We start from the raw sequence: 43445 nt of genomic DNA on the forward strand, positions 1-43445 counted from the left end.
AGATGTGTATAAGAGACAGGTCCAGCAGGGCGAGACGGCGCTCCGCGCCCAGGTCGCCCGCCTCCGCGACGGTCTCGTCACGCCCGCCGAACTCTCGGAAGCCAAGGCCGGCTTGCTGGCCGACGCGGTGCGCCGCCGCGAGGAGATCGACGGCAGGGGCTTCGCGATCGGCTACGCCCTGATGACCGAGGGCGACGCCGCCCGCGCCAACACCAATCTCGCCGCCCTGCAGGCGGTCACCGCCGCCGACGTCCAGCGCGTGGCCCGCAAGTACCTCGCCGACGACAAGCGCACCGTGATCCGCTACCTGCCGGAGAAGGATCGTCCGGCCGGCGAGAAGGACGCGACGCCGCCGATCCCCAAGGTGGCTTCGGTCAAGTACGACGGCCCGGTCACGACGCTCGCGCCGGAAGGCCAGCGCCAGGCGCCGCCGCCGATCGCCGCGCCCGTCCCGGCGGTGCTGCCGGCCCCGGCCGAGAAGACCCTGGCCAACGGTCTGCGCGTGATCGTCGCCAAGTCCAGCGAGCTGCCGCTGATCACCGCCGACCTGACGGTGCGCGGCGGGGCGAGTTCCGACCCCAAAGGCCTGGCGGGCGTCTCCAGCCTGACCGCCGAATTGCTGACCGAGGGGACGGCCACCCGCTCGGCGACCCAGGTCGCGCGCGAAACCGAGGCCTTGGGCGCCAATCTCGAGGCCGGCTCCGGCTGGGAGGCCGCCTCCCTGACCTTGAGCGTGACCGAAAACAACGCCGCGCCCGCCATGGCCATCATGGCCGACGTGGCCGAGAACCCCGCCTTCGCGGCGGCGGAGCTGGATCGGGTCCGCGCCGAAACCCTCGACAGCCTGTCGGTCGCCTATCAGCGCCCGGGCAGCCTGGCCGGCTACGCGACCGCGCCGGTGCTGTACGCCGGTTCCGCCTATGGCCACGTGGCCGGCGGCACGCCGGGCTCGCTGCCGAAGATCAAGCGGACGGATCTCGCGAGAACCCACGCCGCTTACTGGCGCCCTGATAACGCCGTGCTGGTGCTGACCGGCAACCTGACGCCCGAGGCCGGCTTCGCCCTGGCGGAGAAAGCCTTCGGCGGCTGGAAGAAGCCCGCCTCGCCGCCGCCCGCGCCCCCCGCCGCGCCAACCGGCTATCAGCCGCGGAACGTGATCATCGACCTGCCTGGCACGGGCCAGGCGGCCGTGGTGCTGGCCAAGCCGGCGATCACCCGCACGGATCCGCACTACTATCAGGGCCTGGTGGCCAACACGGTGCTGGGCGTCGGCTTCTCGTCGCGCCTGAACCAGGAAATCCGCATCAAGCGCGGCCTCTCCTACGGCGCCGGCTCCAGCCTCACGCCTCAAGGGCGCTTTGGCGGCTTCTCCGCGCGGGTGCAGACCAAGAACCCGTCGGCCGCCGAGGTCGTGTCCCTGACCCGCGCGGAGTTGACGCGTCTGGCGTCCGAGCCCGCCGCGGCGAACGAGCTGACCGCGCGCAAGTCCGTGCTGGTGGGCGGCTTCGGCCGCGACCTGGGCACGTCGGAAGGGTTGGCCAATATCCTGGGCAACCTCGCCGTCTATGGCGTGCCGCTGACCGAGATCCAGACCTACGCCGCCAAGGTCGAGGCGGTGACGCCTGACCAAGTCCAGGCTTTCGCCAAGGCGCAGATGGACCCCGCGCAAATGAGCGTGATCGTGGCGGGCGACGCCAAGGCCATGGGCGAGGACCTGGCCAAGGTCGCGCCCAACGCCGTGGTGATCCCGGCCGCCAAGCTCGACCTGGACAGCCCCACCCTGGGCAAGTGACGAAAGGCCTTGGAGCGTCGCGGCAGCGCGGCGCTCCAGGCTGATCGCGGTGCTATTTCGACTTGGCGAGCAGGTCGCGGATTTCGGTCAGCAGCTTTTCCTCCGGCGTCGGCGCGGAAGGCGCGGCGGGCGCCGGCGTCTCGGCGTCCTTGCGGCGGATTTCGTTGACCAGCTTGACCAGCAGGAACACCACGACCGCGACGATGAAGAACTGGATCACGGTGTTGATGAAGGCGCCGTACTGAATCGCCACCTTCTCGACCGCGTCGGTCGCCGGATCGTCGGGCCGCAGCACCCATTCCAGCTTCGAAAAGTCCAGGCCGCCCGTCAGCAGGCCGATGGGCGGCATGACTACCTGATCGACCAGACTCTTGACGATGCTGTTGAAGGCCGCGCCGATGATCACGCCGACGGCCAGGTCGATGACGTTGCCGCGTGCGATGAACTCGCGGAACTCCTTGACGACGCTCATGACGGTCTCCTCGCCTGTTCAGAATGAACGCGAGGCTGGAGTCGTTCGCGATGTCGGGTCAAGCCCGGGCTCGTCGCCTATTCGTCGCCGTCAGCGTTGAGGCGAGCCCGGAGCTCCTTGCCGCTCTTGAAGAACGGTACGTGCTTGGCGCGAACCTCGACCGCTTCGCCAGTGCGCGGATTGCGACCGGTCCGAGCGGGGCGTGAACGCACCGACAGAGCCCCGAAGCCACGCAGCTCGACGCGACCGCCGTCCTCCAGAGCGCCGATCATGCGTTCCAGGATCACGCTGACGACGCGCTCGACGTCCTTCTGCGTCAGGTGCGGATTTTCATTCGCGAGCCTGGCGATGAGTTCAGACTTGATCATCGAAATCCCCGGAACGCCCCAAGACTAACAAGGCGCGACCGGACCTTTGCCCAACGATGGCTGAGTCTTCAAGGGGTTGCGTGCGATTCACGAACGGGGTTCGGTTAATGCGCATGCCTACGAACCCTTTGGCGCGCGGACGATCTGGGGTTCGGAGGCCAGGCGCCGGGCGCTCTTGTTGGCCTCTTCGGCCTCCGCGTAAGGCAGTTCTCGGCCCACGCTTCGACTGGATTCCGCGAACCTCGCCACGCCATCCTTCAGTTCCGCGGTCATCTGGATGTCGCGATTGGCGATGCGGCCGGTCCAGTTGAGGCCCTTGACCGCGAAGCCGGCGCCCTTGTTGGGCAGAACAATCTCGGTCGCCGACGTCGAATAGGCCGGAAAGACCGTCGCGTAGGGCGCGTCGGCATTGAGGCCCGGCTCGCGTCGAGGGAACGCCGACGCCCTGCCCGAACCGGAACCAGGGATGCGGAACTCCCGAACCCCGAGGTCGTCGTTCAAGCGCCAGTCGAGATCGGCCGTGCCGCCAATCCTGATCTTTGCCTCGCCGTTGGGGGACACGTCGAAGTCGATCGTCTCGATATTAACCCAGCTGAGGCTGGCCGAGGCGCTTTGCTTGAGGCTCCGTTCAATGTCGCCTCGCGGCGCGGTGCGCAGGGCGCGCGCCAGGTTCAGGGCGGCGTCGCCGCGGATTACCGTGGTCATGGTGATCGGCGCGGGCTTGTCGAGCCCGGCAGAGGCGTCGATACGCACCACGCCCTCGCCGTCCGGCCGGCTGAGCGGAGTCTGGATAATCTCTTCCAGCGACGCCCCGTCCGTCCGTAGCGGCAAGGCCCAGCGGAACGGCGGCGGCCGCAAACCGTCGATGTCGCCGACGTCACCCGAGCGCGTGCCGTCGAGCCAATAATTCTTGCCGCCGATGCGCGCGCGAACGATGACATGGTTGAACAGCGCCGCCGACGGCAGCCGCTCCTCCAGGCCGTCGCCCCCCGTGGTCGACACCAGCACCGGTTCGGCCTCGACGCCAAGTTCGCGCAGGATCGCGAGCAGCAGCACGGTCTTGCCCTTGCAGTCGCCAAAGCGCCGCGACCAGGTCTCGTCGACCGGCGCGGGTTTGTAGCCGCCATCCCCCATGCCGAGGAAGAGATAGCGGGTCTTGTCCTCGACCAGCTGCAACGCCTTGAAGGCCCGCACCTTCGGATCGGCGCTGGCCTGGGCTATTGCGGCGATCTCCGTTCGCAGGGAGGAATCCGCCGACAATTTCGAAGCCTCGGCGTACAGCGGCGCCATGCGGCGGGAGATATCGTCCCAACCCGTGTAGGTCGTGGCCTCCAGCATGCCCACGCGCTGGAACCGAACCGGCGCGCCGATCGGCGGCTTTGGCGGCTTGGCGTTCGTGACGTCCACCAGCAGTTCGCTGGTCTTGCCCGACTTGGAGACCTTGGGCTGCGGAAAGCCGGGCGTGACGCGCCAAGTCAGCAGCGTTCCATCCGGCCACAGCAGTCGCGCGCGGAACCGGCCGGCGACGCCGCTCCAAGCCATGCTCTCGAAATCATTGGTGCGGCCGCCCAGCAAGGCTTCCTTGTGTTCCTGGGTGAAAGCCCAGTCGACGATGTCGCCAACCCGCAGATCCTTGATCTGGATCGAGGCGGTCATGCGCCCGTCCAGCATCGCGCGCTCCAGGTTCTTTTCACGCCGCAGGACCAGGACGTCCTGACCTTGCTTCAGAAGATCAATCCGTTGGCCGCCGCGGATGATGGCGAGCGTGTGGAGCGTGATCTTGTCGCGAACGGGGTCCCAGGTCACCGACCGCGATCCGCCCTGCAGCCCTTCGGGCTTCAGGATCTTGACGATGCGGCGGTTGTAATAGGCCGAACCGGTATTGTCGTGCTGGGACTGGTTGTCATTCAGCAGCAGCTGAGTTGACGGCGCTTGGTCGTCGGAAGGCGGCGCGGGAAGGTCCGCCACCTGAACCCACTTGGGCGGCGGCCCGTAGCTGGGCTTTTCGTCCGCCAATGCGGCGCTGGCCATAACCGAAACGGAAGCGACGGCGATCGCCGCGCCTTGGAGGCCACGAAACCCACTGAACCGCACGAACACCCCCCGCAACTCAACCCTTGGGATTTGTGGCAGGCTTTCGCGCAAAAGAAAACGGCGGCTGGATCACTCCAGCCGCCGCCAACTTCAGCTCCGATGGAGCGGAAGCTTATTCCTTGTTGGCGCGCTCGCGCAGAGCGGCGCCCAGGATGTCGCCCAGCGAAGCGCCGGAGTCCGACGAGCCGAACTGCTCGATGGCTTCCTTCTCTTCGGCCATTTCCAGCGACTTGATCGACAGCGAGACGCGGCGAGCGGCCTTGTCCACGTTGGTGATCTGGGCGTCGATGCGATCGCCGACGGCGAAGCGTTCCGGACGCTGTTCCTGACGGTCGCGCGACAGGTCCGACTTGCGGATGAAGGCCGACATCGGAGCGTCGTCTTCACCGAAGCGGACTTCGATGCCGCCCGAGGTCACTTCCGTGACCGTGACGGTCACGGTCTGGCCCTTGCGGTAGGTGTCGCCCGACATCGGGTCGCCGGCCAGCTGCTTGATGCCCAGCGAGATGCGTTCCTTCTCGACGTCGACGTCGAGAACCTTCGCCTTGACCATGTCGCCCTTCTTGTAGCGAGCCATGGCTTCTTCGCCCGGAACGCTCCAGTCGATGTCCGACAGGTGCACCATGCCGTCGATGTCGTTGTCGAGGCCGACGAACAGACCGAATTCGGTCGCGTTCTTGACTTCGCCTTCGACGGTCGAGCCGACCGGGTGCGCTTCCAGGAAGGCTTCCCACGGGTTGGCCAGGGCCTGCTTCAGGCCCAGCGAGACGCGACGCTTGGACGGATCGACGTCCAGCACCACGACGTCGACTTCTTGCGAGGTCGAGACGATCTTGCCGGGGTGGACGTTCTTCTTGGTCCAGGACATTTCCGAGACGTGCACCAGGCCTTCAACGCCGGCTTCCAGTTCCACGAAGGCGCCGTAGTCGGTGATGTTGGTGATGCGGCCGGTGAACTTGGCGCCGACCGGGTACTTGGCTTCAACGCCGTCCCACGGATCCGACTGCAGCTGCTTCATGCCGAGGCTGATGCGCTGGGTGTCCGGGTTGATCTTGACGATCTGGACCTTCACGGTGTCGCCGACCGCGAGCACTTGGCTCGGGTGGTTGACGCGCTTCCAGCTCATGTCGGTGACGTGCAGCAGGCCGTCGATGCCGCCCAGGTCGACGAACGCACCGTAGTCGGTGATGTTCTTGACGACGCCTTCGCGGATTTCACCCTCTTGCAGCTGCGACACCAGTTCGGTGCGCTGCTCGGCGCGGGCTTCTTCCAGGATGGCGCGACGCGAGACGACGATGTTGCCGCGCGGACGGTCCATCTTCAGGATGGCGAAGGGCTGTTCCTTGCCCATCAGCGGGCCGACGTCGCGGACCGGACGGATGTCGACTTGCGAGCCCGGCAGGAAGGCCGAGGCGCCGCCCAGGTCGACGGTGAAGCCGCCCTTCACGCGGCCGACGATCGCGCCCATGACGGGTTCGTTGCGGGCGTAGACGCCTTCCAGACGGGTCCAGGCTTCTTCGCGCTTGGCCTTCTCGCGGCTGATGACCGCTTCGCCCATGGCGTTTTCGAGGCGTTCCAGGAACACTTCGACGGTGTCGCCAGCCTTGACGGTCGGCTTGCCGTTTTCGTCGACGCCGAATTCCTTCAGCTGGACGCGGCCTTCGGTCTTCAGACCGACGTCGATGATGGCGAAGTCCTTTTCGATCCCGACGACCTTGCCCTTGACGACGGTGCCTTCGGCGAAGTCACGGCCGCCCATCGAGTCGTTGAGGAGCGCTTCGAAATCGTCGCGCGTCGGGTTGAAGCTCATATCGTCAGCCATGCTGATCTTTGGTCTCTAGGTTGGGGGAAGCCCTGGGTGAGACTCGTCGCGAAACGGTTCTCGGGATTCCGGATGAAGTGGGTTTGATAAGACGGCCCGCGATGGTCTTGATCGCGGCGAGAACGGCGGTGGATTTGCCCTCCGGCTAGAGCCGGTGACGGGCGCGCGCGTCCTCGACGATACGGCGGGCCGCATCGAAGGCCTGCTCTATAGTCATTTCCGACGTGTCGAGCAAGACGGCGTCGGGCGCTTGCGTCATCGGGGCGTCCTTGCGGCCTCCGTCGCGGGCGTCGCGCTTATGGATGTCGGCGAGAATATCCTCGAAATCCACCGCCTCGCCCTGACCGACCAGCTGCTTCCAGCGGCGCTCGGCGCGGACTTCGGGGCGGGCCGTGACATAGAGCTTGGCCGGCGCGTGGGGCGCGATGACCGTGCCGATGTCTCGCCCGTCCAGCACGGAGCCGGGCTGGCGCTTGGCGAAATCGCGCTGCAGGTCGAACAGGGCTGCGCGGACGCCGGGGTGCACGGCGACGCGGCTGGCCGCCTCGCCCGCGGCGCGGGTGCGCACCTCCGCCCGATCGAGATCGGAAAGATCGAGCGTGCGCGCCACGGCCTCGGCGGCGATCGGATCGTCCAGATCACCTGGGCCCGCCAGAACGCCGACGCCGACCGCCCGATAGAGAAGGCCGGTGTCCAACAGCGGATAGTCATAGAGCGCGGCGAGGCGTCCGGCGATCGTGCCCTTGCCGGACGCTGCGGGCCCATCGACGGCGATCACGAAAGCCATAGCTCAGGCTTCCGTCAGCGTGGCGCCCAGGCCGCGCATCAGGTCCGCGAAGCCCGGGAAGCTGGTGGCGATCATGCCGGGCTCGTCGACGGCGACCGGCGCCTGGGCGGCCATGCCCAGGATCAGGTGGCTCATGGCGATCCGGTGGTCGCCGTGTGTCTCGACCGTCGCGCCGCCACGGGGCGGCTGGCCCGTGCCGTGGACGATGAAGCCTTCCGGCTCCTCCTCGACATCGACGCCGCAAGCTTCAAGGCCGGCGGCGGTCAGGGCGATGCGATCGCTTTCCTTGACCCGCATCTCGCCGACGCCGCGCATCACGGTGTCGCCCTCGGCGAAGGCCGCGGCAATGGCCAGGATCGGATATTCGTCGATCATCGCCGGCGCCCGCTCGGGCGGAACGACCACGCCCTTGAGCTTGGAATAGCGGGCGGTGATGTCGCCGACTTCTTCGCCGCTCGACATCCGACGGTTCGAGATGACGAGGTCGGCCCCCATCTCCTGAAGCGTGGTGAAGAGGCCCGTGCGCAGCTCGTTGAGCATCACGCCCTCGACCGTGACCTCCGAGCCTGGAATGATTAGACCGGCCACCAGCGGGAACGCCGCCGAGGACGGATCCCCCGGCACGGCCACATGGGTCCCGGTCAGCTTCTGGCCTTCCGGCAGGCGGATATGGCGGATGGTCTTCTCGCCGACGACGCGGTCCTCGACGATCACCTCGGCGCCAAACGCCCGCAGCATGCGCTCGGTGTGGTCGCGGGTGGCTTCCGGCTCGATCACCTCGACGCCGCCTTCGGCGTGCAGACCGGCCAGCAGCACGGCCGACTTCACCTGGGCCGAAGCCATCGGCAGGGTGTAGTTCAGGCCGCGCAGGTTTCCGCCCTTCAGCGTCAGCGGCAGGCGCCCCTTGTCGCGGCCGAGCCATGTCGCGCCCATGCGGGCCAGCGGATCCAGAACCCGGCCCATCGGTCGGCTACGAAGCGAGCTGTCGCCGGTGAAGGTCGCGCACATCGCAAAGCCCGCCGCCGCGCCCATGATCAGGCGAACGCCGGTGCCAGCGTTGCCGCAGTCGATCACGTCAGAGGGTTCCGAGAAGCCGCCCTGGCCCTCGATGCGCCAGCGGCCGACGCCTTCCTGTTCGACCCTTGCGCCAAAGGCCTGCATGGCCCGCGCGGTGGCGAGAACGTCGTCGCCCTCCAGCAGGCCCTCGACCGTCGTCGTCCCGGTCGCCAGCGCGCCCAGGATCATCGAACGGTGGGAAATGGACTTGTCTCCCGGAGCGCGCACGATCCCTCGCAGAGCGCTTCCGGGGGCGCTCTTCAATCCAGCCGACGACATGCCGAAACCGGCTCCTTAGTACTTGGTGGTTTTCGCGAAGGGGTTTGCTTTTGACAGCGGGCTCTCGTCATGGCAAGTGACCCGCCGCTTTTCCCATCCGGATCAAAGGGTCGCCACCTTGGCCAATCCCGACCTGGGCGCAAAACAAATCTGCCCCAACTGCCAATCGAAGTTCTATGACCTCAACCGCCGTCCGGCCGTTTGCCCCAAGTGCGGCGAGCAGTTCGACCCGGAAGAGGCCCTGAAGTCGCGCCGCGTCCGCGCCCGCGCCATCACGCCGGACTATGAGTCCGACGATGAGAAGGAGTCGGTCGCCCCGAAGGAGGAGGACGGCTTCGAGGATGAAGTCGACGAGACTCCGGAAATCGACGAAGCGGCCGAGGCCGACGTCGTCGAGACGGACGACGAGGATGCCGAGCCGGGCGCGGCGCCCGCCGGCGACGCCGACCTGGGCGTCGACTTCGCCGAGGACGACGATCTCGCCGAAGACGAGGCCGACGACGTGCCGTTCCTGGAGGACGAGGACGACGACGATATCCTCGACGAGGAAATCGAAGGTCTCCCCGGCGAGGGGGACGACGACTGATCCAGCGGAAAGCCGGTTTCGGTCTCGCCGCGACCGGCTTTCCACAAGCGTTTTCGGGCCTGCGACATTTTTCTCGAAAAAAGTTCGCAGGGAGGGTTGATCCCCGGAAAATCCCGGACTAGGTTCCGCGCCTCTTCGGGGAGCGACACCAGTCGAAACGCCGAAGAGACCAAGGATTTCCGAGAGTTACCTTCAGGTGTTCTCAGAAATTTTGGGGCTATAGCTCAGCTGGTAGAGCGCTTGAATGGCATTCAAGAGGTCAGCGGTTCGACTCCGCTTAGCTCCACCATCAAGGCCCGGACGGAAACGTCCGGGCCTTGTCCATTTCTGGATCTGAATTTCCTGGCCTGAGCTAAAGCGGGCTCGGCCCAGACCTCTTCCCTCTTGAACCCTTCGTCCGTGCTCGCCATGTCTAGCGGCGTGTCGCGGGGACAGGCGCCGATCCTCGGGTTTGTCGCCGCGAACGAAGTCGCTTGAGCGAGGACTTCGCGATGACCCGGACGATCCTGTTCGACAGCCCTTTCCTGCTGGGCTTTGAGCACACCAGAGACCTGATCGAGCGCGCGGCCAAGGCCGCGTCAGAGAGCTATCCGCCCTACAATGTCGAGCAGGCCGAGAACGGCGGCGTACGCATCACCTTGGCCGTGGCGGGCTTCTCGCCGGAGCAGCTGCAGGTGACCGTGGAAGGCGGCCAGTTGATCGTGGCGGGCAAACGCGACGCCGATGGTCGCGGCGAGGCCGAGAGAGCTTTCCTGCACCGTGGAATCGCCGCTCGGGGCTTCGTGCGCACCTTCGTCCTCGCCGAGGGCATGGAGGCGCAGGCCGCGACCCTGGAGCACGGCCTTCTGCATATCGATCTGGCGCGCCCCGAGCCCGAGCGCCTTATCAAGCGCATCCCGATCCGCAGCGCGGGCTGACCGCGCCCATAAGCTCAATCCAGCGCGGGCCAAACGGCCGCGCGGAACAAGCTCTTCCCGGCGCGAGCTGAACCGGCCGGTGAAAGGCGCGTTCCCTCATTGAAGGAGGTGGTCATCATGACGCCCAACACCCATCACAGCCCGCTCTTCACGAGCGAAGCTTTCGCGGCCCTAGGCGCCCCTGACCTCGTCTATGTGCGGCCGATCAAGGCCGCCGAAGTGCTCGCCGACGCGCCAGAAGGCGTGGAGGACTTCAATCTCTCGCCTGACCAGACGCTGTACGCCGTCTGCCGCGCGGACGGCGCGCGCCTGGCCGTCATGATCGACCGCGACACCGCGATCGCGGCCGCGCTGGCGCACGAACTGGCGCCCGTCTCGGTGCACTAGCGAAGAGGGGTCAAGCCGCCGTGCTGGCGGCTTCCTGGGTCAACAGAACATGGATGGCGTCAGCCGATTTGGCTTGGCGCAAGGCGGTTCTGATCTCGGGCTGACGCAGAACGCGCGCCACGCGGGCCAGGGCCCGCAGATGCTGAGCGTTGGCGTCCACCGGGGCGAACAGCGCCACCATCAGGTCGACAGGCTTATCGTCGAGGGCGTCGAACGACACCGGCGTGTCCAGACGCACAACGACGGCGCGGACGCGGTCCACGCCCTCGACGCGGGCGTGCGGAATGGCCACGCCCTCGCCCACGCCGGTCGAACCGGCCGTTTCTCGCTCCAGGAGACCTTCGAGCGTCTTATTGGCGTCGACGCCCAGGACGCGCGCGGCGACATCGGCGACCAGCGAAAGCGCTTGGCGCTTGCCGGGCGCGCCGGCGCGCAACGCCACCGCCCCCGGGTCCAGAAGGTCGCCAATGGTCATGGACTTCTAACGCTCGCTCGTTGTCGACCGCCTTGGCGCCGTCGCCGCAAATCCGCCAACGGCGCTGCCGGCCGTGACACGGTCCGGTTAGCTCGCGGTAGACCCGTGCCCGTTCAGCGACTTCGTGCGTTCGGGATCGATCCAGCCGATATTTCCGTCTGGACGCCTATAGACCACGGACAATCCGCCGTGGGCGGCGTTCCTAAACACGATTGCCGGGTAGCCGGTCAAGTCCAGTTCCATGACAGCCATGGAAACGGTCATTGTCTTCAGAGCGGCCTGGGTTTCCGCGATGACCATCGCCGCGGGCGCGCCCGTCGGGTGATCGATATCCACATCCCAGTCATGATCCTCGCCATCCTCGGCGTCGGGCGCGCGAAGGACGAACATGGCGGCGTTCTCGACCTTCTTGGCCGTGGCCGCCGCCGAGTGGCTCTTCAGACGTCGCTTGTATCGTCGGATCCGCGTGTCGATCTTGGCCAGGGCCGCGTCGAAGGCGGCGTGTGCGTCGCCTCCCGACCCGTGGCTGATCAATTGCTGGCCCGAGGCCAGCTTGACCGAACAATCGACACGGAAGGCGTAACCCTCCTTGCTGACCACGACCTCGGCGTCACCGCCGCGATCGAAGTATTTGCCGATGCTTAGGGCGATTTCGTCGGAGACTCGCGCTCGCAGAGCCTCGCCAACGTCGACATGCTTGCCGGAAACTTGGACTTGCATATCGATACAACGCGCCTGTCTCGAACAGGTGTCAAGCGGTCCAGACGGTCCTTAAGGAACCGTCAGAACAGACCCGAAAATACGGTCATGAGCTTGCGTACGGCGATGATCACCACATGCGCGCTGACGAACAGCAGACCCCCGCTGAACAGCGCCATCAGATAGCCCGCCAAGGCCAGGATTCCGTCCCGCTGCAGCAACGCCAGAGCCAGGATCGCCACCGTCGCCCCCGGCGCCAGGTTGCCCAGCGGGATCGGCAGGACCAGCACCAAGGCGAGCAATGTGCAGACCACGCCGATGGCCCGTTCGCCCATGGGTGCGAACATTGGCCGCAGTCGGGGCCGGGTGATTAGCTCCATGCTCCGCACAATCGGCGCCAGGCGGCGGAAGAGGCCGCGCATGTCATCTCGCTTAAGCGGCTTTTCGGTCAGCCTCCTGGGCAGCCAGGGGTGATCCGCGCCCATAGCGATCTGTGGGGCCAGAAGGAGGATCGGCAGGGACAGGATCGTTGAAGACCCGGGGGGCAGCGGCAGCGTGTTCAGCAGGCCAAAGACCAGCAGCATGGCGCCGAAGGCCCGACTGTCGAAGGCGTCCAGCATCTCGCCGACGGTCAGGGTTGGACGCTCGTCCTCGCCAAACCCCTCGATCACCTCGGCCAGACTCTTCTCGCTCATCCGTTCCTCGTCGCGCCCGCACAGAAACGCGCGGGCGCCGATTAGGCCGCGCGGCCGATGGGCGCGAGCGGTGTTCTCACGTCATATAGGGCGTTCAGGCCATTTCCTTCATCAGCCGCCGACGTTCGACGGAAGACGGGATGCGCATGGCCTCGCGATACTTGGCGACCGTGCGGCGGGCGATATCGACGCCCGCGGCCTTGAGGATTTCGACGATGCGATCATCCGAATGGACGTCCGCCTCGGTCTTCTCCGCATCGACCAGGCCCTTGATCTTGTGCCGGACGCTGGCGGCGGAGTGGGCTTCGCCCCCTTCCGACGACTGGATGGCCGAGGTGAAGAAGAACTTCAGCTCGAAGACGCCCCGCGGCGTGGCGATGTACTTGTTCGAGGTGACGCGGCTGACCGTGCTCTCGTGCATGCCGATCGCGTCGGCGACGGTCTTCAGGTTCAGCGGCCGCAAATGCTCGACGCCAAAGGCCAGGAAACCGTCCTGCTGGCGCACGATCTCGCTCGAGACCTTCAGGATGGTCTTGGCGCGCTGGTCCAGGCTCTTCACCAGCCAGTTGGCCGAGGCCATGCAGTCGGCGACGAAGGTCTTTTCCTGATCGCTGCGCGCGCCCTTGGCGACACGAGCGTGATAGCGCTGATCGACCAGCACGCGCGGCAGGGTGTCGGTGTTCAGCTCGACATGCCACATGCCCCCCAGGCCCTCGCGCACCATGACGTCGGGCACCAGGGTCTCGGCGGGCTCGCTATGATAAGCCGCGCCAGGACGCGGGTTCAGCGCGCGGACCTCGGCGATCATGTCGCGCAGGTCCTCGTCGTCGACGCCACATACCCGCCGCAGCCCCGCCATGTCGCGCTTGGCCAGCAGTTCGAGGTGGTCGAGCATGGCCGCCATGGCCGGATCGTAGCGGTTCAGGTCCTTCAACTGCAGGGCCAGGCACTCGCGGACGTCGCGGGCGAAGACCCCGGCGGGCTCGAAGCCTTGGAGGACCGTCAGGACTTCCTCGACCATCGCCAGCGCGCAGCCCAGGCGGCCAGCCAGCTCGGTCACGTCCAGGCGCAGGTACCCGCCCTCGTCGACCGCGTCGATCAGGATCTCGGCGATGGCGTTGCGGGCCGGCGACAGGGCCGCCTGGACCAGCTGCGCCCGCAGGTGGGCGGAAAGCGTCGGAACATCGACCAGAGCGCTCTCGTAGCCCTCGTCGCCGTCAAAGGAACCGCCGGAGCCGGCGCGCGACCAGTCGATCTGACCGCCGGCATGCTCGGCCTCCGCGCCGTCGCCCGTGGCGCGCTCGCCGGGCGAGACGTCCTCGGTGGGGGCGTCCATCTCACGACTGGCCGCGGTGTCGGCCACCACGTCGAGCTGTGTCAGGCTAGGATCGCGCTCAGCCTCGCCGTCCAGGGCCGGCTCGGCCTCGCCCTCGTCTCGCTGCAACAGCGGATTGCGCTCGAGTTCGGCCTCGACGAAGGCGTCGAGCTCAATGTTCGACAGCTGTAGCAGCTTGATCGCCTGCTGCAGCTGGGGGGTGATGACGAGGCCCTGGCCTTGCCGGAGCTCAAGTCTGTGGCTGAGCGCCAATGCGCCCTCCTGACGAACGAACCAATCTCGACCGTCATTGAAGGGCTGGTTTGGTTAACGGCTTGCGAACGCCTGCAAATATCGGGCCGGTGCGACCTTCCGCCTCGGGAAAATATCATGCCAGAGGCTAAGCCCTTTCACGAAAAGGACTTTGCGGCGTGTTCAGCGTCCCAGAACGCTCCCGATCGGCCAGAGCGGCCCGCGATCAGGCCCCCAACCTGGGTTCGGAGAAGCTGTCGCCCAGATACACCCGCTTAACTTCCGGGTTGTCGACGATCTCGCGCGGAGAGCCTTCGAACAGCACCTCGCCCGCGTGGATGATCGAGGCGCGGTCGATGATGTCGAGCGTCTCGCGGACGTTGTGATCGGTGATCAGGATGCCGATGCCGCGGCTCTTCAGGTAGCCGATCACCTCGCGGATGTCGGCGATCGCCAGGGGGTCGATGCCGGCGAACGGCTCGTCGAGCAACATGAACGACGGCTCGCTGGCCAGGGCGCGGGCGATTTCGACGCGACGCCGCTCACCGCCCGACAGGGCGACGGCCGGAGACTTGCGGATGTGGGTGATACGCAGCTCTTCCAGGATGCTGGTGACCTGCTCGCGCGCCTTGCGGGCGTCCTTCTGGCGCATTTCGACCACCGCCATGACGTTCTGCTCGACCGTCATGCCGCGAAAGATCGAGGCTTCCTGCGGCAGGTAGCCCACGCCCAGACGGGCGCGCTGGAACATCGGCTGAGCCGTGATGTTCTCGCCGTCCAGATAGATCGCGCCATAGTCGGCGGCGATCAGGCCCGTGATCATGTAGAAGCAGGTCGTCTTGCCAGCGCCGTTCGGGCCCAGCAGGCCCGCGACTTCACCGCGCTTGAGGCGCAGGGAGACATTCTTGACGACGGGACGGTCGCCGAACGACTTGCCCACGGAATCGACGAACAGGCCGTCCATGTCGGCGGAGGTCAGGGTCATGAAACGATCCTAGCGCTGGGCCGGCTGGTCGGACGCGGCGGGCGCGTCGCTCTTCTTGCTGTCGTCCTGATAGAACACCGCGCGGACCCGACGCGTCGCGCCGCGCCCCTTGGCGCTGGACTCCAGCTTGGCGTCGTTGGTCTTGGTGTTGACCGTCAGGCGGTCGCCTCGCGCCACGTCCTTGCCCTTAGTCAGGATGACGTCGCCGGTCAGGACCGCGATATTGTCGCTGAACGTATAGACCGCGCGGTCGCCGCGGGCCTTCTGGTTCTCGCTGACGACATAGACGTCGCCTTCGGCTTCCAGGCGCTGGGCGTTGCCGCAGCCGTTGTCCGAGCCCGCGCGCTTGGCGCTGTACACCGTCACCTGCTGGGCGCGCATCCGCGAGCGGTCCTGCAGGATCTCCACGTTGCCGCGGAAGATGGTGATGCACTTGCTGTTGATCGTTTCCTGCTGATCAGCGGACACGTCGATCGGCGCGCTCGAGTCGCCTTGTTGGGCATAGGCCGCGCCGGCGGCTCCAAACCCAGACAGGACCAACGCGGTCGCCGCAGCAGCCGTCCATCGCTTCATCAGAACCATGTCCTCATCCGTCGCGGCCGCCTCAGCGAACCTGCGCCATTTACGTTCTTTACTGCCGTTCTAGCCGCGCGCGAACCCCGCCCCGGAAAACGATGCGGTCGCCCTTGTCATATACGGAGTAGCCGCGCGATTGCACCTGTCCGCCGGGACCTTCGCCATTGAGCGCGCTCTCGCCGGTGACATCGCCGGTGCGCGTATCGACGAACGATTCCTCCGAGGCGAAGCGATAGCCCGTGCCGTCATCCAGCCGCACGTCATCCTTCAGGGTCAGGCCAAAGTCGTCCTGGCGGTAAACGCCGCTCTTGGCCGTCATGCGCGTGGGTGTCGGTGAGCCCAGGTCCAAAGTCAGCGCAGGCTCGTCCAGGATGATTCGCCGGGGGTCGGCGTCATCGCGGATCGCCGAGCGGGCGGTGATCATGAAGCTGCGGCCGTCGGTCGATTGGCCGTAGAAGCGCGGCGTGATCAGCCGGATCTCGGTCTTGGCCTCGACGGGCGGATGGGTGGCGGCCATGTAGGTGCGCCAACCCACCTGCGAAACGACGATTAGCAGCAGGGCGCCAATCGCGATCGGCAGGACGATGCGCGCCATCAGGACGCGGCGCGAGCGGCGGCGCCAGCGCGCGAGATCGGCGCTGATCGCTCTTCCGTTCATGACCGCGGCTGGCTGCATCCTTCGTCCGTCAGCTGTGCGCGAAGATGTCGACGTCCTCCCAACCGGCCAGATCGAGCGAAGCGCGGTGAGGGAGATAGTCGAAGGCGGCCTGGGCCAAGGCCATGCGGCCCTCGCGTTCGAGCATGGCGTTGAGCTTCTCACGCAGCGCGTGCAGGTGCAGCACGTCCGAGGCCGCATAGGCGACCTGGTCGGCGCTCAGCGAGGGCGAGCCCCAGTCCGAAGACTGCTGCGCCTTCGACAGCTCGACGCCCAGCAGCTCGCGCGTCACGTCCTTCAGGCCGTGGCGGTCGGTGTAGGTGCGGGCCAGTTTCGAGGCGATCTTGGTGCAATAGACGGGCGCGGTCACGACTCCCAGATGGAGTTCGAACATGGCGATATCAAAGCGGCCGAAGTGAAAAAGCTTCAGAACGGCTGGATCGGTCAGCAAGGCCTTCAGATTCGGACAGTCGTAACCGGGCCGGCTCAGCCGCACGACATGGGCGTCGCCGTCGCCGGACGACAGCTGCACCACGCACAACGGATCGCGCCCCAGGCGCAGACCCATGGTTTCCGAATCGATCGCGACGATGCTCGCGCCCGCGAACACGCCATCGGGCAGGTCGCCCTCGTGAACGAAATTGGCCAAGTCTCAGAAATCTCCGGCGAGAACCGCGCGTACGACGCGTTCAACCACGCGCCCGATATAGGCGCGCGTTACATATACTCACGATGAATGGGATATCTATCCGCCCAGGTTCTAGATAGGGGAGGATTTTGGCGCCACCCCCGCTTCTCTAAAGAAGCTAACAAGGGGTGGTGCCCAGGAGAGGACTCGAACCTCCACGACCTTTCGGTCACTGGCACCTGAAGCCAGCGCGTCTACCAATTCCGCCACCTGGGCCCGCAGTCGCAACCGGTTAGGTCGCCGCGAGGCCGGGACGTTTAGGGAAAGCGTTCGGCCGCGTCAACAGCGAAAAAACGACAAATCGTGATTTCGTTGCGTCGTCGCGCTCGGTCGTCTAATTCCCGCGTCATCGCATGCGACGAGGAATGAAGATGCAGGGTCTTGTCACGGTGTTCGGCGGCTCCGGTTTCGTGGGCGGCCAGGTCGTGCGGGCGCTCGCCAAGGCGGGCTACCGGGTGCGGGTGGCCGTTCGCCAGCCGAACCTCGCCTATCGCATGCGCATGTTGGGCGACGTCGGCCAGATCGAGGTGGTCCAGGCCAATGTCCGCGTGCCGAGCTCCGTCGCCCGCGCGCTGGACGGCGCAGAGGCCTGCGTGAACCTGGTCGGCGTCCTCTGGGAGAGCGGCCGGCAGAAGTTCCAGTCGATCCACGCCATGGGCGCGCGCAATGTCGCCGAGGCCGCGGCCAAGGCTGGCGTGAAGCGCCTGGTCCACGTCAGCGCGATCGGCGCCGACATGAACGCCACCGCGAAATACGCCCGCTCGAAGGGCGAAGGCGAGGCCATCGTGCGCGCCGCCTTCCCGGGCGCGACGATCGTGCGCCCCTCGATCGTGTTCGGTCCCGAGGACGACTTCTTCAACCGCTTCGCCCAGATGGCCGCCCTGGCGCCGGTGATGCCGCTGGTCGGCGGCGACACCAAGTTCCAGCCGGTGTTCGTCGGCGACGTGGCGGCGGTGATCGCCAAGGCCGTCGCCAGCCCGGCCGCGGTCGGCGTGACCTATGAGCTCGGCGGCCCGACCGTCTACACGATGCGCGAGATTCTCGAGCTGATCCTGACCGAGACGGGCCGCAATCGTCCGCTGCTCCCCGTGCCGTGGCCGATCGCCGGCCTGATCGGGACTCTGGGCGATCTCCAGGCCTCGATCCTGCCGCTGGCCCCGCCACTCACGACGGATCAGGTCGAGATGCTGAAGAGCGACAACATCGCCGCTCATGGCTTGCCTGGCCTCGTCGAGGCCGGCGTCGCGCCGACGGCGGTCGAGGCCGTGGTCCCGACCTATCTCTACCGCTACCGCAAGGGCGGCCAGTACGCCGAGACCCCGGCGGGCGCGTTCTAGCGTTCGCTCGGCAGCGAACAAGAAAAAGCGGTCGCCCCGCGGCGTCCGCTTTTTTGTTGTCCGCCGCTGATCAGCGCGGAACGTACAGCAGCGCCAGGCCGATGACGCCCACGGCGATGCGCCAATAGGCGAACGGCGCGAAGCCGTGGCGCGTGATGAAGTTCAAGACCGTCTTGACGACGAAGACACCCGACACCAGAGCCGCCACGAAGCCCAGCCCGATCAAGCCCAGGTCGTTGGTGCTGAGCTGGTCGATGTTCTTGTAGAGGTCATAGGCGAAGGCGCCGGCCATGGTCGGCATGGCCAGGAAGAAGCTGAACTCGGCCGCCGAGCGCTTGTCGCATTTCAGCAGCAAGGCGCCGGCGATGGTCGCGCCGGAGCGAGACACGCCGGGCACCAGGGCCAGGCACTGGAAAAGGCCGATAATGAAGGCGGTTTTCAACGGATAGTCCGCCACGTCGGTGTAGCGCGGCTCGAACTTCATGCGATCCAGAGCCAACAGGATGAAACCGCCGATGATCAGGGTCGCGCAGACCAAGGCCGGCGTCTCGTAGAGCACGGTCTTGATGAAGTCGTGCGCGGCGACGCCGACAAACACCGCCGGGAGAAACGCCAGCAGAATGCCGATCACGAACCGACGGGAGCTGGGATCGGTCGGCAGGGTGGTCAGCAACCCCCACAGTCGACCGAAATAGACGCTTGTGATCGCCAGGATGGCGCCCAGCTGGATCAGCACCTGAAAGGTGTTGCCGGGACTGTGGAAGCCCAGGAAATGACCGACCAGAAGCAGGTGCCCCGTCGAGGAGACTGGTATGAATTCAGTCAGACCTTCGATCAGCCCGAGAATAAGTGCGATGAGCCAATCTGGCATGAAGGTCCCCTAGAGCGCTGCCCCTCCGGCGTGCGCCAAACATCGTAAACACGGCGTTAATCCACAAATTGGACTACTTTCCCCGCCTGTTGCGACGCGCTCGCAATAACCGCAACGCGGCCAGGGATATATTTGTCTACATTTTTGACTAAGACATTCTTATTGCCCTAAAGAGTCCGTAAGACGCCCGCCAGAGCAATTTTTCTCCCGCCAGGGATGACGAGGGAAGTCGCATGGCCGAGCGCATGCTGAAATTCATCACAGTGCCCCGCAAGACGCCCGAAAAGCGCGCGGCCGCCGAGCGTTCCGGCGACTTCCACGAGATCTACGCCGACTTCATCGACGCCAAGGCGGCCGAGCAGGCTTCGCGCTGTTCGCAATGCGGCGTGCCGTTCTGTCAGACCCACTGCCCGCTGCACAACAACATCCCCGACTGGCTACGAATGACGGCCGAGGGCCGCCTGGAAGAAGCCTACGCCCTGTCGCAGGCGACCAATTCCATGCCGGAAGTCTGTGGCAGGATTTGCCCTCAAGATCGCCTGTGCGAAGGCAACTGCGTGATAGAGCAATCGGGTCACGGCACCGTGACGATCGGCTCGGTCGAGCGCTACCTGACCGACAAGGCCTGGGAGAACGGCTGGGTGAAGCCGCTTGTGGCCGGCGAAGCGCGCGGCCAGTCGGTCGGCGTCATCGGCGCGGGCCCGGCGGGTCTCGCGGCCGCCGAGAAGCTGCGCGAAGCCGGCTATGACGTCACCGTCTATGACCGCCACGACCGCGCCGGCGGCCTGCTGATCTACGGCATCCCCGGCTTCAAGCTGGAAAAGGACGTCGTCGAGCGACGCACCCAGCGCCTGGCCGATGGCGGAGTCGTCTTCAAGCTGGGCTTCGAGGTCGGCAAGGACGCCACGCTCGAAGACCTGCGCGCCCAGCACGACGCGGTGCTGATCGCCGTCGGCGTCTACGCCGCCCGCGACCTGACCGTTCCCGGCGGCGGCAGCAAGGGGGTCGTGCCCGCGCTCGACTATCTGATCACCTCCAACCGCCTGTCGCTGGGCGATAGCGTTCCGGCCTACGACTCCGGCGAGCTGAACGCCGAGGGCAAGGACGTGGTCGTGGTCGGCGGCGGCGACACCGCCATGGACTGCGTCCGCACGGCCATCCGCCAAGGCGCGGCCTCGGTCACCTGTCTCTATCGCCGCGACAAGGCCAACATGCCCGGCTCGATGCGCGAAGTCGCCAACGCCGAGGAAGAAGGCGTGACCTTCGAATGGCTGGCCGCCCCGCGCGCCCTGTCCGGCGAGGCCGAGGCCGTCACCGGTGTGCGCGCCATCCGCATGCGCCTGGGCGCCCCGGACGCCTCGGGCCGCCAGAGCCCCGAGGAAATCCCGGGCGGCGACTTTGATCGTCCGGCCCAGCTGGTCGTGAAGGCGCTCGGCTTCGAGCCCGAGAACCTGCCCGAGCTGTGGTCGGCGCCGGACCTGAAGGTGACCCGCTGGGGCACAGTGAAGGCCGACGTCCGCAACCAGATGACCAATCTCGACGGCGTGTTCGCCGCCGGCGACATCGTGCGCGGCGCCTCGCTGGTCGTCTGGGCGATCAAGGACGGCCGCGACGCCGCCGACGCCATCCACCGCTACCTGCAGGCCAAGATCGGCGCGCCCGCGCTGATCGCGGCGGAATAAGAGAGAGGAACCAAGACCATGACCGCGATGGACCTCTATCTGAAGAACCGCCAGGCCCTGATCGACGGCCACGCCTATGACCCGTCGACCGAGCGCGACGCCTGCGGCGTGGGCCTGGTCTGCGCCATCGACGGCCAGCCGCGCCGCGAGGTGGTCGAACTGGCGATCAAGGCCCTGAAGGCCCTCTGGCACCGGGGCGCGGTCGACGCCGACGGCAAGACCGGCGACGGCGCCGGCATCCTGGTCAGCGTCCCGCAGGACTTCTTCGTCGACCAGGTGCGCCGCACGGGCCACGCCCTGCGCCCCGGCCCGATCGCCGTCGGCCAGGTCTTCCTGCCACGCACCGACCTGGGCGCCCAGGAGCTGTGCCGCACGATCGTCGAGGCCGAGGCCCTGCGTTTCGGCTTCTATATCTACGGCTGGCGCCAAGTGCCGGTGAACACCGCCGTGATCGGCGAGAAGGCCAACGCCACTCGTCCGGAAATCGAGCAGATCATGCTGGCGCCCCCTCCCGGCCTGGACGGCGAGGCGCTGGAGCGCGCCCTGTTCCTGTGCCGCAAGCGCATCGAGAAGCGCGTGCACGGCCAGAACGTCACCGACTTCTACATCTGCTCCTTCTCGGCCAAGTCCCTGATCTACAAGGGCATGTTCCTGGCCGAGCACATCGACGAGTTCTATCCCGACCTGAAGGACGAACGCTTCGCCGCGGCGGTGGCGATCTTCCACCAGCGCTATTCGACCAACACCTTCCCGCAGTGGCGCCTGGCCCAGCCCTTCCGGATGCTCGCCCATAACGGCGAGATCAACACGATCAAGGGCAACATCAACTGGATGAAGTCCCACGAGATCAAGATGGCCGCCCAGGCCTTCGGCGAGTTCGGGGACGACGTGAAGCCGGTGATCCAGCCGGGCGGCTCGGACAGCGCCAACCTCGACAACACCTTCGAGGTGCTGGTGCGCGCCGGCCGTGACGCGCCGATGGCCAAGGCCCTGCTGGTTCCGGAAGCAGCCAACCCGAAGATGAAGGCCGCCCACAAGGCGCTCTATTCCTACTGCAACGCGGTGATGGAACCGTGGGACGGCCCGGCCGCCCTGTGCGCCACCGACGGCCGCTGGGTCGTGGCCGGCAAGGACCGCTCGGGCCTGCGCCCGCTGCGCGTGGCCTATACCGACGACGGCCTGGTCATCATGGGCTCGGAAGCCGGCATGTGCGGCGTCGAGGAAAGTCGCATCACCCGCAAGCTGGCCATCTCGCCGGGCCGCATGATCGCGATCGACCTGGCCGAAGGCCGCCTCTATGGCGAAGAAGAGATCATCGACGAACTGGCCGGCCGCCACCCCTACACCGAGTGGCTGGGCAACATGGTCGATCTGGAGAAGGAGATCGGCCCCGGTCCCGAGCCGCGCAAGTACGGCCGCGAGGAGCTGACCCGTCGCCAGGCCGCCGCCGGCTATAGCCTCGAAGACCTGGAAATGATCCTCGCCCCCATGGTCGAGGAAGGCAAGGAAGCCGTCGGCTCGATGGGCGACGACACCCCGCTGGCGGTGCTGTCGGAGAAGTACCGCCCGCTCAGCCACTATTTCCGCCAGAACTTCAGCCAGGTGACCAACCCGCCGATCGACCCCCTGCGGGAAACCGGCGTCATGAGCCTGAAGACCCGCTTCAAGAACCTTGGCAACATCCTGGCGCAGGACGCCGCACAAGCGGATGTCTACGTGCTGGAAAGCCCCGTGCTGACCACCGGCATGTACGAGCGCGTCCACGCGCTGCTGGGCGAGAAGAACGTCGCGGTCATCGACTGCACCATGCCGCTGCCGGCCGAGGAGGCCCGCGCCGGCGACGCCCTGCGCGCCAACCTCGATCGCATCCGCGCCGAGGCCGAGGACGCGGTCCTGCGCGGCTGCGGCGCCATCGTCCTGACCGACGAGGCCAGCGACGCCGAGCGCGTGGCCCTGCCCATGATCCTGGCTACCGGCGGCGTCCACGCCCACCTGGTCGCCAAGGGCCTGCGGTCGTACGTCTCGATCATCGTCCGCTCGGCCGAGTGCCTGGACACGCACTATTTCGCGGTGCTGGTCGGCGTCGGCGCCACGGCGGTCAACGCCTACCTGGCCCAGGAAAGCTTCCAGGACCGCCTTGAACGCGGCCTAGTCGGCGACAAGTCGCTGCGCGACGTCTGCATCAACTTCAAGACGGCCATCGAGGGCGGCCTGCTGAAGATCATCTCCAAGATGGGCATCAGCGTCATCTCCTCGTACCGCGGCGGCTACAACTTCGAAGCCGTCGGCCTGTCGCGCGCCCTGGCCGCCGAGTTCTTCCCGGGCATGCCCTCGCGAATCTCGGGCATCGGTTTGGCCGGCATCGAGAGCAAGGCCGTCGAGCTGCACCGCAAGGCCTGGGGGACGCCCGCCGTCACCCTGCCGGTCGGCGGCCTGTACAAGGCCCGCCGCTCGGGCGAGGCCCACGCCTTCGAGGCGCGCCTGATGCACACCCTGCAGACGGCCTGCGATACCGGCGACTACGAGCTGTACCGCCGCTGGAGCAACGGCCTGCGCACGCAGAAGCCGATCCAGCTGCGCGACCTCTTGGACTGGCGCTCGGACCGCAACCCGATCTCGACCGACGACGTCGAGAGCGTCAACGAGATCCGCAAGCGCTTCGTCACGCCGGGCATGAGCCTGGGGGCCCTGTCCCCCGAGGCCCACGGCGCCCTGAACATCGCCATGAACCGCATCGGCGCCCGCTCGGTCTCGGGCGAGGGCGGCGAGGACAGCGCGCGCTACAAGCCACTGCCCAACGGCGACAACCCCAACAGCGCCATCAAGCAGGTGGCGTCGGGCCGCTTTGGCGTCACGGCCGAATACCTGAACCAGTGCGTCGAGCTTGAGATCAAGGTCGCCCAGGGCGCCAAGCCCGGCGAAGGCGGCCAGCTGCCCGGCTTCAAGGTCACCGAAATGATCGCCCGCCTGCGTCACTCCACCCCTGGAGTCATGCTGATCAGCCCGCCGCCGCACCACGACATCTATTCGATCGAGGATCTGGCCCAGCTCATCTATGACCTGAAGCAGATCAACCCGATCGCGCGGGTCACGGTGAAGCTCGTCGCCGCCACCGGCATCGGCGCGATCGCGGCCGGCGTCGCCAAGGCCAAGGCCGACGTGATCCTAGTCGCCGGCGGCGTCGGCGGCACCGGCGCCTCGCCCCAGACCTCGGTGAAGTACGCCGGCGGTCCGTGGGAGATGGGCCTGTCGGAAGCCAACCAGGTTCTGACCCTGAACAACCTGCGCCACTCCGTCGTCCTGCGGACCGACGGCGGCATGCGCACGGGCCGCGACATCGTCATCGCCGCCATGCTGGGCGCCGAGGAGTTCGGCATCGGCACGGCCTCGCTGGTGGCCATGGGCTGCATCATGGTGCGCCAGTGCCACTCCAACACCTGCCCGGTCGGGGTCTGCACCCAGGACGAGGCCCTGCGCGCCAAGTTCACCGGCACGCCCGACAAGGTCATCAACCTCTTCACGTTCATCGCCGAAGAGGTGCGCGAGATCCTGGCGGGCCTGGGCTTCCGATCCTTGCAGGAAATCGTCGGCCGAACCGACCTCTTGGCCCAGGTCAGCCGCGGCGGCGAGCATCTCGACGACCTCGACCTGAACCCGCTGCTGGTCCGCGCCGATCCTGGCGCGAACAAGCCCTACTGCACGGTCGAGGGCCGCAACGCGGTGCCGGACACGCTGGACGCCCAGATCGTCCGCGACGCCGCCCCGCTGCTGGAGCGCGGCGAGAAGATGCAGCTGACCTACACGGTCCGCAGCACCGCCCGCACCATCGGCACCCGCACCTCCAGCCACATCGTCCGCAAGTTCGGCATGAAGGGCCTGCCTTCCGGCCACCTGACCGTCCAGCTCAAGGGCTCGGCTGGCCAGAGCCTGGGCGCCTTCGCCGTCCAGGGCCTGCGCATCGAACTGACCGGCGAGGCCAACGACTATGTCGGCAAGGGCCTGTCGGGCGCGACGATCGTGATCAAGCCGGCGCGTGGCCTCGCGGCCCCGGAGACCAACACCCTGATCGGCAACACCGTGCTGTTCGGCGCCACCTCGGGCCGGCTGTTCGCGGCGGGCCAGGCCGGTGAGCGCTTCGCGGTCCGCAACTCGGGCGCCGTCACGGTGGTCGAGGGCTGCGGCGCCAACGGCTGCGAGTACATGACCGGCGGCCAGGTGGTGATCCTGGGCCCGACGGGGAACAACTTCGGGGCCGGCATGACCGGCGGCATGGCCTTCGTGCTGGACCAGCACGACCGGTTCGAGGCCAACATCAATCCCGACAGCATCCTCGTCCAGCGCCTGGCCTCGCCCTACTGGGAAGGCGTGCTGCGCTCGCTGATCGCCGAGCACGCGCGCGAGACCGACTCGGTTTTCGCCGCGACCCTGCTGCGCGACTGGGACCGCGTCCGCGACCAGTTCTGGCAAGTCTGCCCGAAGGAGATGGTCAACCGCCTTCCCCAGCCGCTGGCGGCGGAAGAGGCCGTTCACGAACGCGCCTGATCGCTTTAAGCGTTGAAGATGGAGCCGCCGCGAGAGCCTGACCGGCTTTCGCGGCGGTTTTCGTTTCAGCGCAACGCCCGAAGCCTCGCGGCCTCCAGAGCCTTCAAGCCCTCGAGGGCGCGGACGAACGGCGCCTGGGAGATCGTCACCGAGCCCGCGCGCGGCCGATCGAGATCCAGGATCAGGGTGACCGCTAAAGAGACCAGGACGAACAAGGCCAGTGACGCCACCATGTGCCGTCGCCCGGCGGAGGCCATACCGTAACCCAGCATCGCCGCCGCGACCCAGGCATAGACGACTAGAGAGCGAAGGATCGCGTCGGGCACGTGCGCCTCCAGCGCCGCCTGGCGCGAGGAGGCCAGATCGAACAGCTCGTTGGTGGTCTCCAGCAACGCGGGATTGATCGTCGCGGCCGGCGCGGCGCGCACGGCCGGCATGAGATCGGCCCAGAGCCGCGCCTGCAGGGCGTCCGTCTCCGCCTCGGCGGCGGCGAGCTTTTGGCGGTCCTCGCCGGCGGCGAAGAAGTCCTGGCGCGCCTGACCATAGGCCACGACGCCCTGGCTCAGCCGGCCACGGAACGGCTCGTCCAACGCCTGGACGCGCAGGTAGGTGGTCGAAAGCGCATTGGCCTCCTCCAGGACCAACGCGCGACGCGCCTCGTAGCGATCCGAGGCCATCGAGAAGGTGAAGGCGATCAAGAGGCCCAGCAGCGCCAAGGCCGCCGACAGCAGATGCCCAGCGCCCATCGTCTCGTCGCTTGCGCCCATGCGCCGCCCGCAGCGATAGCCGATCTCCTGCATCAACAGCAGGCTGGCGGCCAAGACGGCTCCCAGCAGCGGAAGCGGCAAGGCGGACAGGTTGATCATGGCGGCCTCCGACCCATGTTCCTCGGACTACAGGTCAAGCTTGGACTTCTGGCAAGCGCCTGGGACCTTGCGCGCGGGGCGCTGAAGCCGCGTTATGCGGCGGGCTGAACGAACGGAGCCGTCCGACATTCCATGTCCATGCGCGCCTTCGCCCACCTGCTCGACCGGCTGTCCCTGACCAGTTCGCGCAACGCCAAGCTGACGTTGATCGAGGACCACCTGCGCCAGACGCCGGACCCCGATCGCGGTTACGCCCTGGCGGCGCTGACCGGCGCGCTGTCATTCAACGCCGCCAAGCCAGCCTTCATCCGCAAGGCGGTCGAGGCGCGGATGGACGCCCAGTTGTTCGGCTGGTCCTACGACTATGTCGGAGACTTGGCCGAGACCGTCGCCCTGGTCTGGCCCGCCAAGCTCGGCGCGAACCGGCCACCCGAGCTCTCCGAGGTGATCGACGCCCTGCACTCCACCTCCCGCGCCGAGGTCCAGCGGCTGATCGAGGGGTGGCTCGACGCCTTGGACCCCGACGGCCGCTGGGCCTTGCTGAAGCTGATGACCGGCGGCCTGCGCGTCGGCGTTTCCTCGCGCCTGGCCAAGCAGGCCTGCGCCAATTTCGGCGGCGTCGAGATCGGCGAGATCGAAGAGGTCTGGCACGCGATGAGCCCGCCCTATGGCGACCTCTTCGCCTGGCTGGAAGGGCGCTCGGAGCGCCCCTCGCCCGACGCGCCGGGACGCTTCCGGCCGGTGATGCTGGCCCAGCCGATCGACGAGGCCGTCGACTTCGCCAAGCTCGATCCGGCGGACTACATCGCCGAGTGGAAATGGGACGGCATCCGGGTTCAGGCGGTCAGCGAACGGGGTGGGCGCAAGCTCTACACCCGCACCGGCGACGACATCTCCGCCAGCTTTCCCGACGTGATTGACGCCCTGGACTTCGAAGGCGCGATCGATGGCGAGCTGCTGGTCCTGCGCGACGGCGCCCTGGCCCCGTTCGGCGACCTGCAGCAGCGTCTGAACCGCAAGACCGTGGACGGCAAGCAGCTGGCGAATTTCCCCGCCGGGATCCGGGCCTATGACTTGCTTCTGGACGGCGAGGAGGATCTGCGCGCCCTCCCCTTCGTCGAGCGGCGGGCTCGCTTGGAGACCTTCGTCGGCCGTCTCAAGACCCGTCGGATCGACCTGTCCCCTCTGCAGCCCTTCGGAACTTGGGAAGAACTGGCCGCGCTGCGCCTGGATCCGCCCGAAGGCGACGCCCGCCTCTCCGAGGGGCTGATGCTCAAGCGCCGTGACAGCGTCTACGAGCCGGGCCGCCCGAAGGGCCCCTGGTTCAAGTGGAAGCGGGACCCGCACCTGATCGACGCGGTGTTGATGTACGCCCAGCGCGGCCACGGCAAGCGCTCGAGCTTCTATTCCGACTACACCTTCGGCGTCTGGCGCGAGGACGAGGAGGGGCGTCGAAACCTCACCCCGGTCGGCAAGGCCTATTTCGGCTTCACGGACGAGGAGCTGAAGCAGATCGACAAGTTCGTCCGCGACCATACGATCGAGCGGTTCGGTCCCGTGCGCTCGGTGCGCGCCGACCTTGAGTTCGGCCTTGTGTTCGAGGTCGCCTTCGAGGGCCTGCAGCGCTCGACCCGCCACAAATCGGGCGTGGCGATGCGCTTCCCGCGCATCAACCGAATCCGCTGGGACAAGCCCTCTCGCGAAGCCGATGAACTCGCGACACTGGAGGCGATGCTCGACTAGGCGATGGGGCCTGGGCGCCTATATAGGCCGCCAAGCGTCGTCTCGCGTCGCGGCCGGATCGGCCGCCAGGCGCTCGCCCGGAGTCTCGCATGACCCAAGCCTCGGAAGCCGGCGGACTGAGCCGTGGCCTGACCCTCGCCATGGCGACCGCCACGGGGATCGGCGTCGCCAACATCTACTATAACCAGCCGATGCTGGGCCTGATGCTGCGCGACGTGCCCAGCGGGCTGACCACCATGGTCCCGACCGCCACGCAGCTGGGCTACGCCGCGGGCCTGTTTCTGCTGGTCCCGTTGGGCGACCTGGTCGAGCGACGCCGGCTGATCGTGCTGCAGTTCCTGGCCCTGGCGGTCGCGCTCGTCGCGGCGGCGATCGCTCCGACGGCGGGTCTGATGATCCTGACATCGCTGTTTGTTGGCGCGGCCTCGACCGTCGCTCAACAGATCGTCCCGTTCGCCGCCCACCTGTCCTCGCCAGAGCGACGCGGCGCGACGGTCGGAACGGTCATGGCCGGCCTGCTATGCGGCATCCTGCTGAGCCGGACGCTCGCCGGCTTCGTCGCCGAGCACGCTGGCTGGCGGGCGATGTTCTGGCTGGGCGCGCCCATGGCCCTGGCCGCCGGCGCCTGGATGGCCGCGAAGCTGCCGCGCAGCCATCCGCAAGCGGGGCTGTCCTACGGCGCCTTGCTGGCCTCGCTGGGGCGGCTTTGGACCGAATTCGGCGCCCTGCGCCTCGCCGTGGTCACCCAGGCCCTTCTGTTCGCGACCTTCACGGCCTTTTGGACAACCCTGGCCCTGCGCCTTCAGGAGCCGCGCTTCCATCTCGGCGCCGACGTCGCCGGCCTGTTCGGTGTGATCGGCGCCGTGGGCATTCTGGCCGCGCCCTTGGCGGGCCGTATCGCCGACAAGCGCGGTCCGCGCCCGATCATCGCCCTGGGCGCTGGCTTGGCGCTGGTCTCGTGGCTGGTCTTTGGCCTGTGGACCGCGATCCCGGGGCTGGTCGTCGGCGTGATCCTGCTGGACTTCGCGGTGCAGAGCGCCCTCGTCTCCAACCAGCATGTCGTCTACGCGCTGCGGCCCGAAGCCCGCTCGCGGATCAACACCGTCTTCATGGGCGGCATGTTCCTGGGCGGCGCGGCCGGCTCCGCGGCCGCGGCCTTCGCCTGGAAGAGCGCGGGCTGGACCGGTGTCTGCGCCCTGGGCGTGAGCCTGACGGCGGCGGCCACCGTTCTTCAACTGGTCAACCTCGCCCGCCGCCGAGCGCTGAAGGCCGCTTAGGCCCCGAACGACTGGATCGCGTCAATGATCTTCCGCTGGTCGGCTTCGCCCAGATAGGGGTGCATCGGCAGGGCCAACACGGTCTCGGCCTTAGCCTCCGTGACCGGCAGGCCGCCCGCGCCGCGCGGGAAGGCCGCGTAGGGGGCCTGCACGTGCATCGGCACCGGATAGTAGACGGCGGTCGGGATCCCTTGAGCCTTCAGATGCGCGGCCAGACCGTCACGATCACGGTGCTCGATCACATACTGAGCCCAGACCGAAACGCCGCCTTCGATCACCGCCGGCGTCGAGATCACCGCGCCCTTCAGGCCCTCGGCGTAGCGGTTGGCCACGACCTGCCGCAGCGCGATCTCCTCGGCGAAGATCGCCAGCTTCTCGATCAGGATCGCGGCTTGGATCGTATCCAGGCGCGAGTTCATGCCGATACGGGTGTTCAGATATTTCGGGTCGTGATCGAAGGTCTTGCCCGCCAGGTCCGGGCCGACGGCCTTGCCGTGGACGCGGTAGCTGTCCATCAGGTCCCAGAGGGTGGCGTCATTGGTCAGCACCGCGCCGCCGTCGCCGTAACAGCCCAGCGGCTTGGCCGGAAAGAAGCTGGTGGTGGCGACGTCCGCCCAGTGCAGCGGATGCTTGCCATCCAGCGTGCAGCCGAAGCCCTGAGCGCTGTCAGCGATCAGCTTCAGGCCTTCGCGATCGCAGATGGCCTTGATCGCCGGATAATCGGCGGGTTGGCCGAAAAGGTCGACGGCGATGACGACCTTGGGCGTCAGCCTGCCCTCGGTCTTCACGCCGGCGATGGCGGCTTCCAGCTTGGCCGGGTCGAGATTGTAGGTATCCGGCAGGACGTCGACGAACACCGGTGTGGCGCCGACCCACGGCACGACTTCCGGCGTCGCCGCGAAGGTGAAGGACGGACAGAACACCGCGTCGCCCGGACCGACGTTCCAGGCCATCAGCGGTAAGGCGATCGCGTCGGTGCCGTTGGCGCAGGACAGGGCCCGCTTGGCCTGGCCGAACTCGGCGAGCTTGGCCTCGAACTCCCGCACCTGCGGGCCCATGACATAGGCGCCGCTGTCCAGCACCTTGGCGATGGCGGCGTCGATCTTGTCGCGGATCCGGCGCTGCTGCGCGCCGAGGTCGATGAAGGGCATGCTCATGGGCGGCGCTCTTAGTCTTCGTTCAGGGCGAATTCGAGCCAATTGATGTAACCGACTGTTTCCACTGGCTTGACCCGCCGCTCCGAAGCGGAACCATAGGCCCAGCCGCGCCGTTGCCCGAACGCGCGGGGGCGCCTATCGAGACCTTCATGCAGACTAAGCCCAGTCCGATCCCGGCCAACACGCCGCTGCCGTCGCTGATGAACGTCAAGGCGGACGAGACCATGTTAGGCCACTTCCTGGACTGGCTGGGCAAGCTGGCCGTCAATCTCGTGGTCGCCGGCCTGATCCTGGCGGTAACCTTCTGGGCCGCGGGTTGGGCGGCGCGGTTCATGCGGCGGACGCTCGGCCGCGTGCACCGAAGTTCGCCGGACCCCACGCTGGAGAGCTTCAGCGCCTCGCTGGCGCGCTATGCGGTGATCGCGGTCGGCCTCGTGGCCGTGCTTCAGCAACTGGGCGTGCAGGCCACCTCGATCCTGGCGGTGCTGGGCGCGGCCTCGCTGGCCATCGGTCTCGCCCTGCAAGGCGCTCTGTCGAACGTGGCGGCGGGCGTGATGATCCTGCTGTTCCGGCCGTACCGCCTCGGCGACGTGATCGAGACCGCGACGCGCCAGGGCACGGTCAAGTCGCTGGACCTGCTGTTCACCGAGATCGCCACGCCGGACAACGTCAAGGTGATGATCCCCAACAGCAAGGTGTTCGGGGATGTGATCCTGAACTATTCGACCCATCGCCATCGCCGGGCCGACGTGCTGTTCAAGGTGCCGCTGAAGACGGACCTCGTCCTCGTGCTCAAGCGCCTGCGCGAGCGCGCCGAGAACGATCCTCGCATCCACCAGGACCCCGCGCCGATGATCGAGGTGACCGACCTTTCGGAACTCTTCGCCCAGGCGGCGATCAGGGTCTGGACCTCCGCGGCGGACTTCGGGCCCGTGAAGACGGACCTGATGCTTTCGGCCCACCTGCTGGCCGAGAACCCCGAGCGCGCCGACCTGCCGGCGCCGCGCCCCTCCAAAGCCACGGACCCCTCTCCCGCCATGCCCGGCGAGGGCGAGCACCACCTGCTGAGCTTGATCAAGACGCGTCGCAAGCGTTCGACGGGGACAGCGTCCAAGCCCGAAGCCTAGGTTCGATGAGCCACGCCGGCGAAAGCCGCGGCCTGTCGATCGAAGCCGGCTGCGCCTACTGCATCGACGGAACCGGCGTCCTGCAGGACTTTTCAAAGCGTTTCGAGCGCATGGCGCAATAGCGGGAGCGCCGTGGCGACCCGCGCGCGCAGGCCCAGCAGGAGACCATCGCTGACATGGCCAAGATGCCAGCCTGAAAAGATCATCCAGAGGGGCTGGCGCGCAAGGTCGGCTAGGCCGCGCCCTGGCAGTGGGTCCATTCCTGCGCGAACTTCAGGCTAAGACCCGCCTCCTCGAACACCACACGGCGAAGCTGCCCCAGGCGCTCGGGCGCGTCGTGGATGATCACGAACGGAAAGCCGTTGTCGGACAGGAAATCGTGCAGGAAGCGCGAGAACCGATCGGCCTCTTCGGGCCCGGTAAGGCGGACTTCGGTCTCGGCGATCTGGGGAACCATGAGCGTGGCCCTCTGTGAGCGGACCACTTTTAACGCGCGAACTCGCCGCTGCGAACCAGCTTCGCTATAGCGAAATAAACTGTGATCACTTGATCGCTTCACGGGCGAGCCAAACGCCCGCCCGGAAACGACGTAAAGCCTTACAGGATGGACTGCCCCGTCGAGGCCCAGTCCTTCAGGAACTGCTCCAGGCCCTTGTCGGTCAGCGGGTGCTTGTAAAGATCCGTGAACACCGCCGGCGGGATCGTCACCACGTCGGCGCCGACGATGGCGGCTTCCTTGACGTGGGTGGCGTTGCGCACCGAAGCGGCCAGGATCTCGGTCTCGTAGCCGTAATTGTCGTAGATCGCGCGGATGTCGCGGATCAGGTCCATGCCGTCGAAGCCGTAGTCGTCCAGGCGGCCGATGAATGGCGAGACGAAGGTCGCCCCGGCCTTGGCGGCCAGCAGCGCCTGGGTCGGCGAGAAGCACAGCGTGACGTTGGTCTTGATCTCTTCGTCGGCGAAGGCGGCGCAGGCGATCAGGCCGTCGCGTGTCAGGGGGATCTTCACGACGACGTTCGGCGCGATCGCCGCCAGTTTCTTGCCTTCGGCGATCATGGCCTCGGCGGTGGTCGCGGCGACCTCGGCGCTGATCGGACCCGGGACGATGTCGCAAATCTCGGCGATCACCTCGAGCATGGGACGGCCCGACTTAGCGATCAGGGTCGGATTGGTGGTCACGCCATCGATCAGGCCGGTGGAGGCTAGGTCGGCGATGACCTTGGTGTCGGTGCTGTCGAGGAAGATCTGCATGGTCGCTCGCGCTGGATTTCTTGGGGAACTCGTCCCGGTTTATCGCGCGCGCGGGCGGGACGCCAGCCGCTAGACGGCCAGACCGGAAGCGATCAGCCGATCCGCCGTGCGCTCAACCGCCGCGCGCCAGGGCTCGGGCTCGAAGCCGAAAACGGCGCGCAGCTTAGCGGTATCGAGCGGCGACCGCGGCGGCCGTGGCGCGGGCTCGGCGAAAGCCGCCTGCGTCGTGGGCTCGATCCGGGCTCGCGCCTGCGGATCGCGGTCGATCGCCGCCTTGGCGAAGTCGAAACGGCTGGTCTCGCCCGCGTTGGCGAAGTGAAAGAGACCGAACGCCGGGTCATCCGCCGGCGCGCCGGCCCAGCGCGGCGCGGTCGCGACCAGAAAGGCGGCCAGGGCCTCGCCGTCCGTGGGCGAGCCGAACTGGTCAGCGACGACCCGCAGCACATCGCGCTCCCGCGCCAGCCGCAGCATGAAGCTGACATAGTTGCGGCCGTAGCGGGAAAAGACCCAGGAGACACGCAGCACGACGGTGCGGGGATGGGCCAGTACAGCCTGCTCGCCGGCCAGCTTGGAGCGACCATAGGCGTTGATGGGCCGCGCTTCGTCGGTCTCGACATAGGGGCGATCCGTCACGCCATCGAACACCGCGTCGGTCGAGAGGTGGACGAACGGCAGACCCCGCGCCGCGCAGGCCTCCGCCATCACGTCCGGCGCGATCGCGTTGACGGTAAACGCTTCGTCTGGACGCGCCTCGGCGGGATCGACCTGGGTGAAGGCGGCTGTATTGAGGACGAGATCGCAGTCGGCCTCCCGGATCGCCTCCCGGATTTGCTCAGCGTTCTCGAGGTCGCATTCGGCGCGGGATAGCGCGGTCACCTCGACGCTTTCACGGGCGGCCGCCTGGACGGCGGTGGCGACCTGCCCAGTCCTGCCGAACTGCAGGACCTTCATTTCAGTTCTGGAACGCGATCGCCGAGCACCTGGGCGACGAAAGCCCGCAGGTTGCCGCCCTTGAACAGATAGCCAGGCATGCCGGCGCGGTTGCCCGCCTCCACGTCGATGTGACGATCGCCGATGATCACGGCCTCTTCCGGCTTCAGGTTCCAGTCGGCCAGCCCCCGCAGGATCATGCCCGGATTGGGCTTGCGATCGGGGTGATCGGCCACGCGATAGGCCTCCACGATCGCCGCTTCATGGAAGGGGGAATAGTAGAAGGCGTTGATCTGTCCGCCGAGCTCGGCAAGCTGGTCCTGCATGGCGTCGTGGAAACGGTCCATGGCCGCCTCGTCGAAATAACCCCGGCCGATGCCCGACTGGTTCGTGACGACCAGGACTTTCAGGCCCGCCTTGCTGATCGCCGCCACGGCCTCCCGGGCGCCTTCTATCCAGTCCAGCCGTGCTGGATCAAAGACATAGCCGTGATCGATGTTCAGGACGCCATCGCGGTCCAGGAACACGGCCTTCAGGGGCGGAAGATCAGAGGCGCCGGTCATGCCTTGAGCAGTACCGCGCGCGAAACGAATTCGCCAGACCACTGTCTTGGCTCGACACGGATTGCGCTCTAGAAGGACCTATATCTCAGGGAAATTCCTCGATGACGAACGCCCTCGCCGACGCCGCCCGCCTGCGCGACCGCCTCAAGACCTGGGCGACCGAGGCGGCCTACCCACTTTGGTGGACGGTCGGGGCGGACCACGAAAAGGGCGGCTTTTTCGAGAAGCTCGACCTCGAAGGCGCGCCGGTCGACGGCCCACGCCGAGGGCGCGTCCTGCCGCGCCAGATTTTCTCGTTCGCCATCGCTGGCGATCTCGGCTGGACCGGCCCTTGGCGCGAAGCTGTCGAGCACGGACTGTCGTTCTACCTCTCCGCCTACCGCCGCCCCGACGGCCTTTTCCGGACCCTGATCGGCCCGAACGGCGAGAGCCTGGACGAGACGGCGGAGCTTTACGACCAAGCCTTCGCCATGTTCGCCCTGGCGGGCGTCGCCAAGGCGCTGCCGGCGCGCGCGGCCGAGGCCAAGGCGATCGCCGTCGAGGTGCGCGAAAAGCTGATCACCGAGCGCAAGCATCCGGTCGCGGGTTTCCACCAGTCCAACCCGCCGACCGCGCCGCTGCAGTCCAACCCGCACATGCACCTGTTCGAGGCCATGCTGGCCTGGACGACGATCGACGACGATCCGGCCTGGCGCGCCCTGGCGGACGAAATCGCCGAACTGGCGCTCGCCAAGTTCATCGACGGCAAGAGCGGTCAGCTGCGCGAATTCTTCGACCTGGACTGGAACGCCGCGCCGGGCGTCGAGGGCCGCATCTGCGAACCGGGGCACCAGTTCGAGTGGGGCTGGCTGCTGCTGCGCTGGGGCAAGCTGGCCGGCCGCCTCGACGCAACCAAGGCCGCCTTGCGCATGATCGACGACGCCGAGTCCAAGGGCGTCGACCTGGCGCGTGGCGTGGCGATCAACGCCCTGCTCGACGATTTCTCGATCCATGACAACGGCGCGCGGCTTTGGCCGCAGACCGAGCGGATCAAGGCCGCCGTGCTGGCGGCCGAGATCACGGGAGAGGCCAAGTACTGGGACATGGCCGCCGCCGGCGCGGAGGGTCTGCTGACCTATCTGCGGACGCCGGTCCCAGGCCTGTGGCGCGACAAGTACCAGCCCGACGAGACCTTCGTGGAGGAGCCGGCGCCGGCCAGCTCCTTCTACCATATCGCGCTGGCGATCCTGGAGCTCGACAGGACGATCAGCGCGCAGGCGTAGGCGAGACCTATCGCGGGCGAGTGACCAGCAGGGTCGCCGCCCCGATGGCGCGGGCGCGCACCTCGTCCTCCAGAGGGACCACCGCACCGGCGGCGTAGACGTCGCCGTCCATCTCGAGAACGCCCTCGAGCACCTGGATCGTCGACGCCGGCAGGACGAAATCGTCGCCTGCCGAGGCCCGTCGCAGTTCGACGTCGAACCCGTCGGTCGAGACGAGGGTCTCGGTCCCGCTGGGCGAGGCGCTGCGGCGCGAGGCGATCGAACGCCCCTTGGCCTTGAGGCCGTCGACGAGCGTCTTGACCGCCTGGCTGTCCTTGCGATGACAGACCAGCACCGCGTCCGGCTCGACCACCACGACGATGTCGCTGACGCCGATCACGCCGACATAAGGGCCCGTGGAGCGCACCAGCACGCCCGTCGCGCCGTGCAGGTCGACGTCGCCGGCCCGGGCGTTGCCCTCGCCGTCGCGGGTCGAAGCTTCCCAGATCGCGTCCCAGGCGCCGAGGTCCGACCAGGCGAAGGCGGCGGGCACGACAGCGGCCTTCTGGGTCCGCTCCATGACCGCGTAGTCCAGCGAGATCTTCTTGGCCTGGGCGAAAGCCTCGCGATCAAGTCGGCCCACGCCCGCCTCGAGCTCCAGGTCCGCGACGCAGGCCTTGGCGGCGGCGGCCACCGACGGCTCGAACGCCTCGAACTCGCCCAGCAGGGTCGCGGCCTTGAAGGCGAAGTTGCCGCTGTTCCACAGATAGCCTTCCAGCAGATAGCGCTCGGCGGTGGCCTGATCCGGCTTTTCGACGAACGCGGCGACCTCGCGCACCGAACCATCCAGCAGCGGCACCCCAGGACGGATGTAGCCGAAGCCGGTGGCCGGAACGGTGGGCTGGACGCCGAATGTGACGATCAGGCCCTCTTCGGCCGCCCGCGCCGCCGCCAGCGCCGCTTGTTCAAAAATCTCCGGCTCGGAAATGTGGTGATCGGCCGCCAGCATCAGCACCACGCCGTCCGGGTCTTGACGCTCGACATAAGCCGCGGCGGCGGCCACCGCAGGCGCGGAGTCGCGCGCTTCCGGCTCGACCAGGATCGTGGTCCAGGCGCCGATCTCGGCGGTCTGTTCGGCGACGAAGCCGACCATGGCCTCGCCGGTGACCACCACCACCTCGGCCACGCCGGGAATGTCCTTCACCCGCAGCACCGTCTCCTGGAACGAGGAACGGTGGCCGACCAGCTTCAGGAACTGTTTGGGTTGGTCGCTTCGCGAGGCGGGCCACAGACGCGTGCCCGAACCGCCGCACAAGATCACTGGATAGATCGCAGCCAAGACTTAATCCCCACACTCTTCAGTCTTTGCCCCTGATAGGGTGTTATTGCGAAGGGTGCTTAAAGGGAAAGCCGCCAGTAACGAAGAGTTTTCGTCAGTCTGGAACGCCAGCGTGCAGTTCGGCCACCCAGGCGTCTGCCGTGGCGTCCGACGGCATCCGCCAGTCACCCCGCGGCGAAAGGGCGCCGCCGGACGATATCTTCGGCCCGTTCGGCACGGCCGAACGCTTGAACTGATTGGCGAAGAAGCGTTTCAGGAACAGCTCCAGCCAGCGCTTGATCTCCGGCAGGTCATAGGCGCGGCGGGCGGTCTCGGGCAGACCGACCGGCCAGCCGCCCTCCTCCGCGTCATGCCAGGCGCTCCAGGCCAGGAAGGCGATCTTGGACGGGGCCATGCCGTAGCGGGTCATATAGTAGAGATTGAAATCCTGCAGGGCGTAGGGGCCGACGAAGCTCTCGGTCGCCTGCACCTCTTCGCCCGGAACCAGCTCCGGCGAGATTTCGGTGGCGAGAATGTCCTCCAGCAGGGCCGTGGTGCTCGCATCCACGTCGCCGGAGTGGGCGACGAAGCGGATCAAGTGCTGGATCAGCGTCTTGGGAACCCCGCAGTTGGGGTTGTAGTGGCTCATCTGGTCGCCGACGCCGTAGGTGCACCAGCCCAGCGCCAGCTCCGACAGGTCGCCGGTGCCGACAACCATGCCCTTGAAGTGGTTGGCCAGCCGGAACAGGTAGTCGGTGCGCAGGCCCGCCTGGACGTTCTCGAACGTCACGTCATAGACGGGCTCGCCCTTGGCGAACGGGTGGCCAAGGTCGGCCAGCATCTGCTTGGCCGCCGGGCGGATGTCGATCTCGTCGGCCGTGACCCCCATGGCCTTCATCAGCGCCCAGGCGTTCGACTTGGTGCGATCCGAGGTCGCGAAGCCCGGCAGGGTATAGGCGCGGATGTCCGACCGCGGGCGGCCCAGCTGATCCATGGCCTTGGCCGCGACGATCAGGGCGTGGGTCGAGTCCAGGCCGCCCGAGATGCCAATCACCAGGCTCTTGGAGCCCGTCGCCTCGACCCGCCGCGCCAGCCCCTGAACCTGGATATTGTAGGCTTCGTAGCAGTTCTCGCGCAGCTTGGCGGGGTCGGACGGCGTGAACGGGAAGCGCTCGATCCCTCGCGCCAGGGCCAGGTCCCCGGCCGGCGCCTGGAAGTCGAACGGGACCACTCGGAACGGAACCCTGGGCGGGGCCAGAGCCATCGAGTCGCCGAAGCTGCCGACCCTCATCCGCTCCTGCCGGATCCGCTCGACGTCGACATCGGCGAAGGTCCAGGCGGGTCCCGTCGAGAACCGCGCGGTTTCAGCCAACAGCTGACCCATCTCGTGGATATCGACATGACCGTCCCAGGCCAGGTCCGTGGAGCTCTCGCCCGCGCCGGCGGCGGAATAGACATAGGCCGCGATCGCCCGCTCCGACTGGCTGGCGCACAGCAGGCGGCGGGTCTCGGACTTGCCGATCGTGATGTTGCTGGCCGACAGGTTCAGCAGGATCTCGGCGCCGGCCAGGGCCTGGGCGGTGCTCGGCGGGTTGGGCGTCCAGACGTCCTCGCAGATCTCGATCCCGACGGTGAACGGCGTCGGACCGGCGGCGCGGAACAGGACGTCCGTTCCGAACGGGACGGATTGGTCGGCCAGGCTTAGCGTCTTGCCGGCGACCCCGGCGCCGGGCGTGAACCAGCGGCGCTCGTAGAACTCCCGGTAGTTGGGCAGGAAGCTCTTGGGAACGACGCCCAGCACCTTGCCGCCCTGGATGGCGACGCCCGTGTTGTAGAGACGGCCCGCATCACGCAGCGGGGCGCCGACGACGATCATCGGCGAGAGCTTGCGGCTCTCCTCGGCCAGGGTCGCGATCGCCGCCTCGACCGCGTCCAACAGGACCTCCTGCTGCAGGAGGTCGTCGATTGTGTAGCCAGTCAGGCCCAGCTCCGGAAACACGATCACCGCGACGCCGGCCTCGTGCGCCTCGCGCGCCAAGGCCAGGATGCTCTGGGCGTTCGCGGCGGGATCGGCCAGCTTCACCTTCGGCACGGCGGTCGCCACCCGGACGAAGCCATGGCGATAGGGCGAGAAGAACGACGGACTACCCAAGCGACCGGCCTTTCCCATCTGACGGCCCCTTATGCTGAAAGTGAGCATAAGGCGAGCTCCAGCTATAACGCCTGCGGAGCCTGTTGCATAGCGCCCACGGCGGGCGTTCGGCTCCCGGATAAAGGCCGTGTCGCGGGTTGACCCCTCCGGGTTCCCATGCGACTGCGCCGATCGCGCAGCCCTGCAAAACAAAAACAAGACGGAACTTCCATGCCCGTTTCGCCCATCAAGATGGCCGACGCGATCCGCGTCCTTTCCATGGACGCCGTGCACAAGGCCAAGTCCGGCCACCAAGGCATGCCGATGGGCATGGCCGACGTGGCGACGGTGCTTTGGAGCAAGTTCCTGAAGTTCGACGCCTCCAAGCCCGACTGGGCCGACCGCGACCGTTTCGTGCTGTCGGCCGGTCACGGCTCGATGCTGCTCTATTCCCTGCTTCACCTGACCGGCTTCAAGGCCGTGACGATGAAGGAGATCGAGAACTTCCGTCAGTGGGGCTCGCTGACCCCTGGCCACCCGGAAGTCCACCACACGCCCGGCGTCGAGACCACGACCGGTCCGCTGGGCCAGGGCCTGGCGACCGCCGTCGGCATGGCGATGGCGGAAGCGCATCTCGCCGCCCGCTTTGGCCATGATCTCGTCGACCATCGCACCTGGGTGATCGCTGGCGACGGCTGCCTGATGGAGGGCGTCAGCCACGAAGCCATCAGCATCGCCGGCCGCCTGCGCCTGAAGAAGCTGACGGTGCTGTTCGACGACAACAACACCACCATCGACGGCGAGGCCACGATCTCCGAGACCGGCGACCAGGTCGCCCGCTTCAAGGCCGCCGGCTGGGCGGTTAAGGTTGTCGACGGCCACGACCACGGCAAGATCGCCGCCGCCCTGCGCTGGGCCACCAAGCAGGACCGCCCGACCATGATCGCGTGCAAGACGCTGATCTCGAAGGGCGCGGGCCCCAAGGAAGGCGACCCCCACAGCCACGGCTACACCCTGTTCGACGACCAGATCAAAGCCGCCCGCGAGGCGATGGGCTGGGACGCCGCGCCGTTCACCGTGCTCGACGACATCGCCAGGGCCTGGAAGAGCGTCGGCCGTCGCGGCGCCAAGGTTCGCAAGGCCTGGGAAGGCAAGCTGGCCGCCTCGATCCAGGCCAGCGAGTTCAAGCGCGCCATGGCGGGGGAACTGCCGGCCAACGCCTTCGAGGCCCTGGACGCCCACATCGCCAAGGCCCTGGAGACCAAGCCGGTCAACGCCACGCGCGTCCACTCCGGCTCGGCCCTGGATCACCTCGTCCCGGTCATCCCCGAGATGATCGGCGGCTCGGCCGACCTGACCGGCTCGAACAACACCCTGGTCAAGGGCATGGGCGCGTTCGACACGCCCGACTATCAGGGTCGCTACGTCCATTACGGCGTGCGCGAGTTCGGCATGGCCGCGGCCATGAACGGCATGTCGCTGCACGGCGGCGTGATCCCCTACTCGGGCACCTTCCTGGCCTTCGCCGACTACAGCCGCGCCGCCATCCGCCTGGGCGCGCTGATGGAAGCCCGCGTCATCCACGTGATGACCCACGACTCCATCGGCCTGGGCGAAGACGGCCCGACCCACCAGCCGGTCGAGCATGTCGCCTCCCTGCGCGCCATCCCGAACCTGCTGGTCTTCCGCCCCGCCGACGCGGTCGAGGCCGCCGAGTGCTGGAAGGTCGCCCTGCAGCAGGCCCGCACCCCTTCGGTGATGACCCTGTCGCGCCAGAAGACGCCGCACGTCCGCACCCAGGGCGGCGACCTGTCCGCCAAGGGCGCCTACGAACTCCTTCCGGCCGAGGGCGGCGAGGCGCAGGTGACGATCTTCGCCTCGGGCACCGAGGTCGGCGTCGCGGTCGCCGCGCGCGATATCCTGCAGTCCAAGGGCAAGCCGACCCGCGTCGTCTCGACCCCGTGCTGGGAGCTGTTCGATAAGCAGGACGCCGCCTACCAGGCCGCCGTCATCGGCAAGGCCCCGGTCCGCGTCGCCGTCGAGGCCGGCGTGCGCATGGGCTGGGAGCGCTTCATCGGCGAGACCGGCAAGTTCGTCGGCATGAAGAGCTTCGGCGCCTCCGCGCCGTTCGAGGTGCTCTATCAGAAGTTCGGCATCACCGCCGAAGCCGTGGCCGAAGCGGCGCTGAGCTAAGCTCCGGACGGGGTGGCGTCAGAACGCCACCCCGAACCGCACCGTGGCGACCAGGGCGTGGCCAACGCCGCCGTCGGCGCCTGGATTGCGGACGTACTGAAGGTCCGGCTGGATCGTGACCGGACCGATCTTATCCGAATAGGTCACCTCGATCGCGCTCTCCGCGCGCGTCAGACTCCGCCCTTCGTCCAGGGCGTTGGCGCGGAACTTCCCCGTCAGGAAGGCCTGGTTCGCGCCGACCGAGAAGGCGCTGTCCGGGCGGCCCTCAAAGACGTGCTCAACCAGCAAGCCGGCCTGCCAGCCGCCCCGGAACGCCGTGGTGTCGCCGTCGGAGAGGCCAAGGCGCGCGAAGGCCGTGGTCTTGCGCACGGCGTCTTCGCCTTCGCCCGTCAGCTGGCGCTCCAGCAATACATATGCGCCCTGCGCCGTCTTGGCGGCGGGATGACCGGCGACGGTGATCTCCCGGATGTCCGGCTGTTTCTTGGTGTAGCGCCAGGCCCCGAAGGCCACCTTGCCACGCCCCTGCCAGCCCGCCTCGGCGATGGTCAGCAGACCGTGCTCGAACTCGGTGCAGACGCCGTCAGGATCGCCAAGCACGCCCGCGTGGGCGTTGATCGCCGCAGCCTGGACATAGACCTGTTCGTTCGGCGTCCAGCGAACGCGCGCGGAGAGGGCGGTCGATGGGAAAATGGACGGTCCGTTCGGCCCCGTGGCCGCCAGCTCGGACCCGATGCCGAAAGCCGGCGCCAGCAGTAGCCCGGCGCTGTCATTGGCGTAGAATTCGCTGTTGAGGTCGTAGAGGCCGACGAGGACGGAGGCGTTGTCGCCAAGGCCCTGCTCCACCCAGGCTTCGAACAACCGCGCTCTCTGGCGCGACACCTCGATGTTGTTCACGCCCTGCAAAGTGCCGGCGTCGTCGTTGGGCATGGCGCCGCTGTTGTTCAGCAACAGGACGTGCGCCTTGGCGCCTTTCCAGCCCGCGGCCTTCTCCAGATCGATGTCAGCGCCCAGCTGCAGGTCGTCCAGCACCCGGCCGCGCTTGGCCAGGCCGCCGCTGACGACGCCCGCGACATCGACCGTATACCCTCCGCTCAGAACGATGGCCTCGCCGAGCGCCTCGCTCGCGAGAGCAGGCGCAGCCGCGACAAAGGCGGCGGAAACGATCACTCCGACCTGGAGCGCAAGATTGCGGCGCTGACGCATTCGACCCCCCGACGCCAATCTCATGGGCGTGCTCGAATGCTAGGGCTTCGATATGGGCGATCTTGTTAAGCAAGACTGTGGCGCGTGGTCGCAGCTCGCGCGCGCCCCACCCCACGTCCACGATCGCGCGGCTTCGAGCCAGGCGGCTCGAGCGATTGTCGCGCTTTCGGAGAAATCCTTGGTGGAGCCGAGGATGATCTAGGGATCTAACCAGGACGTCTCATTCCGTCCCAAAACATGTTTATCTTCATATAGTTGATCGATATTCCCGTTTCAGGTAATCTCACTTTGTCCCCTGAAATCCGCATCAAAAGTGTGGGGAAAACGAGGGGAAAATCGGAGGCTCCAGAACAGGGACTTCTAACTTGTCGCTTACAGCCCTGAAGGTGAAGAACGCGAAAGCCGGTCGCCATTGCGACGGGCGCGGCCTGTATCTCGATGTTCAGCCCAGTGGATCGCGGTCGTGGCTTTTCCGTATCCAGTTCCAGGGGGTGCGTCGCGATTTCGGCTTGGGCTCCGTGCGGGACGTTTGCCTCGCCGACGCGCGGATCGCGGCGGCCGAGATGCGTCGGAAAGTCAGGAGCGGGGGTGACCCAGCCGCCGAACGTCGAAGCGCTCGTCGGTCCGTTCCGTCGTTCGAGTCCGCTGCCCGCGCCTGTTACGAGACCTTGAAGGCGGGCTGGAAGGATAGCCGGCAGGGTATTTGGATCGCCAGCTTCGAGCGGCATGTTTTTCCAATGATCGGGTCTAAGCCCGTGGACACGGTCGATGCGCTCGTTGTTCGAGATGTTCTGGAGCCGATTTGGCTGACGGTGCCTGATACCGCCAATAAGGTGCTTCAGCGGATCAATGCGGTTCTCGACTTCGCGCACATCAAGGGCTGGATTAGTAATGAAGTTTCCCTGCGATCGGTCCGCAAGGGACTTCCGCGCCAGAATAACACTGGCTCGCACTATGCGGCGATGCCCTATCAGGATGTGCCAGCCTTCCTCCAAGCAGTTGCGGCGATGCCGCCAACCCTTGGTCGGGATGCTCTGCAACTGACCGTCTACACGGCTTGTCCGCCGTCAGCGCCTTTGAGACAGATTGAGGGTTCCGTTTAGAGGAGGGTTT

The 43445-nt window shown here is 67.1% G+C and carries 36 protein-coding genes, 2 tRNA genes and 1 pseudogene; 14 read left to right on the top strand and 25 right to left on the bottom strand.

Annotated elements, in window-relative coordinates; genetic code table 11:
- Positions 1-1792: insulinase family protein (locus AX690_RS02915; protein ID WP_197426767.1), on the top strand; the 1792-nt coding region annotated here is incomplete at its 5' end.
- Between the two features lie 52 nt (positions 1793-1844).
- Here the strand turns inward: AX690_RS02915 and mscL are convergent.
- The 6 genes from mscL to aroA all read right to left on the bottom strand — a co-directional run bounded on the left by mscL (position 1845) and on the right by aroA (position 8670).
- Positions 1845-2264: a large-conductance mechanosensitive channel protein MscL gene (gene mscL, locus AX690_RS02920; protein ID WP_066687904.1), complete on the bottom strand. Its 420-nt coding sequence runs from the start codon at positions 2262-2264 to the stop codon at positions 1845-1847.
- A 77-nt stretch (positions 2265-2341) separates the two neighbouring features.
- The gene (locus AX690_RS02925) at positions 2342-2632 is read right to left on the bottom strand and encodes an integration host factor subunit beta (protein WP_066687914.1); all 291 of its coding nucleotides are present in this window, start codon (positions 2630-2632) and stop codon (positions 2342-2344) included.
- A 117-nt stretch (positions 2633-2749) separates the two neighbouring features.
- The gene (locus AX690_RS02930; protein ID WP_082769466.1) at positions 2750-4663 is read right to left on the bottom strand and encodes a DUF3857 domain-containing transglutaminase family protein; all 1914 of its coding nucleotides are present in this window, start codon (positions 4661-4663) and stop codon (positions 2750-2752) included.
- A gap of 175 nt (positions 4664-4838) precedes the next feature.
- Positions 4839-6548 (bottom strand): 30S ribosomal protein S1, encoded by a 1710-nt coding sequence (gene rpsA / locus AX690_RS02935; RefSeq protein WP_066687917.1) that lies wholly within the window; start codon positions 6546-6548, stop codon positions 4839-4841.
- A 145-nt stretch (positions 6549-6693) separates the two neighbouring features.
- On the bottom strand, positions 6694-7335 hold the full coding sequence (gene cmk / locus AX690_RS02940; RefSeq protein ID WP_066687920.1) for a (d)CMP kinase: 642 nt from the start codon (positions 7333-7335) through the stop codon (positions 6694-6696).
- Between the two features lie 3 nt (positions 7336-7338).
- On the bottom strand, positions 7339-8670 hold the full coding sequence (aroA, locus tag AX690_RS02945) for a 3-phosphoshikimate 1-carboxyvinyltransferase (RefSeq protein WP_066687922.1): 1332 nt from the start codon (positions 8668-8670) through the stop codon (positions 7339-7341).
- Positions 8671-8788: 118 nt separating this feature from the next.
- Between aroA and AX690_RS02950 the strand changes: the two genes are divergently transcribed.
- The 4 genes from AX690_RS02950 (at position 8789) to AX690_RS02965 (ending at position 10560) form a co-directional block, all read left to right on the top strand.
- On the top strand, positions 8789-9256 hold the full coding sequence (locus tag AX690_RS02950; RefSeq protein ID WP_066688010.1) for a TIGR02300 family protein: 468 nt from the start codon (positions 8789-8791) through the stop codon (positions 9254-9256).
- Between the two features lie 213 nt (positions 9257-9469).
- Positions 9470-9545 (top strand) — tRNA-Ala (locus AX690_RS02955).
- A 202-nt stretch (positions 9546-9747) separates the two neighbouring features.
- Complete coding sequence (locus AX690_RS02960) at positions 9748-10173, top strand: Hsp20 family protein (protein WP_066688013.1); 426 nt, start codon at positions 9748-9750, stop codon at positions 10171-10173.
- A 117-nt stretch (positions 10174-10290) separates the two neighbouring features.
- Positions 10291-10560, top strand: a complete 270-nt coding sequence (locus tag AX690_RS02965) for a DUF1150 family protein (RefSeq protein WP_066688016.1) — start codon at positions 10291-10293, stop codon at positions 10558-10560.
- 10 nt (positions 10561-10570) lie between these two features.
- Here AX690_RS02965 and ptsN read toward each other — a convergent pair whose 3' ends face one another.
- The 9 genes and pseudogenes from ptsN to AX690_RS03010 form a co-directional block, all read right to left on the bottom strand.
- Complete coding sequence (gene ptsN / locus AX690_RS02970; RefSeq protein WP_066687925.1) at positions 10571-11035, bottom strand: PTS IIA-like nitrogen regulatory protein PtsN; 465 nt, start codon at positions 11033-11035, stop codon at positions 10571-10573.
- An 87-nt stretch (positions 11036-11122) separates the two neighbouring features.
- A complete protein-coding gene (gene hpf / locus AX690_RS02975) occupies positions 11123-11755 on the bottom strand; it encodes a ribosome hibernation-promoting factor, HPF/YfiA family (RefSeq protein WP_066687928.1) in 633 nt (210 codons plus the stop codon).
- Positions 11756-11817: 62 nt separating this feature from the next.
- Positions 11818-12429: an exopolysaccharide biosynthesis protein gene (locus AX690_RS02980; RefSeq protein WP_066687931.1), complete on the bottom strand. Its 612-nt coding sequence runs from the start codon at positions 12427-12429 to the stop codon at positions 11818-11820.
- Positions 12430-12523: 94 nt separating this feature from the next.
- A complete protein-coding gene (gene rpoN / locus AX690_RS02985) occupies positions 12524-14017 on the bottom strand; it encodes an RNA polymerase factor sigma-54 (RefSeq protein WP_066687934.1) in 1494 nt (497 codons plus the stop codon).
- A gap of 205 nt (positions 14018-14222) precedes the next feature.
- Positions 14223-14981, bottom strand: a complete 759-nt coding sequence (lptB, locus tag AX690_RS02990) for an LPS export ABC transporter ATP-binding protein (protein WP_066687936.1) — start codon at positions 14979-14981, stop codon at positions 14223-14225.
- 9 nt (positions 14982-14990) lie between these two features.
- Entirely contained in the window at positions 14991-15554 is a 564-nt protein-coding gene (locus tag AX690_RS02995) for an LptA/OstA family protein (protein WP_066688019.1), read from the bottom strand.
- 58 nt (positions 15555-15612) lie between these two features.
- Positions 15613-16277 (bottom strand): annotated as a pseudogene (gene lptC, locus AX690_RS03000) (LPS export ABC transporter periplasmic protein LptC).
- Positions 16244-16861, bottom strand: a complete 618-nt coding sequence (locus AX690_RS03005) for a ribonuclease D (protein WP_066687943.1) — start codon at positions 16859-16861, stop codon at positions 16244-16246. The pseudogene lptC and the gene AX690_RS03005 overlap by 34 nt, the downstream one beginning before the upstream one ends.
- Positions 16862-17029: 168 nt before the next feature.
- Positions 17030-17116 (bottom strand) — tRNA-Leu (locus tag AX690_RS03010).
- Between the two features lie 155 nt (positions 17117-17271).
- Here AX690_RS03010 and AX690_RS03015 point away from each other — a divergent pair.
- The gene (locus AX690_RS03015; RefSeq protein ID WP_066688022.1) at positions 17272-18237 is read left to right on the top strand and encodes a complex I NDUFA9 subunit family protein; all 966 of its coding nucleotides are present in this window, start codon (positions 17272-17274) and stop codon (positions 18235-18237) included.
- Positions 18238-18307: 70 nt separating this feature from the next.
- Here AX690_RS03015 and AX690_RS03020 read toward each other — a convergent pair whose 3' ends face one another.
- The gene (locus AX690_RS03020; protein WP_066687945.1) at positions 18308-19108 is read right to left on the bottom strand and encodes an undecaprenyl-diphosphate phosphatase; all 801 of its coding nucleotides are present in this window, start codon (positions 19106-19108) and stop codon (positions 18308-18310) included.
- 233 nt (positions 19109-19341) lie between these two features.
- Here AX690_RS03020 and AX690_RS03025 point away from each other — a divergent pair, with 233 nt between their 5' ends.
- Together AX690_RS03025 and gltB are read left to right on the top strand one after the other, a co-directional pair.
- Positions 19342-20790, top strand: coding sequence for an NAD(P)-dependent oxidoreductase (locus tag AX690_RS03025; protein WP_066687947.1), 1449 nt, complete (start codon positions 19342-19344; stop codon positions 20788-20790).
- A gap of 18 nt (positions 20791-20808) precedes the next feature.
- Positions 20809-25332, top strand: coding sequence for a glutamate synthase large subunit (gene gltB / locus AX690_RS03030; RefSeq protein WP_066687949.1), 4524 nt, complete (start codon positions 20809-20811; stop codon positions 25330-25332).
- Between the two features lie 65 nt (positions 25333-25397).
- Here the strand turns inward: gltB and AX690_RS03035 are convergent, their stop codons facing one another.
- A complete protein-coding gene (locus AX690_RS03035) occupies positions 25398-26198 on the bottom strand; it encodes a DUF4239 domain-containing protein (protein WP_066687952.1) in 801 nt (266 codons plus the stop codon).
- 132 nt (positions 26199-26330) lie between these two features.
- On the opposite strand from AX690_RS03035, the gene AX690_RS03040 reads away from it, so the two are divergent.
- Together AX690_RS03040 and AX690_RS03045 are read left to right on the top strand one after the other, a co-directional pair.
- A complete protein-coding gene (locus AX690_RS03040; RefSeq protein ID WP_066687955.1) occupies positions 26331-27941 on the top strand; it encodes a cisplatin damage response ATP-dependent DNA ligase in 1611 nt (536 codons plus the stop codon).
- Between the two features lie 89 nt (positions 27942-28030).
- Positions 28031-29218, top strand: coding sequence for an MFS transporter (locus AX690_RS03045; RefSeq protein WP_066687958.1), 1188 nt, complete (start codon positions 28031-28033; stop codon positions 29216-29218).
- Here AX690_RS03045 and AX690_RS03050 read toward each other — a convergent pair.
- Positions 29215-30375 carry a DegT/DnrJ/EryC1/StrS aminotransferase family protein gene (locus AX690_RS03050; protein ID WP_066687966.1) on the bottom strand — a complete coding sequence of 387 codons (1161 nt, stop codon included), beginning with the start codon at positions 30373-30375 and terminating at the stop codon, positions 29215-29217. The genes AX690_RS03045 and AX690_RS03050 overlap by 4 nt on opposite strands.
- A gap of 149 nt (positions 30376-30524) precedes the next feature.
- Here AX690_RS03050 and AX690_RS03055 point away from each other — a divergent pair, with 149 nt between their 5' ends.
- Positions 30525-31502, top strand: a complete 978-nt coding sequence (locus AX690_RS03055) for a mechanosensitive ion channel family protein (protein ID WP_066687968.1) — start codon at positions 30525-30527, stop codon at positions 31500-31502.
- Between the two features lie 232 nt (positions 31503-31734).
- On the opposite strand, the gene AX690_RS03060 is transcribed toward AX690_RS03055, so the two are convergent.
- From AX690_RS03060 to AX690_RS03075, 4 genes are all read right to left on the bottom strand, one after another.
- Positions 31735-31959, bottom strand: coding sequence for a hypothetical protein (locus AX690_RS03060; RefSeq protein WP_066687970.1), 225 nt, complete (start codon positions 31957-31959; stop codon positions 31735-31737).
- A 140-nt stretch (positions 31960-32099) separates the two neighbouring features.
- Complete coding sequence (fsa, locus tag AX690_RS03065) at positions 32100-32753, bottom strand: fructose-6-phosphate aldolase (RefSeq protein ID WP_066687972.1); 654 nt, start codon at positions 32751-32753, stop codon at positions 32100-32102.
- A gap of 69 nt (positions 32754-32822) precedes the next feature.
- Positions 32823-33704 carry a dTDP-4-dehydrorhamnose reductase gene (gene rfbD / locus AX690_RS03070; protein ID WP_066687975.1) on the bottom strand — a complete coding sequence of 294 codons (882 nt, stop codon included), beginning with the start codon at positions 33702-33704 and terminating at the stop codon, positions 32823-32825.
- A complete protein-coding gene (locus AX690_RS03075) occupies positions 33701-34246 on the bottom strand; it encodes an HAD-IIIA family hydrolase (RefSeq protein WP_066687978.1) in 546 nt (181 codons plus the stop codon). Before AX690_RS03075 ends, rfbD begins: the two co-directional genes overlap by 4 nt.
- A 101-nt stretch (positions 34247-34347) precedes the next feature.
- Here AX690_RS03075 and AX690_RS03080 point away from each other — a divergent pair, with 101 nt between their 5' ends.
- Positions 34348-35508 carry an AGE family epimerase/isomerase gene (locus tag AX690_RS03080; protein ID WP_066687981.1) on the top strand — a complete coding sequence of 387 codons (1161 nt, stop codon included), beginning with the start codon at positions 34348-34350 and terminating at the stop codon, positions 35506-35508.
- A 7-nt stretch (positions 35509-35515) separates the two neighbouring features.
- Here AX690_RS03080 and AX690_RS03085 read toward each other — a convergent pair whose 3' ends face one another.
- Entirely contained in the window at positions 35516-36826 is a 1311-nt protein-coding gene (locus AX690_RS03085; RefSeq protein ID WP_066687984.1) for a mannose-1-phosphate guanylyltransferase/mannose-6-phosphate isomerase, read from the bottom strand.
- Between the two features lie 94 nt (positions 36827-36920).
- Entirely contained in the window at positions 36921-38957 is a 2037-nt protein-coding gene (locus AX690_RS03090) for an NAD(+) synthase (protein ID WP_082769468.1), read from the bottom strand.
- Positions 38958-39167: 210 nt separating this feature from the next.
- Between AX690_RS03090 and tkt the strand changes: the two genes are divergently transcribed.
- Positions 39168-41129 (top strand): transketolase, encoded by a 1962-nt coding sequence (tkt, locus tag AX690_RS03095; protein ID WP_066687988.1) that lies wholly within the window; start codon positions 39168-39170, stop codon positions 41127-41129.
- A gap of 18 nt (positions 41130-41147) precedes the next feature.
- Here the strand turns inward: tkt and AX690_RS03100 are convergent, their stop codons facing one another.
- Positions 41148-42332 carry a carbohydrate porin gene (locus AX690_RS03100; protein ID WP_066687990.1) on the bottom strand — a complete coding sequence of 395 codons (1185 nt, stop codon included), beginning with the start codon at positions 42330-42332 and terminating at the stop codon, positions 41148-41150.
- Between the two features lie 365 nt (positions 42333-42697).
- Here AX690_RS03100 and AX690_RS03105 point away from each other — a divergent pair, with 365 nt between their 5' ends.
- Positions 42698-43435 carry an integrase arm-type DNA-binding domain-containing protein gene (locus AX690_RS03105; RefSeq protein WP_066687993.1) on the top strand — a complete coding sequence of 246 codons (738 nt, stop codon included), beginning with the start codon at positions 42698-42700 and terminating at the stop codon, positions 43433-43435.
- Positions 43436-43445 lie beyond the last annotated feature (10 nt).

Source organism: Caulobacter sp. CCH9-E1, assembly GCF_001556515.1.
GTDB lineage: Bacteria > Pseudomonadota > Alphaproteobacteria > Caulobacterales > Caulobacteraceae > Caulobacter.

What these genes read in the sequence shown, in the direction of transcription:
- AX690_RS03015 (WP_066688022.1), top strand. Translation starts at nt 17,272, where the DNA reads ATGCAGGGTCTTGTCACGGTGTTCGGCGGCTCCGGTTTCGTGGGCGGC.
- rfbD (WP_066687975.1), bottom strand. Translation starts at nt 33,704, where the DNA reads ATGAAGGTCCTGCAGTTCGGCAGGACTGGGCAGGTCGCCACCGCCGTC.
- gltB (WP_066687949.1), top strand. Translation starts at nt 20,809, where the DNA reads ATGACCGCGATGGACCTCTATCTGAAGAACCGCCAGGCCCTGATCGAC.
- AX690_RS02930 (WP_082769466.1), bottom strand. Translation starts at nt 4,663, where the DNA reads ATGGCCAGCGCCGCATTGGCGGACGAAAAGCCCAGCTACGGGCCGCCG.
- lptB (WP_066687936.1), bottom strand. Translation starts at nt 14,981, where the DNA reads ATGACCCTGACCTCCGCCGACATGGACGGCCTGTTCGTCGATTCCGTG.
- fsa (WP_066687972.1), bottom strand. Translation starts at nt 32,753, where the DNA reads ATGCAGATCTTCCTCGACAGCACCGACACCAAGGTCATCGCCGACCTA.
- AX690_RS02965 (WP_066688016.1), top strand. Translation starts at nt 10,291, where the DNA reads ATGACGCCCAACACCCATCACAGCCCGCTCTTCACGAGCGAAGCTTTC.
- AX690_RS03020 (WP_066687945.1), bottom strand. Translation starts at nt 19,108, where the DNA reads ATGCCAGATTGGCTCATCGCACTTATTCTCGGGCTGATCGAAGGTCTG.
- AX690_RS03035 (WP_066687952.1), bottom strand. Translation starts at nt 26,198, where the DNA reads ATGATCAACCTGTCCGCCTTGCCGCTTCCGCTGCTGGGAGCCGTCTTG.
- AX690_RS02960 (WP_066688013.1), top strand. Translation starts at nt 9,748, where the DNA reads ATGACCCGGACGATCCTGTTCGACAGCCCTTTCCTGCTGGGCTTTGAG.
- AX690_RS03075 (WP_066687978.1), bottom strand. Translation starts at nt 34,246, where the DNA reads ATGACCGGCGCCTCTGATCTTCCGCCCCTGAAGGCCGTGTTCCTGGAC.
- AX690_RS03025 (WP_066687947.1), top strand. Translation starts at nt 19,342, where the DNA reads ATGGCCGAGCGCATGCTGAAATTCATCACAGTGCCCCGCAAGACGCCC.
- AX690_RS03045 (WP_066687958.1), top strand. Translation starts at nt 28,031, where the DNA reads ATGACCCAAGCCTCGGAAGCCGGCGGACTGAGCCGTGGCCTGACCCTC.
- cmk (WP_066687920.1), bottom strand. Translation starts at nt 7,335, where the DNA reads ATGGCTTTCGTGATCGCCGTCGATGGGCCCGCAGCGTCCGGCAAGGGC.
- AX690_RS03040 (WP_066687955.1), top strand. Translation starts at nt 26,331, where the DNA reads ATGTCCATGCGCGCCTTCGCCCACCTGCTCGACCGGCTGTCCCTGACC.
- tkt (WP_066687988.1), top strand. Translation starts at nt 39,168, where the DNA reads ATGCCCGTTTCGCCCATCAAGATGGCCGACGCGATCCGCGTCCTTTCC.
- AX690_RS02995 (WP_066688019.1), bottom strand. Translation starts at nt 15,554, where the DNA reads ATGAAGCGATGGACGGCTGCTGCGGCGACCGCGTTGGTCCTGTCTGGG.
- AX690_RS02925 (WP_066687914.1), bottom strand. Translation starts at nt 2,632, where the DNA reads ATGATCAAGTCTGAACTCATCGCCAGGCTCGCGAATGAAAATCCGCAC.
- AX690_RS03100 (WP_066687990.1), bottom strand. Translation starts at nt 42,332, where the DNA reads ATGCGTCAGCGCCGCAATCTTGCGCTCCAGGTCGGAGTGATCGTTTCC.
- aroA (WP_066687922.1), bottom strand. Translation starts at nt 8,670, where the DNA reads ATGTCGTCGGCTGGATTGAAGAGCGCCCCCGGAAGCGCTCTGCGAGGG.
- AX690_RS02980 (WP_066687931.1), bottom strand. Translation starts at nt 12,429, where the DNA reads ATGAGCGAGAAGAGTCTGGCCGAGGTGATCGAGGGGTTTGGCGAGGAC.
- AX690_RS03055 (WP_066687968.1), top strand. Translation starts at nt 30,525, where the DNA reads ATGCAGACTAAGCCCAGTCCGATCCCGGCCAACACGCCGCTGCCGTCG.
- hpf (WP_066687928.1), bottom strand. Translation starts at nt 11,755, where the DNA reads ATGCAAGTCCAAGTTTCCGGCAAGCATGTCGACGTTGGCGAGGCTCTG.
- ptsN (WP_066687925.1), bottom strand. Translation starts at nt 11,035, where the DNA reads ATGACCATTGGCGACCTTCTGGACCCGGGGGCGGTGGCGTTGCGCGCC.
- AX690_RS03080 (WP_066687981.1), top strand. Translation starts at nt 34,348, where the DNA reads ATGACGAACGCCCTCGCCGACGCCGCCCGCCTGCGCGACCGCCTCAAG.
- AX690_RS03060 (WP_066687970.1), bottom strand. Translation starts at nt 31,959, where the DNA reads ATGGTTCCCCAGATCGCCGAGACCGAAGTCCGCCTTACCGGGCCCGAA.
- AX690_RS03050 (WP_066687966.1), bottom strand. Translation starts at nt 30,375, where the DNA reads ATGAGCATGCCCTTCATCGACCTCGGCGCGCAGCAGCGCCGGATCCGC.
- mscL (WP_066687904.1), bottom strand. Translation starts at nt 2,264, where the DNA reads ATGAGCGTCGTCAAGGAGTTCCGCGAGTTCATCGCACGCGGCAACGTC.
- rpsA (WP_066687917.1), bottom strand. Translation starts at nt 6,548, where the DNA reads ATGGCTGACGATATGAGCTTCAACCCGACGCGCGACGATTTCGAAGCG.